This is a genomic window from Dehalobacterium formicoaceticum, assembly GCF_002224645.1.
GTDB classification, from domain to species: Bacteria; Bacillota; Dehalobacteriia; order Dehalobacteriales; family Dehalobacteriaceae; genus Dehalobacterium; species Dehalobacterium formicoaceticum.
Genome location: NZ_CP022121.1, coordinates 1,987,574 through 2,045,244, shown reverse-complemented (window position 1 = coordinate 2,045,244; position 57,671 = coordinate 1,987,574). Strand labels below are relative to the sequence as shown.

Genomic DNA, 57,671 nt, shown 5'->3' with positions numbered 1-57,671 from the left:
TGCTCGATCTGCCCTTGCAGCTGTTCACCCCATTGTTTGCCATTGCCCGCATAGCCGGGTGGTCGGCCCACCGCATGGAAGAAATCGCAAATGCGGGCAAAATTATCAGGCCGGCTTATAAGTCAGTTTTAGAGCAGCGGGAATATATTCCTCTGGAGAACCGTTCTAAAGGCTCAATTAATAAAAAGAGTTGAAGAGTGGCTAAAAAAGACCGGGCTAACGCCCGGTCTTTTTTAACGCCTATCTATTCAATATCCATAAGGCGAGCTGGAATTAATCAGGACTTTCGCTATGAGGGAATTAGCGGTCACCTCCCCTTTTGCTCCTTGATTTTTTTATAAACTCTTTCTGGGGTCATGGGGATCTCGGTAAAACGTATGCCGATGGCATCAAATACTGCTGTCGCTACAGCTGGTGCCGTAGGTACCAAGCCACATTCTCCTACACCCTTGGCGCCAAAGGGGCCGGTGGGATCAATGGATTCCACATACATGGCATCAATCTCCGGAATATCCATGGCGGTGGGCAGGAAATATTTATGGATGCCGGTGTGTTGAGGTTTACCTTTATCGTCCACAAGAATTTCTTCTCCCAGGGCATAACCGAGACCCATTACCACGCCACCTTCAATTTGTCCTTCCACAATTTTGGGATTGATAGCCCGACCTACGTCATGGGCGGCTGCTACCTTAATGATCTGGATCACACCGGTTTCCGTATCTACCTCTACCTCTACAAAGTGTGCATGCCAAGGCGGAGCATTAGCCGGAATGATACGACCTACACCGATAAATTGTTTATTTCTCAGATGGGCATAGTAGGCCAGATCCTTAAGAGTGATACTTGTGAACTTGGCGTTCCCCATTTTACAGGCATCACTGCCGTAGCAGATGCCAAAGGGCTGTCCTTGAATATGGACCATACCTTCTTTGATATCTAATCGTTCTGCCGGTGTATCTAAAAGATCCGCCGCATATTCTAATATTTGTTGTTTAGCATCTTGCGCCGCGGCAATAACGGCTGTTCCGGCGGCATACAGGGTGCGGCTGGCATGGCTGCCAATATCGAAGGGAGTGGTAAGAGTATCGGCAAAGGTCATATATATTTGCTCCATGGAAATACCTAAAACTTCGGCTGCTAACTGGGGCAGGGTGGTGGTTGTGCCGGTACCGATATCCGGAACACCGGAGGATAACAATACGGAGCCATCCTGCTGTATCGTGATTAAGGCATTATCATAGTCGACACAGAAGGGCCAGGAGTTGCTGACATGGGTACCTACACCCATACCGATGCCCCGACGTTTTGTGTCTCCCGGTTGATTTAATTTACCCCTTCTTTCCCAGCCGATACTTTGAGCGGCTTTTTCCATACATTCCATAAGCCCGGTGGAGGAGCAAGCATAGGGCAGGCACCAAGTGTCTCCCACCTGCATAATGTTTTTCCGATGGAGCTCTAAAAGATCCATGCCTAATTTTTCTGCCATCATATCTACCATGGATTCAATGGCAAACATGGCTTGGGGATTTCCAAAACCTCGCATAGCACCGGCAGGGGTGCGATTCGTATAGACGGTATATCCCTGATAACTTTGGTGGGGAATGCGGTAAACAGACAGACCCATTGCTCCCAGGACTCCAGGTACCTCTCCCCCAAAGCTGCAGTAGGCGCCGCCGTTCAACCTTGATTGAAGCTGAATGGCATGAAAGGTACCGTCTTTTTTGGCACCTAGCTTGATGGTTACGTAACCCCCGTGTCTGGTATCCGAAGCGATAAAATCTTCTTCACGGGAATAGACTACTTTTACCGGATGACCGGAAAGCTGTGCCAGGGCAACAGCTATGGGTTCCGCTTTGGCGCTGAGACCAATACGGACGCCGAATCCTCCCCCTACATAAGGGGGATTAAGGACACGAACCTTACTCTGGGGGATACCAAAGATTCCGGCTAAAATCATTTTGCTGGGGTGGGGTGTTTGGGTTGTGGAATAAACTGTAATTTCTCCGTTGGTGCCCACACGAGCTACTGCAGCCTGGGTTTCTAACTGAACTTGTTTTTGCACCGGAAGCTTAAATGTTTCTTCAAGAACCAGATCGCATTCGGCAAAGCCGGCCTCTGTATCCCCCAGTTGAATATTGACAATCTCCCCGGAAATATTTTTCCCGGTTTTGCTTTCATGAATGATTGGAGCATCTTCTCTGATGGCATCTAAAGGATCAAAAACAGCAGGTAACAGCTCATACTCTACCTTGATCAGCTTCAGGGCTTCCGCGGCTGCCTCCTCGCTGACTGCGGCAACAGCGGCGACCTCATCTCCCACATAGCGCACCACCTGATCAAAGATATATTGATCCAGCACCGGTGTGAGATGAGGTACGGTAAAAGTCATGGAAGCAGAAGTATTAAACAATACCCGGGGGGTATTTTCCCAGGTGGCGACAGCTTTGACGCCAGGATATTTTTCTGCTTCCGAGGTATCAATTGATAAAATTTTGGCGTGAGGATGGGGACTTCTTAAAACCTTACCATGAAGCATGCCGGGTAAATTCAGATCGCTGGAAAAGGTGGCCGTTCCGGTGACCTTTTCCAAAGCATCATTTCTGCGAATATTTTTCCCAACGATATTAAAGGTTTGCACAAGAATCCCTCCCTTTTTGGCACTTTACTTCTTCATTTTTTGCTTTTTCTATTTCTTCAGCCGCTCTTTGGATGGCCTTCTCAATTTTCACATAGCCTGTGCAGCGACAGATATTTCCGCCGATCGCTTCCTTAATTTCTTCTGAGGTAGGGTGAGGTCTATGATCCAACAAGGCCTTGGCAGACATGATCATCCCCGGGGTACAAAAGCCGCATTGGACTGCCCCTTCATCCATAAAGGATTCCTGGAGGGGATGCACCCCATTCTTAGGAGCAATCCCTTCAATGGTTTCAATCACTGAGCCAAAGGCCTTCATCGCGGGGATCATACATGAGTTTACGGCAATACCGTTCATAATTACGGTACAGGCTCCGCATTCTCCTTTGCCGCAGCCTTTTTTGTGCCGGTTAAGGTCAGCTGATCCCGCAGAATATCAACCAGCATTGCCCCATGAGCAACCAAGACTTCTGCAGCCTCTCCGTTTAAGGTGAATTTTAGGTTAAACATAGCGGAAGTGCCTCCTTTACATTAAATGATTGTCCTGCTTGATTTGTTGTATTGCCTGATCAAGGGCTCTTTGTACCAATACCGGTAAGACATTGATACGATATTCTCTTGAGCCGCGAATCAGGCTGGTACGGGGATTAGCTTCCTTGGCAGCTAATTGGGCAGCTTGCCTAATTGTGTCCGGTGTGACGGGGACATTCTGCAGAAAAGCTTCTGCTTCCATTGCATGAGTGGGTTTGGGACCTACAGGCGCCATCACGATGGCTGCTCTGACAAAGCCTTCCAGTGAAGCATCCAGTGTAACATTAACAGCCACATTTAACATCGGCAGTGCCAGAGCCTTTCTTTGCTCCAGACGAATAAAAGCGGAGCTTTGATTTTTCTGGGGCAGAGGAATGATCACGCCGGTGACCAGTTGCGCCTGGCTATTGACAGCGCTTTTTCCCGTGCCCAGATAAGCATCATCCAAGGGCAAAGTGCTTAAGCTCCCTTCGGACATCATCTCAATGCGGGCATCTAAGGCACTTAAGGCAACAGCTCCGTCTGCTGCCGGTTGGGCATTGATAATATTTCCCACCAAGGTGGAAATATTTCTAATTTGTAAAGAACCTACTTTACCGGAAGCTGCAGCCAAGGCCGGGAAGTGTTTTTGAATGTGGGGCGATCTGGTAATCTGGGTATGGGTCACGGCGGCGCCGATGCGCATGAAATTTTCTTCCACCGTGATTTCTGCCAGTTCGGAGATGTGGGTGATATCCACCAGTTTGGCCGCATGCTTTTTTTCATCCGCGAGATCCAACAATAAATCTGTACCACCGGCAATAATCCGAGCTTGACCTTGATTTTCCTTGAGGAAAAATAGGGCATCAGAGACTGATTTTGCGAAATAATACTCCTCTATCATGAGCATGAACCTCCTTTTCCTTTGTCAATAAGATTTCAGGGAAGCAATTTGTCGTATGCAGCAAGTGGTAGTAAAAAGCAAAATATGGAAAGTGAAGTTTAAAATGAAATACGGAATATGGTTGATGTGATATGTGATATGTATAGTGCAAGAAGGGTGCCAAGGAGGGGATTCTCCGAAAACTAAGCAGGAGTAAGAAAAGAAAGGAATGCAATAATTTGGCAGCCGAGATTTCGGCTATATGAACCAGATATATTAAAGTTTAGACAGGGCATTATAAAGGATAATTATATGATTTATCCATGTTTGATAAAATTAATTTATTCATGGGCCAAATAGCCGAAAAAACGGCATTATCGATATTACGGCTATTTACTGTGGCGGTTAGGTCATTAAATGATAAAGAGGATCAATTTCTTCCTGATCCTCTTTGAAAAGCTATCATTTTTGTTCATTTTTCCAGTAACGCAGGGTTCGAGGGGTAATACCTAAAAGCCGTGCCGCTTCTTTTTGATCATTTTCTGTTTTTTTCAGGACCTCCATAATGAGTGATTGCAGAAAAAGGCATTTTTCAGCCTCCCATTTTTCCAGGATGTCCATAAACTGAATGGAATCCTGACTCATAATGAAATGTAATTGATTTTCCCGCCAACTGTGCCAGTCTTTACCCTGCTCCTCAGACAGTGTCATGGAGACAGAAGTGCCCAGAATATGTTTGGGCAGGATATGAGCAGGTATTTCCTTTTCCTCACATAGGGTTAAAGCACGGATGATGATATTGGATAGCTCTCTCACATTCCCGGGCCAGGAATAATTCATCAGTGCTTCAAAGGCCTTCGGGGTAAAAGAAATCAAGGATCCCTCCCCTTTTTCCGGTTTATTCTTATCAATAAAATATTGAATGAGCAGGGGGAGGTCTGCTTTTCTCTCCTTCAAGGATGGCAACAGTAACTTAACCACATCTAATCGATAGAAGAGATCCTCGCGAAAATACCCTTCTTGCACAGCTTGCCGCAGATTTTGATTGGAAGCGGCGATAATGCGCACGTCTGTTTTAACAGGCGTTTCCCCGCCCACGCGAAAGAATTCTCCTGTCTCTAAAACCCGTAGCAGCTTTAATTGGATGGCCGGGGAGGCACTATTAATCTCGTCCAGAAAAAGAGTGCTGTTGTGAGCAATCTCAAAAAATCCTTTTCTGGTGCCTGATGCCCCGGTAAAGGCACCTTTTTCGTAGCCGAATAATTCACTTTCTAATAAGGTCTCTGTCAGGGCACCGCAATTAACAGGAATGAAAGGTTGGTTCCCCCGATGACTATGGCCGTGAATAAAGCGCGCTAAAAGCTCCTTGCCGGTGCCTGTTTCTCCTTCAATGAGAATGGGGATTTTTTTGTTGGCGATTTTTTTTCCCAGGGCCAGCACCTGTTTCAGAGGACTATTTTTGGCCAGGACAATGCCGTAGTTTAAAGCATCCGCGTCTAATTCCGGAGTAAAATGAGGCTCGGCGTCCTGGATCTCTTGGAGCACCTGACCTAGGATTTCATCCAGTTGATTCAGATCGTCAAAAGGCTTGTCAATATAGTCATCAGCACCGTATTTGATGGCTTCTACGGCAGATTTAATGGTGCTGTAGCCAGTCATAATCATCACACGGCAATAAGGGTTGGAGGCCTTTATTGCTTTTAACAGGCTGATACCGTCGTCATCAGGAAGCTTCAAATCCACCAAGGCCAGATCGTAACTGTTATTAGAAAAACATGCCCGGGCATCCTTGCCGGAATAAGCCACCTGAACAGTCAGGCCTTTTTCCTCCTGAAAATAGAAGGAAAAGAAGGTACATACTTCTACTTCATCATCAATAACGAGAATCTTTAGCTTTTCCATAATTTTGACCTCCTTATCCTGGGAAATCATCGATTTGAATCCCATACTCAAAGGGGAAGCATTAAGGAAAATTTGCTTCCTTTGCCTAATTCGCTCCATACTTCAATCCTGCCTCCATGGGTTTGGGCAATGCCCAGGCTGAGGGGGAGCCCCAGCCCCGTACCTCCTGTCTTGGCTCTTAAGGTAAAAAATGGTTGGAAAATTTTATTAAGATTCTTTTTAGAAATGCCTTCGCCATTATCTTCCACGGTCACCACCGCCCAGGTGGTTCTTGTTTTAATATCGTCGGTAAGGGTGGTGCTGATTGTAATGGTGCCATTTTCATTTTTTTGTAATGCGTCCCGGGCATTCAAAAGAAAATTAATCACCACTTGCTCCAACTGGAGCTTGTTACCCAGCAAAGGAGGGATATTTCTCAGATAGTTTTCTTGAATAGTAATATTATTTTTTTCAATCTGATAGGAAATAAGGGAAAGACTGTTTTTCACCACATCATTAATTAGCACAGTTTCTAAGGCTACATTATCCTGTCGGGAAAAGGTGAGCAGGTTTTGGATGATTTTTTTGCTGCGCTGGCCGCAGTTTCTTATATCAGTAAGGAGCTTAGTGGATTTATATTCCGAGAGGGGGTTTCTTAAAAGCAAATCGGAGTTGCCAATAATTGCGGTCAGGGTACTGTTCAACTCATGAGCCACTCCTGCTGCCATCTCCCCGATGGAAGCCATTTTTGCTGATCCAAAGAGCTTGTATTCCAGCAACCGTTTTTCCGTGATATCTTGAATATAGAGCACCACATTACTGACTTTTTCCTGACTGGTTCTGACAGGGTATGCGGAAATAAGATAAATCTTTTGCTGATCAGCACTGATCAGCTCCTTAGTGGCGGATTCACCTTGGATAAAGGCTTCTCCCCCGGGACAGAGCTGCAGGTGGCCGTGGCAGCGATTACAGATCTGATAACATTTCGGTCGTTCGGGAGAGGTAGAGATCTCTGGAAGCTGGTTATGCCTTAAGACGGTGTAGTTCTGATCCATGAGAAACAATTGATCCGGGACAGCTTGGAAGGTTTGTTCCCAATCTGCTTTAATTCTGGAAATTTGGTTAAAAAGCTGAGTGTTTTTGAGGCATACAGCTAATTGATCCGCTAATTGCTGGACAAAAAGAAAATCATGCTCCCGATAGGCATAGGTGTTTTTGCTGCCGAAGTTAAGAGCGCCGATGACTTCATTATTAACCAGAAGAGGCGCCATAATGGCGCAACGTATAGGAAGAGAAAGTAAATCCTCGTCCTCCTGATACTGATGAGGGTCGTTGGGGATATCCTGTCGCAAGAAACAGTGCTTGTCATGGATTGCTTTCCAGGGAGCTGAATTTTCAGCATGAAGCACCCATCCCTCGCCTAAAATTTTTTGTTCCTTGGGGATACCGGATTTAATAATCAATTGATTGTTTTCAATGAGACAAAAGCTTAATAGATCGTAGGGTAATACCTTTTTCAGCGGCACGGCAACCTGATGGATGATTTCATCATAGGACATCTCTACATTGATGCTTTGGGCAATGTGGTTAATGATGGTTAAACGTTTATTTTGCCTGGTAAGTTCCTCGATAACATCCTTGATTTCAGCAGGATGGCTTCTTTCGGATATGAGTTTCATGATGGGGATCCCTCCCAGATATAAATCATAGATATGAATCATATTGATAGAATTCAAGAGATTAGTTTAATTTCCTTTAAAAAAAGCTCCTGTTTTTGCTCTTGCATAGGAAAAACCGGGCTAACGCCCGGTTTTTCTTATGCGATAGTGGAAACATTGATCCCGATCCACTTTAGAACAAACACATTTGACTGCTTTCCGGCAAATGATCCAGGCAGCCGTGGGCGGCCATCATATCGATCACCGTTTTGCTGGCCTTGCCCCGGAGACGGATATCATCCCAGGTGCAGAAGGGTTTTTCTTCCCGGGCCGCCACCAAATTGTGGGCGGCCGTAACCCCCAATCCCTGCAGGCTGGAGAGAGGCGGCAGAATGCCCCGGTCGGTAATGTGAAATTTTTCTGCGGCAGAGTTTTCCAGACTTACCGGCAGGAGATCAATCCCCCGCTGATACATTTCCAATACCACCTCCAGAATGGTGAGCAGATTCTTTTCCTTGGTGCTGGCCTCATTTCCTTTACCCTCAATTTCGTCCATGGCTCTTAAGACCCCTTTCACGCCCCGAACCATCAGGTCGGCATCAAATTCATCGGCCCGGACGGAGAAGAAGGAGGCATAAAAGGCTTCCGGGAAGTTGACTTTGAACCAGGCGATCCGGTAGGCCATAGTCACATAAGCGGTGGCATGAGCCTTGGGAAACATATATTTAATTCTTTTGCAGGAGTCAATATACCAATCCGGCACCTGGCAGGATTTCATCGCCCCTTCGTATTCCGGTTTGACCCCTTTTCCTTTCCGCACATCCTCCATGATTTTAAAGGCGATTTGGGGCTCCAGGCCCTTTTGCATCAGGTAAACCATAATGTCATCCCGGCAGGAAATGGTTTCTGAGGTTTTGCAGGTGCCGGAACGAATTAATTCCTGGGCATTATTCAACCACACGTCGGTGCCGTGGGAGAATCCGCTGATACGCACCAGGTCCGAAAAGGAGCTGGGCCGAATATCCTCCAGCATTTGGCGGACAAATTTAGTGCCAAACTCCGGTACTCCATAGGTACCCACATTAGAGCGAATCTCCTTCGGTGTCACCTTTAATATCTCCACCCCGGAAAAAAGGGATAAGGTTTCCTGATCGTCCAATTTAATGTTCTTGGCGTCAATCCCCGTCAAATCTTCCAGCATTTTGATCATCGTAGGATCATCATGACCCAGGATATCCAGCTTGACCAAGCGGTCACTGATGGAATGATAGTCAAAATGGGTGGTGATAATATCGGATTTCATATCATCCGCCGGATGCTGAATGGGGGAAAATTTATGAATGTCCAGTTTGGTCGGGACCACCATCAATCCTCCCGGGTGCTGGCCCGTGGTTCTTTTTACCCCGGAACAGCCACTAACCAATCGATTAACCTCCGCATCCCGGGCTTGAAGATTCCGGTCCGTCAAATAGTTTTTCACAAAGCCGAAAGCTGTCCGTTCTGCGATGGTGGAAATGGTGCCGGCGCGAAAGACATGGTCTTTGCCGAAAAGTTCTTCTACATATTTATGGGCCCGGGGCTGATAATCCCCAGAAAAATTCAGGTCAATATCCGGGGTCTTGTCCCCTTCAAAACCTAAGAAGGTTTCAAAAGGAATGTCGTGGCCGTCCTTGACCAAAGCTTTTCCGCACCGGGGACAGTCCTCATCAGGCAGGTCCGGTCCGGAACCCAGGGAGCCATCGGTGATAAACCGGCTGTAGCAACATCCGGGACACCGATAGTGAGGGGGCAAAGGATTAACCTCGGTAATCCCCATCATGGTGGCCACCATGGAGGAACCCACAGAACCACGGGAACCTACCAGATAACCATCATCATTAGATTTCTTGACCAGTTTATGAGCGATCAAATAAAGCACGGAAAAACCGTGTTTGATAATGGAGTTCAGCTCTTTATCAATTCTGGCCTGGACGAGATTCGGCAGCGTCTCTCCATAGAGAGACCGGGCGGTGCCCCAGGTCATCTCCTCTACCTGTTCCTCAGCCCCCTCGATTTCCGGCGGGTAAAGCTCCTGGGGAATGGGCAGAACATCCTCAATTTGTTCAGCGATCCAATTGGGATCCCGGATCACCACTTTTTGCGCCGTCTCCTCTCCCAAATAGGAGAACTCGGCCAGCATTTCTTCCGTGGTGCGGAAATAGAGGGGGGCCTGGATATCGTCCTCAAAGCCTTTCCCTGCCATCAGGATCTTCCGATAGATGGCATCTCCCTCCTCGATAAAATGGACATCCCCGGTGGCCGCTACCGGCTTTTGGTGTTTTTCCCCTAAAGCAATAATGGTTTTGTTGATTTCCATTAAGCTCTTGCGGTCAGGTACCTGGTCATTGCGCACGAGAAATTCATTGTTCCCCAGAGGCTGAATCTCCAGGTAATCGTAAAATTGGGCAATTCCTTCAATTTCTGCCCCGGTTTTTTTGTTTAGTATCGCCCGATACAATTCTCCCGCCTCACAGGCAGAACCTAAAATCAGTCCCTCCCGGTGCCTTTGTAAGACGCTTTTTAAAATCCGAGGCTTACGATAATAAGTTTCCAAATGGGAAAGAGAAATCAGACGATATAAGTTCAACAACCCCCCCTGGTTCTTCACTAAAATGATAATATGATGGGATTTTTGCTTTTGCCAGGGGATGTCTGTCTCTTCATCGTCAATCAGGTATCCTTCCACCCCATAAATAATTTTAATCTTGTGTTCCTTGCCGGCCTGATAGGCCTCGGGAAAAGCCTGCACCACGCCGTGGTCAGTGATGGCAATGGCCCGATGGCCCCACTTGGCGGCAAGAGCCACCACCCGGCTGGTATCCACCACCGCATCCAGGGAACTCATTTTGGTATGGAGATGAAGCTCCACCCTTTTTTCCGGGGCGTGATCCTCCCGCTCCACCGCCTGCCCGGTACTGATATCATAAGCCATCAGGGTTAATTCCTGGGAATATTTATCCGTCTGAACCGGACCCCGCACCTTTACCCAGGCCCCTTTTTTCAGGGCGGTAAAAACCTTATCCGGGGTTTTTTCATCTGTAAAAAGCTTAACGCTGATGGAGTCGGTATCGTCGGTAAGATCGAAGATGATTAAGGTGCGGCCGGAGCGAAGTTCCCTGGTTGCCAGGGAAATAATCCGGCCCATGACCACCGCACTCCGCTCTTCTTCCCTAATTTTTTCCAGAGGGATTGGTTCCCCTTTAATCACTTTGCCCAGGATCACATCACCCTGGGTAGGGATCGCCTTTTTCCCCTCGCCCCGGGAAGCAGCGGGGGATGAAGAATCAGAGACGGCGCAATATTGCAGAAGGGCCGCCCGGTCTATTTCCTCGTAAGGAATCGCCTCTTGATCCTTATCCCCTTCCCTGCCATGCTCCTCATAATTTTCTTCCGCCTCATCATCCAATTTCAGTTCTACTGGGACATCCAGACCGTAGCGAAAATGCATCAGACTGCCGAGAATCTGGGGCAGTTTTTTTTCTTCTAAGATTTCCACGGCAAAAGGATGGGGAAAGGTTAAGATCAACCCCTCAAGACCGGAACCATCGGGAGCAGGGAGATCAGCGCATTGCCATTTCGCCATATGCAGCCAATTTTTCACACCGGCAACCTTCTCCTCCAAGGTCTCCAGGAGCACTCCTCTTTCCTTTTCAATCACCTGAGCCAGGGTGTAGTTTTCCCTCCCTGTCATCACTTCCAGAACAACCTCCTGAAAAGCAGGGAGATTTTCCTGAATCAGCGCACAAAAAAACCCCACATCCTCCTCAGAAATCGGGCAGGGCAGTTCCACCACCAGGGTGAGAGATCTCTTTTTCCTACTGATCCGTGCTTTTTTTACCTGCATCTGTCTAAAAACAGCTTTGGTCTCCCGGGGGAGACCACATTGGGCGATTAAGTCATTTAAATCTGTCATCTGTACACCTCATTTAGAAGGTTCACTGTATCACAAACTCACTGATTATTTTTCTCTGCTCCCACGGCTTCATCTGGCTCATCAGGCTGATCGTGATAACCATTTTTATGCTTCAGCCCAATGCCAACAGCCTTGGCGATTTGCCAATACATTTTCATGCGCGCCTGCAAGCCTTTTTTGAAACCCAATTTTTCTTCCTTCATAATATGGGTCATCCCAGCCAGCTCTACTTCCTGAACCTTGAGATGATGGTCATGGGCATATTTGGTTAAGGTTACTTCCACGCCGAAACCACTGTCCTCAACATCCCGCATTGCCCGCAGCAAGTCCTTCCTCAGGACTCGCTGTCCGGAAAGATAGGGGGCAACCACCTGAGCCAGATCTGTGGCTAAACGGCCTTTTTCAAAAATCCCGATGGACATAGCCGCTGCTCCCTTCAGCACGGGATCAAGCATATCCCGGACATGGGTAGGAGTAAGGCCAATCAGGTCCGCATCCAGAAAAAGAATCACCTCATACTGAGCCTGAGCTACGCCGGCGCTCATCGCGCCCCCTTTGCCCACATTTTCCTGCAGTTCAATTACCTTAGCCCCTGCTGCCCGGGCTCTCTCCGCCGTATTGTCCGCCGAACCGTCACTCACGACAATGATTTCTTTAACTTCCGTGATTTGACTTAAAACCTTAACGATTCCGCCGATGGTGTTTTCTTCATTGAAAGCCGGAATAATAGCTGTGACGCTTGACATTAAATTCATGACCTCCATTAAAGTGCATCTTTTTCATCCTAAGGACCGGTACATTATCAACGCTAAAACTTATCGAACAACCTAACATGTCATCCTTACCTATGCTCAACATGACAGCATTAATCAGACATAACTACATTTATCCGATAACTAACTGCCACTAATATCCCCGCTTCTTGACGCAAGTTCTTAACTTGCTAAGTGGTTTTCTTAGCAAGTTTTAGAACTGCTAATGCATGACTTAGTTGGCGTTTGACTCCCGCTTTAGCAGTCAGGGGAGACATCTCTTCAAGGAATATCCTTAATTAATGCGGGAGACTTACGCCAAGTTAGTCAGGTGAAAGCGGTGGGATAAGTGGCACTAAGTTCCTGGATAACGATTTCTAAGCATCAGATGGAGTAAAGACTCCACCTGATGCCAAGAACTCTGTTAATCATTTTACATATGTTTTTTCATCTTTTCCAAGATCAAGGGCACAATCTCATCCAGCGCGACCATTTCCACCTTCCCAACCGAGCGCAGCTTAACCTCCCCTTTTCCTTCAGCCAAAGCTTTGGGGCCAATGGTGACCCGGAAAGGATAGCCGATGAGGTCCGCATCCTTAAATTTCACCCCGGGACGTTCCTTGCGGTCATCAAGTACCGCCTCCACCCGGGCCCGGGTCAGTTCCTGATAAAGTTTTTCCGCCGCTGCCATTTGATCGGGATCCTTATCGCTCACCGGCACTACCACCACATGATATGGGGCAATGGCCAAAGGCCAGACGATGCCGTCTTGATCATGATTCTGTTCAATGGCCGCTGCCATGGTCCGGCCCACGCCGATACCATAACAACCCATGACCATCAATTGTTCTTTTCCGTTATCATCCAAGTATTTGGCGCCCATGGATTCACTGTACTTGGTGCCCAGCTTGAAGATCTGACCCGCTTCAATGCCTCGGGCAAAAGCCAGTTCTTGCCGGCACTGGGGGCACAGCTCCCCTGCTTCCACCAGGCGCACATCCGCCACATCATCAATGGGGAAATCCCGTCCCGGGTTCACATTCTTGAGATGGTACTGATCTTTGTTGGCACCGCCCACCAGATTGGCCAGATAGGGAACTTCCTGATCCACAATGATGCGGATATTATGCACACCTACCGGTCCTAAGTAACCGGCGGGAGAACCGATATGCTTACGAATTTCTTCATTACCGGCCATATTTAACTCCAGGCAGCCGATGCGATTTTTTACTTTAATTTCATTAACCATCCGATCTCCCCGGAGCAGGACCATGACAAATTTTTCATCTGCCATATAGCACAGGGTTTTCAAGGTTTTTTCCAGGGGTACGCCTAAAAATGCGGTCAAAGCTTCCATGGTCTTGCAATCGGGGGTATAAACCTCTTCCAGGGCTTCAGGGATTTCCTGACTGGGGGTTTTGTCCAAATAGGCGGCAGCGATTTCCGTACTGGCGGCATAGGTGCATGATGTGCAGTAAATAATCCCCGCTTCCCCGGATTCCGCCAGCACCATAAATTCCTGGCTCGTATCTCCGCCGATGGCACCGCTGTCCGCCGCCACAGGACGAAAATCCAGTCCGCAGCGGGTGAAGACATTGGTATAAGCCTGGTGCATCAGGCGGTAACTTTCCTCCAGTCCCTCTTCATCCCGGTCAAAGGAATACATATCCTTCATGATAAATTCCCGGCCCCGCATTAAACCAAAACGGGGACGGCGTTCATCCCGATATTTATTCTGAATCTGGTAAAGCCTTAAAGGAAGCTGCTTATAGGATTTCACATCCCCGGACACCAGATCGGTAATCACCTCTTCATGGGTGGGTCCCAGACAAAAATCTCTGCCATGGCGGTCTTTTAAGCGCCATAATTCATCTCCGTAAACCTGCCAGCGCCCGGACTGCTGCCATAGCTCCGCCGGGTGAACAATGGGCAGCATTAATTCCTGACACCCGGCAGCGTCCATTTCCTCCCGAATGATATCCATAATTTTTTTCATGGTGCGCCAGGCCAAGGGCATGTATGTATAAACACCGGACGCTGTTTTGCGCAGCATGCCGGAACGCATTAACAGTTGATGGCTGACAATTTCCGCCTCAGCGGGAACCTCCCGTAAGGTAGGGGCAAACATTTGTGAAGCTTTCATCTTTTTTCCTCCTGTTCCATTCGCTTAATCTGACTGCTATCTTGATGAATTTTTGAAAACCTGGTCTGCTACCAAAGGGAAGTAAACTAGCCTTCTCAAAAAGCAATAGATACCTATGGAATAATCATTTAATATATAAATATATAATATATAATAGCCAAAAATTTTTAATAAACATTGACTAAGACAGGGACACACCCTTATCTTTACCATATTCTTGCAATCCTAGCCCCTCCATTATCTATGTCCCTCCTGGCAAAAGTGACGTATTTCCGCGATCAGGGCCTGCACCAGCTGATCCTCGGGAAGTTTTTTGATCACCTCGCCCTTTTTAAAAAGGAGACCTGCGCCCTTCCCTCCGGCAATGCCAAAATCGGCTTCCCTGGCTTCTCCGGGGCCGTTTACGACACAGCCCATCACGGCCACGGTGATGGGAAAGGGGACATGCATGCCCTTTAAGCTTTCTTCCACCTGCTCCGCAATGGCAATCAGGTCAATCTGAGTGCGGCCGCAGGTAGGGCAGGAGATAAATTCAATCCCTTCTTTTCTGAGATCCAGGGTGCGTAGAATTTCCCGGGCTACAAAGATTTCCTCTACCGGATCCCCGGTTAAAGAAACCCGGATCGTATCGCCGATACCTTCCGCCAACAAGGCTCCGATGCCCACAGCTGATTTAATACTGCCTTTTTTCAGGGTACCCGCCTCCGTAACCCCCAAATGCAGGGGATAGTCCGTCTTTTCCGCCAGCAGCCGGTAGGCTGCCAGCATCAAAGGAATGGAGGAGGATTTTAAAGAAATTTTAATCATATTATAATGCAAATTCTCCAGGATGCCAACATGTCCCATGGCACTTTCTACTAAAGCCTCCGGAGTGGGATGACCATACTTCTCCAAAAGCTCCTTCTCCAAGGAACCTCCGTTGACACCGATACGAATGGGAATATCTCTTGCCGCTGCCGCTTGAACGACCTTTTGCACCCGTTCTTGCCCTCCGATATTCCCGGGATTCAGCCGTAAGCCCTGTACCCCGGCGGCAATCGCTCCCAGGGCCAGGCGGTAATCAAAATGGATATCAGCAATCAGAGGGATCTTAATTCCCTCCAGGATCCGGGGCAGGGCTTCCACCCCTTCCCGATCCGGGACGGCACAGCGCACAATGTCACAGCCCGCCTCCTCCAGCCTTTTAATCTGAGCTACAGTAGCGGCCACATCCCGGGTATCTGTATTGGTCATGGACTGGATGGAGATGGGGGCATCCCCCCCAATGGCTACTGCACCTACTTGAATTTGCCGGGTTTTTCTTCTTTTCATCAATGCTTCCTCTCCATTTTTCCTTTTCCCTGGAGCAGCTGCCTGCTTGGTTCGAAAGAGCTGATTCTGATCATTTTAGCGCCGTTTTACTGGAATAAACGCAGAATATCCTGGTAGGTGACCATGAGCATCAAACCCATCAATAGGACAAATCCAATCAAATGAATGAAATTTTCCTTTTCCGGGGCCAGGGGACGCCCCCGCAAGCCTTCCAGGGCCAGAAAGACCAACCGGCTGCCGTCCAAAGCAGGGATGGGAAACAGATTAATCAGTCCCAGGTTGATGCTTAAAATACCGGCAAAAGTTAAGATACTGCCGATGCCAAGCCGGGATACCTCTCCCACCATGGAAACGATGCCTACGGGGCCGGCTAAATCCGGTTTGATAACCCCGGTAATCATTTGCACGATGGACATAATCAGGAGTTTGGTAAATTCATAGGTTTGGGTAACACCCAGGGAAGCCGCCTCCAAAAAGCCTTTTTTCTCCATGGAGGTGGTCACACCGATGAGACCGATCTCACTCTCCGGGTCCCGCTCCGGCACAACCCGGAAGATTTTGATTTCCTCACCTCGGTTTACGGTCATGGTCAATTCCTGATCCGGGCTCTGATGTATGATCTTTACCATTTCTTCCCAGGTGCCAATCGCCTGGCCGTTAATGGCCGTCACCCGGTCTCCCGTCTCCAATCCCGCAAGTGCGGCGGGCTGGTCGGGCAGGACCTGACCCACCACATTTTCATTGGAAGGAGTGCCTACCCCCATATAAGCAATGATAAAAAACACAATCGCCGCCACAAAATTCATCAGGGGTCCGGCAAAAATAATGGACATGCGCTGGAGTACGGTTTTTTTATTAAAACCCCGGGGATCGTCTCCGCTGACGAAAGATTCTTTCTCCCCCTCCCCATCCTTTTCCCCCTCATCCATTCCCGCCATGCGTACATAGCCCCCGATGGGCAAGATGCGTAAGGTATAGACCGTGTCCCCTTTTTCAATATCAAAAAGCTTCGGTCCCATGCCTAAGCTAAATTCATCTACCTGCACATCATTTTTCTTGGCCGTAACAAAATGGCCGAATTCATGGACCAAAATCAAAATTCCGATAATAATTATGGACCAGAGGATTGACATTTATTGAACCTCCTCTAACATTTCCCGTGCCCACCGATCAGATGTCAAGAGATCATCCAAGGTGGGCTTTTGGATCATCTCATGTTTCTTTAGAATACCCTCAATACGCCGGGGAATATCCATAAAGCCGATCTCCCCGTGCAGGAATTTTTGTACCAATACCTCATTGGCCCCATTCAGCACCGCTGGATAAGTACCTCCCGCCTGCCCTGCTTCATAGGCCAGTTTAAGGCAGGGAAATTTATTAAGATCCGGCTCTGCAAAGGTAATCTCTTTCAGCTTGCCAAAATCCAGGCGCTCTAAATCGTTCCGCCAACGTCGGGGATAGGTGAGGGCATATTGAATCGGAATCTTCATATCCGTCTTGCCCAAATGACCTAAAATTGATCCGTCCTGATATTGGACCATAGAATGGATCACACTTTGGGGATGAACCACCACGGTTATATCTTCAAAAGGGATGTCAAAAAGCCACCGGGCCTCAATGACCTCCAGTCCCTTATTCATCATGGTGGCGGAATCAACTGTGATCTTCGGTCCCATCTGCCAGGTGGGGTGCTTTAAAGCCATGGCCGGGGTGATGAATTTCATTTCCTCCCGGGGATATGTGCGAAAAGGCCCTCCGGAGGCGGTGAGAAGAATTTTTTCAATTCTCTCCCCTGCCTCCAGACATTGAAAAACAGCAGAGTGCTCGCTGTCTACAGGGAGAATCTTTACCCCATTTTCTTTGGCCAGAGGCATCACCAGGGAACCTCCCGCCACCAAGGTTTCTTTGTTGGCCAGGGCGATATCCTTCCCCGCGGCAATCGCCTGCAAAGTAGGCTGAAGACCGATCACCCCAGAGACAGCCGTAAGGACCAGATCTGCTTGCGCCAAGGTGGCGGCGGCTATTAAGCCTTCCATGCCCGTCAGGATTTCTCCCTTAAAAAAGGGCAGTTGTTCCTTCAGGTCTAAGTAGCGGTCTTCGTCGTATATCACCGCCACCTGAGGCTGATATTTTTTTACTTGCTGGGCTAATAAATCTACATTGGAATGGGCCGCTAAAGCGATTAAGGAAAATTCCTCCGGAAACCAATCCGTCACTTCCAAAGCCTGACGGCCAATGGACCCGGTGGAGCCCAATAAAGCGATATATTTCATGAAATATACATTCCCTCCGTTTTATTTTTTCCTTAATTTGCTAATAGATTTTCCTGCTACCAGGGTGATTGGTCCCAAGATCACACCCCAGGGACCTAAAAGCTTCAAACCGATGAAAATAGCGGCCAGGGTGGACAAGGGATGAACATTAATGGTGGTAGCCACCAGCTTAGGTTCCATAATCTGTCTATTCACGGTAATAATGATATAAAGTATTAACAGACTGAAGGCAAATTTAAAATTCCCCATGATTAAGGAAAGAATAATCCAGGTGACAAAGACCAATCCCGGACCAAGTACGGGGAGAATGTCCACAAATCCAATTAAGACCCCCATGGAAAAAGCATAATCCACCCCTAAAATGGATAAGCCGATAATGGAAATAAGAGCGGTGATGCTTACCAGGACAACAATGGCGCCCAAATAACGCACTAAGGAAGAGGTCATATCCAGATAAACACTTTCCACAGATCCCTGCCATTTTTTGGGCAGGATGCTCAAAAAGAATTTTTCTACCATTAGCTTATCCCGGGAAATGAAAAAGGTGGCAATGATGGTAATCACCAACATGATCAGAAAACTGGGCAAAGCTGCCGCGAAACCGACAATCCCATTGATAGCGGAATAGACGAAAGATGTTAAGGTCTGGGTGGCATTGGAAAGACCTTGCTGAATTTGGCTCATCACTTCCGGCGACAGATCCATATTATTGTAATAATACAGAAAATCATTGAACAGATTGGTAAAGAGTTGATTCAGTTCCGGTAAATTTTGCGAGAAGCGATGAAGCTCTGTGATCAATTTTGAGATCAGGAGCATCAGGATACCGGAAACAAGGGCAAAAAAAGCCAATAGCATGGCCAGCACTGCAAGGCCCCGGGGAACTTTTAATCGTTTCGTCATCCAGCTGACCAGAGGATCAATGAGCACCGCCACCACCAAAGCAAAAATAAAAGGAGCTAATGCCGGTAGCACGTATCCTATAATCGCTCCTGCAGCGGGAAAGATATGATAATAAAGCAGGTAAAGGGAAATGGCCACCAGGGCCAGGGTACCTGCCTTGATAAATCGTTCCATAAAAGCTTTCACCTCATCCTATCAATGGTTTTAAAAAATAGTACATCAGAGGCGCCACTAATGTCAAGCTGTCAAAACGATCTAAGACCCCTCCGTGACCGGGGATGATATTGCCGGAATCCTTCACCCCTGCCCAGCGTTTCACGGCGGATTCCATCAGGTCCCCCATTTGACCCAGGAGAGAAGCTATTCCGCCCAAAGCCATGAACAAATTAAGGGTGATCTGGGGAAAAAATCCTTTTAAGGCATAGACCAGTACCAAACAGAGGAGCATTCCTCCCAGAGCACCTTCGATGGTTTTATTGGGACTGATGCGGGGAGCAAGCTTATGGCGGCCCAATAAACGGCCGAAGATGTAAGCTCCGGTGTCCGTGGTCCAGGTGATCACGAATGCTAAAAATATGTATTTATATCCCGAAGGGAAGGTTTCTCGAATTAAGATTAAATGAGCTATGGTCCAGGCAAATAAAAACAAACCTGTAAGGGAAAGGGCACTGGATTCATAATTTCCACCCTTGAAAATCACAGTGAAGATAAAAATAAGCAAGATCGGAAAAAAGATTCCTCCAGGTAAAAAATAGACACCCATTGCCCCCATAAGCACCAGCAAACCGCCGGCAAAAAGGGAGATGAACGGCACTTGATAACCTTTGCTTCTCATCATGGTACCATATTCATAAAGTCCGATTAAAATGATTCCTGCCACACCAATACGAAAAATCAGTCCTCCCTGATAAGAAACCCACAGCACCAGGGGAATACCTAAAACTGAGCTCAAAATTCTTTGCCACAGCAAATGATGATACCTCCACATATTTCATACGTTTCATACATTTCAGATCTAACTTCTGTCTATTGATCAGATACCTCCATAACGGCGCTCCCGGGTTTGAAAATCAAGGATGGCACGATAAAATTCCTCCTTGCCAAAATCCGGCCAATTAATATCGGAAAAATAAAATTCGGCATAAGCCAGCTGCCAAAGAAGAAAGTTACTGATGCGAAATTCTCCGGAAGGACGAATCAAAAGATCCGGATCCGGCTGTCCCGCTGTAAAAAGAAAGGAGGCAAAAAGCTCCTCGGTCACCGCTTCACTTTTCAGTTCCCCGGAGGCAATCTTAGCCCCCAAGGTGCGGGCGGCATGGACAATTTCCAATCGTCCCCCATAATTCAAGGCCACGTTCAGCTGGAGTCCCGTATTCCCTGCGGTTACGTTTTGCGCATGGTTTAACTCTCTTTGGGCGGCGGGGGGCAGATCCTCAATAAAACCAATGGGACGGATTTTCACTTGCTGCCGGTGCAGCTCTTTGATCTCCTTTTGCAAATACTCCACAATCAAGTTCATCAGGACGGAGACCTCATCCTTTGGCCGCTTCCAATTTTCCGTAGAAAAAGCGTAGACACTCATCACCGGGAGTTTCAGCTCTACCGCAGCTTCAATTACCTGGCGCAATGCTTCTACTCCATAGCGGTGTCCTACGGTGCGGAGCAGACCCCTCTTTTTGGCCCAGCGTCCATTTCCATCCATAATTATTGCCACATGTTGGGGTATTTTAGTCCGATCTATTTGAGCAAGAAGGTCCCCCTCTTCTTTATGCCCCTTGAACTTACCAAAAAACAAAGTCCAAAACCTCCCCATGAAGGCCCCTCCCTTAAATCTTAGATCCGGATTTATTAAACGACCCCCTCCAGGGAGGGGGTCTGAATCTTATTCTTCAATAATTGCTTCTGTGGGACATGCATCTACGCAAGCACCACACTCCTGGCAAAGTTCCTGATCGATTACGTAAATGTCACCTTCTTTAATGGCATCGTGGGGACATTCACTGATACATGTGCCGCAGGCAACACATTCATCTGTAATTTTGTACATCCATTACACCTCCTTTCCTTTACACACCCATTTTTCATAAACATAAGCTAATTTTACATTCTGACCGGAAGACCTTTGGCGCACTACCCGGCAGCGTCCTTCAGGACAGCCTCCTTTTGAGCTTATGGTAAGTGTTTTTTCCGTTACCACAAAACCCTGCTCCTGAAGGATCTTTTCTGCTTGATCAAGGTAAAGTCCTAAAACGTCCGGTACAGAAAGTTGAATCTTGGTCATCTCAGATTATACTTCCATAATTTCTTGTTCTTTGGTATTCATTACTTCATCCACTTTTTTAATGAATTTATCAGTGGTTTTCTGAATTTCTTCCAACCCTCTTTTGCTCTCATCCTCGGAAATTTCATGTTCTTTTTCCAAGTCTTTGATCATATCGTTGGTATCCCGGCGTACATTGCGCACTGCCACCCGGGCTTCTTCTGCTTTCTTTTTCACGCTTTTGACCAGGTCTTTACGCCGTTCCTCTGTTAATTGAGGGATGCCGATGCGAATCACATTGCCGTCACTGCTGGGTGTCAACCCTAAATCCGATTTGAGAATGGCCTTTTCAATGGCAGGAATGGTAGACTTATCCCAAGGCTGAATCAGAAGCAGCCGGGCTTCCGGAACACTCACATTGGCCATTTGATTCACCGGGGTCATTGTACCGTAATAATCTACCTGCACTTTGTCCAAAAGAGCTGGCGTGGCCCTCCCGGCCCGCAATGAGGCGAAATCTTTTTTTAATACTTCAACTGTCTTGCTCATTCTTTCTTCCGCTTCTTGAATGGTCTCACGAATCATGGTCTTATCCCTCCTATATAGGTTCCTATTTCTTCGCCTAAGACGGCTTTCAGGATATTTCCCTGTTGATTGATGTTAAAAACAATAAGTGGAATGCCGTTATCCTTGCACAGGGAGGCAGCGGTGGAATCCATAACGCCTAACCCCTGGTTTAAAACTTCCATATGACTGAGACTTTGATATTTGATCGCCGCCTGATTTTTTACCGGATCGGAATCATAAACCCCGTCTACTTTTTTGGCCATTAAAATCACTTCCGCCTCCACTTCCGCAGCCCGGAGCGCGGCTGTTGTATCTGTGGAAAAATAGGGATTCCCGGTACCGGCGGCAAAAATCACCACCCGGCCTTTTTCCAGATGGCGGATGGCCCTTCTGCGGATATAAGGTTCGGCGATCTGCCGCATTTCAATAGCCGTCTGCACCCTCGTATCCACATACACTTGCTCCAAAGCATCCTGCAAAGCCAGGGAATTCATCACCGTGGCCAGCATGCCCATATAGTCTGCCGTGGCCCGGTCCATGCCTTTGGCGCTTCCGGCGATGCCCCGCCAGATATTTCCGCCGCCAACGACAATGGCCACATCTACCCCGATATCGCGGAGTTCCTTCACTTGGCTCGCCACGGAGGAAAGCATTTCCTGATTAATGCCGTAGCCTAAATTGCCTGCCAAGGCTTCCCCGCTGAGTTTAAGCACAATTCTTTTATACTTTGGTTTTGCCATGCAGCATTACCTCCAGTCTACCACAGTATCTTTCTAATTTAAAGCTAAAAATCCTGCTCTTCGGCAAAGATTTTAACAACAAATTTTTTAAAAAAGAGCACAAAATTGTGCTCTTTTATTTAACACTTGGTCAAAGCTGCTACTTCGGCGGCCAAGTCGTTGGATTTTTTCTCTAATCCTTCAGCTACCTGGAATCGTACAAAGCGTCGCACAGAAATGTTTTCTCCGATTTTGGAGATGTTTTCATTAATCAGATCCAAAACGGTCAGATCCGGATCTTTAATGAAGGCTTGTTCCAATAAGCATACTTCTTTATAATATTTTTCGATCCGGCCTTCGACCATTTTATCCACAACTTTTTCCGGTTTTCCTTCATTTAAGGCCTGGGCACGAATGATTTCTTTTTCCTTTTCAATGACTTCTGCCGAAATCTCTTCCCGATTAATAAATTCCGGTTTGGAGGCAGCAATCTGCATTGCAATATCCTTGCACAATTGACGGAAATCGTCATTTTTGGCGACAAAATCTGTTTCACAGTTCACTTCCACCAGTACGCCGATGCGGCCGCCCCCATGAATATAAGATTCTACCAGACCTTCCGCGGCGATGCGGCCGGCTTTCTTGGCGGCAGAAGCTAAACCTTTTTCCCGTAAAAATTCGATGGCCTTATCCATATCACCGTTGGTTTCACCAAGGGCCTTTTTGCAGTCCATCATGCCTGCAGAAGTTCTTTCTCTTAATTCTTTCACCATTGCTGCTGTGATCATTTGTCTTTCGACCTCCATATTCTATTCATTTATTATCCCGTATATTATCCCGTATAAGTACGTTGTTAATTGGTTAGTTGGTTAGTGTTAGTGTTAGTTGTCAGTACCTTCTATTTTCCGTTTTCCGCAACTAATATCGACTAATATCAACTAATATTTTGAAAGCATAAAAAAGGCAGAGATGAGATAAGGTTCTACTGCCCTTGGTCATCCCTACCTATGCTTTGTGCTATTATTCAGCCATTGCCAACCCTTGGTTGCCCTCGATGACAGCATCAGCCATTTTTGCGGTGAGAAGTTTTACGGCTCTGATGGCATCATCATTGCCGGGAATTACATAATCAATTTCATCCGGATCGCAGTTGGTATCAACGATCCCCACGATAGGAATACCCAGGCGGCGGCCTTCAGCCACAGCAATTCTTTCCTTGCGCGGGTCTACTACGAAAATGGCGCCGGGCAGACCTTTCATATCTTTAATCCCGCCTAAGAAGCGTTCCAATTTCTCCATCTCGCCTCTAAGTTGAGAAACTTCTTTTTTGGGCAATACTTCAAATACGCCCTCTTCTTCCATTTTTTCAAGTTCGCGCAGACGTTGGATTCTCTTTTGGATGGTGGGAAAATTGGTGAGCATCCCGCCCAGCCATCTTTCCTTAACATAAAACATGCCGCAGCGTTCCGCTTCTTCCTTAATGGAATCCTGTGCCTGTTTCTTGGTACCGACAAAAAGGATGCTCTTGCCTTCTGCTGCTACATCCTTAATGAAGTGATAGGCATCGTCCACCTTGCCTACGGTTTTCTGCAGGTCGATAATGTAGATCCCGTTTCGTTCGGTAAAAATGTAGGCAGCCATTTTAGGGTTCCAGCGTCTCGTCTGATGTCCGAAATGTACCCCTGCTTCCAATAATTGTTTCATAGAAATTACGCCCATGGTTATTCCTCCTTTTTTTTGTTGTTACCTCCGGTTTTTTCCTCTGTTTCCCGGGACCTCATGCTAATAAGGCACATCCCGGAATCCATCCAAAACCGTGTGTAATCATACCTGAAATAGTATAGCATAAAGTGCCCTTTTCTGGCAAGTTTTTTGTCGCAAATTTCATAGTTCCTAAATTTTTAGGCAGATTCAAACAGGGGATTCAAACAGGTTCAAACAGGGGACGGTTCTTTGTTCTAGCACCGGTACGTCAAACAGGGGACGGTTCTTTGTTCTAGCACCGGTAAATCTTATTCTTGTTGTTGATGATACCGATGAATACCGCCGCGAGAATGATAATCGAGCCATAAAGAAAACCTTAACCATTCCCAACCGGTTAAATTCCAGGGCCGAAAAAGCCGGAGTTAATTTCCCCCAAACGCTTTAATCAGCACTAAAAAACAACTTAATATTATAGACCCTCCGCGCAGAAATATAAAAAGCAGTCCTAGCTGGCCGTTTTTCTTATTCCCCCCATATTATTCTATCCGGAAGTAAGTTCCATCTTCGCAATTAGCGAAAAAAAGAAGCAAGGCATTTAACCGGCTCCACTTGGATATAGGCAAATATATTTATCCTTTATCCTTTATCCTATATCCTATATCCTATATATTAATTAAAGTAGTGCTCTATACAAAATAGTTTGAGAACACTTTTTACGGTACAAACATCAATATATTTAGATTGTGGCATAGTTATTAGTATCACCATCTTTTCCCTTACATTGACTTTAAATATCATATTTTGTATCATTATTAAAGAGTCACACGTAGAAAGAGGCTATAATTTTGGACGTATTAAAAGTTGAAATTAATCATGCTGGTTATTCAGGAAATCAAGACGCTGTTAAAGATATTCACTTTACTTTAGCAGGGGGCAATCTGGTGGGTTTGATTGGACCGAACGGGGCAGGAAAAAGCACCACGATCAAGTCTATCGTAAATCTTCTTCCTGATGTGGCGGGAGATATCCGCTTTATAGGTGAAAATAAAACCTGTGCCTATATTCCGGAACAACCTGTTTTATATGATGAGCTGACTTTATGGGAACATTTAGAATTGGCGGCAGCTGCCTATGAGATGGACCGGCAATACTTTGTCAAAAGAAGTGAGGAATTACTTGCTCTGTTTCATCTTACAGAGGTGAAACATCATTTTCCCGGAAGTTTTTCCAAGGGGATGCAGCAAAAACTAATGATTATTATAGGTTTATTAATTCAACCGGAAGTATATATCATTGATGAGCCTTTTGTTGGCCTGGATCCTAGAGCAACTATGCAATTCATAAATTTATTGGAAAAAGAAAAGACACATGGAGCCGGTATTCTGATCTCCACACACCAACTGGATATCGCAGAAAGAATCTGTGATTCTATCATTTTAATAGCCGACGGTAAGTTAGTAGCCCAGGGTAACTTAAGCCAAATCCGGGAAAAATGCCTCTTGCCGAACGCCTCTTTATTTGATTGCTTCAATGCTATCCTGGAGAATGAATCATGACCACCCCTGAGAAATTATTTTGTCACAGGTTAATATCTGAATGGAAATACAACTTTGGTGTGTGGAAAACGGTTATTGATTGGACAGTAGCTTTATACATCGTAATTCCCTTCTTGGCCTTTGCCGCCTATCAATACTTGGAATGGTGGAAAGCTACTCCCCATTGGCTTGATCTAGTACCATTCAGCCTTTTCGCTATGACTTCCTTAATATTTGCCTGGTCCGGTACCATTAGGGTGTTTTTTCAAGAAGCCGATCAACTTTTTTTATGGAACCGGCATAAATGGCTTGATACCATGATCCGAAGGGGAATTATTTACTCAATTTGCCTAAACCTTACTACAAGCGTGCTTTTCTTCCTTTTGTTGGCTCCGCTTCTTATCGGGCATTACCAGATGAGTATAAATGAGCTTATCTCTTTTGGTTTAATTACTTTTTTAGTCAAGATAGTTCTGAACCTCCTAAAACAACTTCTTACTTTAATCTTTCAAGGCGTTAAGCAGTGGATTATTCTTAAAGGTATGCTCATTCTTTTCGGTTTTCTCTTTGTTACGTGCATACCTAATATCCTGTCGAACTCTACCCTTTATATTCCTTGCATCTTAATCCTGTTACTGATCATCTCCATATTGATCAATAAAAGGATGAATATTACAGGCTGCTTCCTTTTGGATATTGAGAGAGAATATCGCGAGAGGTTAAAATATGTAACTTTTTTATTAAAGGTATCCGGAACAAATTTCAAGAATCCTCAAAAGCCGAAAAAGCGGCCCTTGCTTTTTCGAAATTCCAATATAATTTTTAATAAACGTACAGCTGTGAATGGATTAGTGGAATTCGGTATTAAGTCAACTTTAAGAAGCAAACAACGCATGCAGCAATATATTACATTCGTTTCCATCTGCCTCTTAGCAGTGTTGGGGTTTTCCACTTATAAGTGGCTGATCTGGTTCATACTTTCTTTTATTCTAACTAATTTTGTCAATGTAGATTGGAAAGAATCAATGAGATCTGATTTCATTAAGGTCTTTCAGTGGAAAAAGGAAGATAAATACCTTGCTACACGCAAGTTCCTATTTTTAATGTCACTGCCTGGCCTGATGGTAGTCAGTTTTGCCATAGGTTATCAGACCTTCTCATGGATTGAAGCAATTGCTTTTTTACCGTTAAGCGTAGGGGTAGCTTTTCTTATGAGTAAAATCGTTTCACTATATAGCTCTTTCTGATATTTTTCAAGAATATCAATGAATTTTTCATTATCTTCTTCATTCTCAAATATGGTCTGCTGGTTGATCCCTCTTAACATAATATGATATTTTCCATTTTCACTCTTTTCCCTTGCCGTTCTTGGCATAAAAAATCGCCTCGCCAGTATGCTACCATACTGGTGAGGCGATTGTCAAACAAAGAACCGTCCCCTGTTCTACCCTAGAGGATATATTTGCTCAGATCTTCATTCCTGATCACATTGCCCAGCTTTCCTTCCACGTAATCCCGGGTAATGGTCACTTGGCTTTCTGCGGCGTCGGGGGCATCAAAAAGGAGATCTTCCAGTACCTTTTCTAGAATGGTATGGAGACGCCGGGCACCGATATTTTCCGTCTGGCCATTCACCAGATCGGCAATTTCCGCAATGGCGTCAATGCCGTCTTCGCCAAAAGTAATATGAACACCGTCCGTCTGGAGCAAAGCCACATATTGCTTGATCAGGGAGTTTTGCGGCTCCAATAAAATGCGCTTAAAATCTTCCTTATACAGGCTGTCTAATTCCACCCGGATGGGGAAACGGCCTTGCAACTCAGGAATCAAATCCGAGGGCTTAGCAATATGAAAGGCACCGGCGGCAATAAAGAGCATATAATCTGTCTTCACCGGGCCGTACTTGGTCATCACGGTAGAACCTTCCACAATGGGTAGAATATCTCGCTGCACCCCTTCCCGGGAAACATCAACACCGCCGTGACCGTTCTTCCCTGCAATTTTATCAATTTCATCCAGAAAGATGATCCCCGATTGTTCCGCCCGGTTGACACCGAGACTGATGACCTCATCCATATCAATTAATTTCTGGGCTTCCTCCTGGGCCAGAATTTTCCGGGCTTCCGAGACAGGAAGGCGCCTTTTCTTTCTTTTTTTCGGGATCATGTTGCCCAGCATATCCTGGAGATTCATGCCCATTTCTTCCATGCCGGTGCCTCCGAAGATTTCCATCATGGGCGGGGACTGCTCATCCAGCTCCACCTCCACCATTTCGTCTTCCAGCTCACCCCGGTGTAATTGCTCCTTGATGCGGGCTCTTCTCTGGCGCACTTCTTCCCGCACATTGCCTTCATGATTGTCCTCCTGAGGTTCGCTTCCGCCCCCGAAAAGCATTTCCATGGGATTGCGGCCGCCACTTTTGCCGGGCTTAGGTGCCAAGAGATCAAGAAGGCGGTTCTCGGCTAATTGTTCTCCTTTACTCCGCATCTGCTCCATTTTTTCACTTTTCACGCCCCGAATGGAAGTCTCCACCAAATCACGAATAATGGACTCCACATCCCGCCCGACGTAGCCCACTTCGGTAAATTTTGTCGCTTCCACCTTAATAAAGGGAGCATGGACCAGCTTGGCCAGACGGCGGGCAATCTCAGTTTTTCCCACCCCGGTAGGGCCGATCATAATAATGTTTTTGGGCATGATTTCATCTTGGATGGCCGGCCCCAGCTGTTGTCGGCGGTAGCGGTTCCTGAGCGACACGGCCACACATTTTTTGGCATTTTGCTGCCCGACAATATATTTGTCCAATTCCTTCACGATTTGACGGGGAGTTAAATTTACCATTTCCATCCTCCTAGCTTTCAATTATCCAATATCCAATCGTCCCTTCGCTTTAGCCCTGGGAGTGTCAAAGTTCTTCGATGGTGATATTGTGATTGGTATAGACACAGATATCCGCAGCGATTTTCAGGGCTTCCTCCACAATGGCGCGCGGTTCCAGATCAGAATGAGCAGCCAGAGCCCGGGCCGCAGCCAAAGCATATGGTCCGCCGGAACCGACGGCCGTAATATTATCATCCGGTTCAATCACTTCACCCGTACCTGATAAGACGAGGAGATTATCTTTATCCGCCACAATCAGCATCGCTTCCAGCTGGCGCATATATTTGTCCATGCGCCATTCTTTGGCCAGCTCCACGGCAGCTCTTTGCAGATTGCCTCGGTATTCCTCCAGCTTGGTTTCAAATTTCCCTAACAAGGTAAAGGCATCGGCCACGGAACCGGCAAACCCGGTTACCACCTTATCATGATAGATTTTGCGCACTTTTTTGGCCCTGTGCTTCATGGCAATGGAGTTGCCCAGGGTCACCTGGCCGTCTCCGGCTACGGCAACCCGATCGCCCCGCCGCACGGCCACAATGGTAGTTCCATGAAACATATCACAAACACCTCCTAGCAGGATATTTTTAATTATAAGACTATTTGGCAGCTTATCATGTCATCCTGAACGACAGCGACAGTGACAGCGAAGGATCTTGTCCTTTCAGGATTCTTTGCTGCCGCCCAAAATGACTCTTAGCACCCCTTATGCCCTGGGATGGGTTTCGAGATACACTTTTTTCATGTGGCCTTTGGTCACATGGGTATAAATTTGCGTAGTGGACATATTGACATGACCCAACAATTCCTGTACGGAACGCAGGTCCGCCCCCCCTTCCAAAAGATGGGTGGCAAAGGTATGGCGCAGGGTATGAGGGCTGATTTCCCTGTTCAGGGCCGTTTGATCCACATATTTATTGACAATGTTTCGCACACTCCGGGCAGAGAGTCGGGTGCCGAATTTATTTAAAAAAAGAGCCTTTTCCTCTTCATTATTTTCCTTAATATCCTTAATATCCTTAATATCCTTACTTCCCCTGTTTTTCGCCGCCTGTTTGGTACGCCCGTCGTAAAGATAAGCTTTTAAAGCTTCCATGGCCGGCACCCCCAATGGGGCAATGCGTTCCTTTTTCCCTTTACCGGTAACCTTCGCGCAGCCAAGATGGAAATCCAGATCATGAATATTTAAGCCCACCAACTCGCTTACCCGAAGCCCCCCGGCATAAATAGCTTCCAGAATAGCCCGGTCCCGCTGCCCCATAGGGGACTGATCCGGTGCTGCCAAAAGAGCTTCCATTTCCTTCTGATAAAGAAACTGAGGCAGCTTCTTTTCCTTTTTGGGCGTGCTGATCATCAGCATCGGATTATTCCCAATAATATCCTCCCGGCTTAAATAACGATAAAAAGACCGGAGGGCGGCCAGCTTGCGGGCCAGGGTTGTACGTTCCAGACCCCTTTTTTTCAATTCCGCCAAATAACGCCGTACCGTGAGGTAATCTATCTGAGTGGGATCCACTCCTTTGGCACCACCTGACCAATCCTGAATTAAAAATTGGGTAAACTCTTCCAGATCATGACCGTATGCTTCCATGGTATGAGGGGAGGCATGCTTCTCCATCCGCAAGTATGCCATAAATTGTTCCACCAGTAAGTCCATGGAACTACCCGGGGAAAGATCATTTGCCTGCTCTTTTTTCTTGTCCATCCCGCCATTCTCCTTTGTTAGTTGGTTATTTGTTTGTTGGTTAGTGGTCGGTTGGTCGGTTGGTCGGTTAGTCGGTTAGTCGGTAGTCGGTAGTCGGTAGTCAGTTAATCGGTAGTCAGTTGGTTAACTTTGATAAATTGCTCCAGAGCGGCCAGAGATCTCTCCGCCAGTTGGCGGTTTTTTTCTTTTTTGTCCCGAATGCGTTTTTCTAATGACGGCATAATGCCAAAATTGATATTCATAGGCTGAAAATCCTTGCCCTCGCCAGTGGTAATGTAATGACACAGACTCCCCAGGGCGCTTTCCCGGGGGAAAATCACCGGCTCCCGGTTATGAATGAGACGTGCCCCATTAATCCCTGCCACCAGGCCGGCGGCTGCCGACTCCACGTAACCTTCTACCCCGGTAATTTGTCCGGCAAAGAAAATCCGGGGGTCCTTTCTGCTCTGCAAAGTGGGGAGCAGAACCTGGGGTGAATTGATATAGGTATTGCGGTGCATCACCCCGTAGCGGACAAATTCCGCTGCTGCCAAGCCGGGAATCATGGAGAAAATGCGCCGCTGCTCAGACCATCTCAGGTGGGTCTGAAAGCCCACTAGATTATACAAGGTGGCGGCGGCATTATCCTGGCGCAGCTGGACCACAGCATAGGGGCGTTTTCCCGTCCGGGGGTCTGTTAAACCAACGGGTTTCAAAGGACCAAAAGCCAGGGTTTTTCTCCCCCGGCGCGCCATTTCCTCCACAGGCATACAGCCTTCAAAATATTTTTCCTTAACCCCTGCTTTGATTGGTTCATAACCATTGATATCATGATTGAGCTGTTCATGCTTTTCATGCTTTTCATGCTGTTCATTTTCTATTTTTTCTGCTTGTTCATTTTTTATTTGTTCAATTTGCTCATTTTCTATGTGCTCATTTTCCTGCTCAAATTCATGTGCTGCATGGACTTCCCCGTTAATCAAAGCTTCATAAAAACGGTCATATTCCTCTTCCGTCATGGGACAATTCAGATAATCATCTTCTCCTTTCCCATAACGGGAGGCGCGAAAAACAATTTCCTGGTTAACGGAGGCCAGGGTGACAATAGGAGCAACAGCATCATGAAAATAAAGGTAGTCGGTGCCTAAGAATTTCCCGATCTCCCGGGCCAGCGGTGCACTGGTTAAAGGTCCGCTGGCCAGAATGACAATGCCTTCCCCGGGAATGGTTTGGGCCTCCTGCCGCATGACAGTGATCCGGGGGTGATTTTCAATTTTTTCGGTAATGGTATGGGCAAAGCCTTCCCGATCCACCGCCAGGGCACCGCCCGCCGGTACCCGGTGCTGGTCGGCGCTGGTCATAATCAGGGAGCGGCAGCGGCGCATTTCTTCCTTTAAAAGGCCCACGGCATTTTCGATGTTCGCAGCCCGGAGGGAATTACTGCAGACCAGTTCGGCAAAATCACCGCTATGGTGTACCGGTGATTTTTTCTCCGGACGCATTTCGATCAGTTTAACGGCAGCACCCCTTTCGGCGGCTTGCCAGGCGGCCTCGGCCCCGGCTAACCCGGCCCCGATGATGGTTATTTCAGGCATATGCTTATACTCCTATTCTTGTTCCTTTTCCCGGGTTTCTTCCTTTTCCGGAATTTCTTCTTTTTCCAAGGTTTTTTCCTGTTCCAGAGCTTCTTCCTGTTCCGGTTCTTTTTCCCGGGCTTTACATTGGGGGCAGTAAACGGTTTTTTCTTGCTTTTTGTTTACTTTTTCCACCATCATGCTGCCGCAGGTGGGACAGGCTTCCCCAGTGGGTTTATCCCAGGAAACATACTCACATTCCGGGTAATTTTTGCAGCCGTAAAAGATACGGCCTCTTTTCCCCTTCCGTTCCACAATCTCTCCGCCGCAAGCCAAACATTTGACGCCGATTTCCGTTAAAATCGGCTTGGTGTTGCGACACTCCGGAAAACCGGGACAGGCCAGAAATCTGCCGTAGCGGCCCAGCTTATAGACCATATTGCGTCCGCATTTTTCACAAATCTCATCTGAGACCTCATCTTCGATTTCAATTTCCCCAATTTGCTCCTCAGCATACTCCAGATCTTTTTGGAAAGGGGGGTAAAATTCATTGAGGATTTGTTTCCAGGGAAGCTTTCCTTCCTCCACCAGGTCCAACTGTTCTTCCATCCCGGCGGTAAACTCCACATCCAGGATTTTGGGGAAATATTCTTTTAATAAATCTACCACCAGCTTACCTAATTCGGTGGCATGAAATTGTTTTTCCTGACGGAGCACATAACCCCGGGCTAAAATGGTATCGATAATAGGGGCATAGGTGCTGGGCCGCCCGATGCCTTTTTCCTCCATGGTTTTTACCAGTGAGGCATCGGAAAAACGGGGCGGCGGCTGGGTAAAATGCTGCTTGGGAATGAATTTTTCCAAAGTGAGACTTTGCCCCTCTGTCACCTGGGGAATAAGATCGTTTTCATCCGCAGTTTCATCATCTTTCCCTTCGATATATACCTGCATAAAGCCGGGAAACCGGACAATAGTTCCTGAAGCCCGGAATAAGAAATCCCGGCTTTGATCGACTGTATCATGCTCTCCTTTAATATCCACGGTGGTCACATCCAAAATAGCGGAACTCATTTGACTGGCCACAAAACGCTCCCAAATCAATTTATAGAGCTTAAACTGAGGCCCCTTTAAAAAGGGTTTCACCTGCTCCGGAGTACGCAGCACCGCGGAAGGACGAATGGCCTCATGGGCATTTTGCACTTTGCCTTTACCTTTATCAGCAAATTGGCGTACCTGCTCCGGTACAAAGGGTGTCCCGTATTTATTTTGGATAAATTCCCGAGCCTCTTGCTGCGCCGTTTCCGAAAGACGAGTGGAATCGGTACGCATATAGGTGATCAGACCAACTGTGCCCTCACCCACATCCAGCCCCTCATAAAGCTGTTGGGCCAGCTGCATGGTCTTACGGGCCGTGAAACTCAGCTTGCGGGAAGCTTCCTGCTGCATGCTGCTGGTGGTAAAGGGGGGAGAAGGATTACGTTTTTTCTCCTTTTTGACAATTTTGTCCACCACAAAAGGCAACCGACCCAGTTCGGCCAATATCTGATCCATGGTCTCCTGATTTGGGATTTCAACCTTTTGGTTGTTGATCTTAAATAGTTTCGCCGTTAGGGGTTTTTGATCGGCACGAAAATCTCCGGTCAGGCTCCAGTATTCTTCTTGGATGAAATTTTCAATTTCTTCCTCCCGGTCGCAGATCAGGCGCATGGCCACGGATTGCACCCGACCGGCGCTCAATCCCTTACGCACCTTTTTCCACAGGAGGGGACTTAATTTATAACCCACCAATCGGTCCAGAGTGCGCCGGGCTTGTTGAGCATCCACCCGGTCCATATCCAAAGCCCGAGGCTTTTTCACCGCCGCCTGAATTGCCGTCTTGGTGATTTCATTAAATTCAATGCGGCATTTTTCCTCATCGGGAATGCCCAAATAGGTTTTTAAATGCCAGGCAATGGCTTCCCCTTCCCGGTCCGGGTCAGCGGCAAGCAGAATCTTAGAAGACTTTTTAGCACTGGCCTTTAATTCCTTTAAAAGCTCCCCTTTGCCCCGAATGGTAATATATTTGGGCTCGAAATTATTTTCTGTATCCACCCCCAGCTGGCTTTTGGGCAGATCCCGAATATGGCCCATGGAGGATTTGACCGTATAATTGCGGCCCAAAAATTTACCGATGCTTTTGGCCTTGGTGGGGGACTCCACAATCACTAAAGTTTTTGACATACACTCACCTCTAACAGGGTTCGATTTAAGATTATAGAATAACATTTATCATATAATATTTACCCGGTGTCTGCTTTATTAAACCTTTAATTTCCCATTGGGTTAAAAGGGCAGCCAGTTCCGGTGCCCCAAGACCTGATTGCTCCGCCAATTGATCAAAATGGACGCTGCCTCCGGTCAAAAGCTCCAGCAGTTCCCGTTCTTGCTGGGAAAAGGTAAATAAATTCGTTTTTTCCGGTTGCTGCTCCTTTTGCCCATAGTCTGCACCATAACCTTCCAGATATTCCTCCAGAATATCCTGGGCCTTCTCCACTAATTTCGCTCCCTGGAGAATTAATTTGTGGGTACCCCGGCTTAAAGGGCTGGTCACGGGACCGGGCAGGGCAAAAACATCCCGTCCCTGCTCCAAGGCATAATCCACGGTGATCAGGGAACCGCTCTTTTCCGCTGCTTCCACCACCAGCACCCCTTTGCTCACACCGCTGATAATACGGTTGCGCATGGGGAAATGATGCTGCAAAGGAGGTGCCCCTAAGGGAAATTCAGAAAGAATTACGCCCTTTTCGGCGATTTCCTGATAAAGCTCCCGATTTTCCCGGGGATAAACCACATCAATGCCGCATCCTAAAACGGCCATGGTCTTGCCATCCGCCTTAAGGCAGCCCTTGTGACTCCAGGTATCAATGCCCCGAGCCAAACCGCTCACTACCCAAACGCTTTCCTTTGCTAAATCCCGGGCGATGGTTTCCGCCATTAAACGCCCATAAGCCGTAGCCTTCCGGGAGCCCACCATGGCGATACATTGCTCCTCCTCTTTAGGCAACTTGCCTCGATAAAAAAGGAAGGATGGGGGATCATAAATGTTTTTCAAATTCTTCGGATAATCCTGATCCTCCAAGGTGATAATCCGAGCATCAGCCTGGAAAAATTGGTCCAAGACCCGATCTGCCTGACTTTCCGGACAGTTTTTTTTCGGAGGAACTCCATGCCCGAAGCAAAATCCTGAAATATCCAGCCAACGGTCACTCTGTTGCCAAGCATACTCAAAACTTTGAAAATAGTCAACCAATATTTTCAGCTGCCGTTGGCTCATGCCCGGCAAGCTGTATAAGGCCAAAAGATATTTTAATTCCCGCTCTTCCATCTCTGTCTCTCCCCCCTGCGTCTGCCCAGCTTGGTTCTTTTTAGACTGATCTCTAGCTTTCATTTTCTCCCTTAAAGAGAAAAATCCTTTTTTTGGTCAGCTTATGTTCTGCTGCTTTTCCCATGATTCTCTCCAAAGCTATCGCTTTTATTTTTTAGTCCCTTATTTTCTTTGTTCTTTTTCTTTTCCTGACTGCTGACCAACTGTCCAACTGTCCAACTGTCCAACTGTCCAACTGTCCAACTGTCGTCTCCCGTTGTCAAAGTACTTGCTTCCCGTTATAATCAATAATACAGAAAAGTCCATAAGTTAAGTTACAAGAGAGGAGACTGCCGGTGGATGCTCTAAAGGATTTTCTCGCCGTAAATTTACCTAATATTTTTTCTGTCATTGTGGTACTGATCTTTGCCCGCATGGCCTGGAAGGCTTGGAAAAACCGCCCCTAGCAATATGGAAGGCAATTGGGGAGAGAGGGCTGGGGCAGGTTCCGTTGATTGCAACAGGACCTGCCCCAGCCCTCTCTTTCTGCCAGGTATTATCTTTGCCAAAGGGTCAAAATTCGCTCCATCTCCATGCCCCGGGAACCTTTAAGCAAAACCACGTCCCCCGGTTGGAGATAAGCTTTTAAAAAGGAGACGATTTCTTCATGGCTAGCGAGTATTCGACATTTTTCCTCATTGTCGATTCCTGCCGCGACATCAGCAGCATTTTCTCCCATCAGCACCGTAAAATCCACATCATTCTCCCGGCACATTTGCCCCACCTGGAAATGACCCGGCCCGGCAAAAGCCCCTAACTCGAAGATATTGCCCAGCACTGCCACGGATTTTTTTCCCCGGGCCAGCCTCTTTAAAACTGCCAGGGCTGATTTCATGGAATCAGGGCTGGCATTGTAGCAATCATTGATAAATTGGATGCCGTCCAGTTCCAGAATCTCACCCCGCATCGTCTCCAACCTAAAGCCGGCCATCCCGGCCTGGGCTTCTTCAGGACTTAAGCCTAGTTCCATAGCACAGGCAATGCCCATTAAGCCATTGGCTACATGATGCTCCCCCAGGGCGGCAATATGGAAGGGATACGTTTTTCCCTGTATCTCCACCTTAAAGGAAACTCCGGCCTCCCCTTGATGCTCCAGGTCAAAGGCGGTATAATCCGCAGGTTTTTCCACGGCCACCGTCAGGATTCGGCCGGTAAATTTATTCTTCAGTTCAGGAAAGGTTGCAAAAATTTCTCCCAACAAGGGATCATTGCCGTTTAAGATTAAAAGACCCTTCTCTCCCATGCCCTCCACAATTTCCATCTTGGCTTTAAGAATGTTTTCCCGGCCGCCCAGTCTTTCGATATGGGAGACGCCGATATTGGTAATCACGGCAATATTGGGCCGGGCCGTCCCGGTGAGGAGACGAATTTCCCCCTGGCCCCGCATGCCCATCTCCAACACCATCACATCCTGGTCCTCCCGCCACCCTAAAATCGTCTGAGGCAGGCCGATCTCATTATTAAAATTACCTGCTGTTTTATGTACCTTGAGCTTGGCGGAAAGCACGGCGGCAATCATATTTTTGGTGCTGGTCTTCCCCACGCTGCCTGTCACGGCAATCACCGGCTTATCAAACTTTTGCCGGTAGGCTTTAGCCAGATCTAGGTAAGCCTGGCGGGTATCCGGCACCAAAATAAAAGGAAGGGCGGGATCGGTCAAAACATGGCGTTCCGCCAGCACCGCCCCTGCCCCCTTAGCCACCGCTTGGGGGATAAAATCATGACCGTCAAAAAGATCTCCCCGGAGTGCCAGAAAAAGATCCCCCGGTTTTACCTTTCTGCTGTCCGTAGAAACCTGCTCAATCTTAAGATTCGACGAATCTCCCCGGAGTTCCCCTGCCACCTCCCGGGCAATTTCATCCAAGGTCATACTTTTCATTGATTCCACCCCATTATTTGGATGTTTTCAGGGCTGCATCCTGCTGAAATTTCTCCATACCCAAGGTTAGCAAACGGTCAATTAAATCGGTATAAGAAATCCCGGAAATCTCCCAAAGCTTGGGATACATGCTGATGGAGGTAAAGCCGGGCAGGGTGTTAATTTCGTTAATGATCACTTCTTCTTCCGGGGTGAGGAAAACGTCCACCCGTGCCAAACCCTGGCAGCATAAAGCCTGATAAGTCTGAATAGCGGCCTTTTGCACCTTTGCCACAGCCTCCGGAGATAACTCTGCCGGAATTTTAATAATGGAATCCTGGTCATTGACATATTTGGCATCATAGGAATAGAAATCCTTGGTGTTAATCACTTCTCCCGGGATGGAGGCCCGGGGACATTCATTGCCAAGAACGGCACATTCAATTTCCCGCCCGATAATGGCGCTTTCCACGATTAATTTATGATCGTATAAAAAGGCCTCTTCAATTGCCGCCTCAAATTCACCTTCGTTTTCCACCTTGCTGATGCCCACAGAGGAACCTAAGTTAGCCGGTTTGACAAATACGGGCAAGCCCAATTTGGCAACGATCTCATGATAACCGGGATTTTCTTCTTCTCCCGGGTATTTATAAAGCACCAGAAAGTTGGCATTAGGGAGATTGGCATCCCGAAGCAGTCTTTTCATCACATCCTTATCCATCCCCACGGCAGAACCCAAAACATCCGGTCCGACAAAGGGAATTCCCGCCAGCTTTAAGGCCCCTTGCACCGTACCGTCTTCTCCAAAAGGGCCGTGCAGGATCGGGAAAACAATATCCAGCTGGGGCACCGGTTTTTCCCCTTTTAAATTGATCAGCTGATTCTCGCCCCCTCCGGTAACCAAAGCCAGAATTTCTTCCGGCTGCTCCGGCTCCGCCACAAAATCAAAGGGCACCCCTGCCTCAATCTTCCGATCCAGCGTCCAGCGTCCTGACTTGCTGATGCCGATCATCGTCACCTGATACTTATTTTTATCAACGGCTTGATAGATATTCCTGGCCGAACGTACCGAAACCTCATGCTCTGCCGATTTCCCGCCGAATAGAATACCTGCATGAATTTTTTTTGTCATGGCCCAACCTCCAAAATTATGGTTCTTTTCCCAGATCCTATCGTTATTTTGTATCTTTATTTTGTATGTTTATTCTGCCTCTTTTATACGTTCATTGTCAAGAGCGTAGGCTGCCGTTTTTGATTTCATTTAAAAGCAGAAAAAGCTCTGCCAAATCCGGGTCAAACTGGCTGCCCGCATTTTTTTTGATTTCATCATAGGCTTCTCCCACCTCCATGGCCCTGCGGAAGTATTGCTCCGTGGTCATGGAAGCATAGGCGTCGGCGATGCTGATGATCCGTGATTGGAGAGGAATCTCTTCCCCCTTTAACCCATTGGGATAACCGGTACCATCCCAGCGTTCATGATGGTGAAAAATATATTTTGCCAGCTGGGCCAGTTCAGTCACAGAACTCAAGATACGATAGCCGGCTTCCACATGGCGCTGCATTTCCGTCCATTCCGTGCGTGAGAACCGTTCGGGCGAATTTACGATGTCCCCTTTTAAGATAATTTTACCCAGATCATGGTATCTCCCGGCCATTTTGAGTTCTCCTAATTCAACCGGGGAAAATCCTAATTTTTTCCCCATGGCCTCACAAAGCAGACCTACTATTTCCGCTTGTTTCTTTTCCTTGGGATAGCGCCGATAAAAAGCCTGGACAATGGTCTGCACAGTCTTTTCCTTCATGCTTCGGCTTTCTTCCATTTTCCGATGGTACATATCCCTTTCTGCTTTTTTAAAAACCTGATGGAAGTCTTCCTCCGGGCTCGTTTTCGCTGCCCAGCCCAAAGAAACGGAGAGATCAATTTGATCCACCAGATCCCCAATCTCCACCTTGGTGCGTCTCATTTCGTCCTTGATACGCCGAGCCAGCTTTTCCGCATCCAGATCTGATGTATGGGGGAGCAAAATCACAAACTCATCCCCTCCGATACGGGCAATGATCTCATCCTGGCGGCAAACCTTGCGCAAAACCTCGGCTGTCCGGATGAGTATTTGATCCCCGGCTTGATGACCAAAAGCATCATTGGTCATTTTCAATCCGTTCACATCTGCCATAATGAGGCTGATGGGGAGATTCCGTTCCTGATCCAGACGATGCAATTCCGCAACATAAAACATGCGATTATAAAGACCTGTCAGCTGATCATGAAAGCTTAAATAGGTGATTTTCTCTTCCCGTTCCTTCCAATCGCTGATATCCCGGGCAGCGGCATAAATCAAATCATGATAGGGATAAGAGCGCCATTCAATAAATTTGTAAGTTCCGTCCTGACACCGGTAGCGATTGACAAAATTCATCACCTTTTCCTGGTTGGCCAATTGAGCAATGGTCCCTAGAGTTGCCTCCAGATCTTCCGGATGGACCAGATCCAAAAAATTCATTTTTTCTATTTTCTGAAGGGGATAGCCCAGGAGTTCCTCCCAGGAAGCATTGACTTTCAGGAAATTGCCTTTCAGATCAGTAATACAAAGTAAATCTAAATTCACATTAAAAAACATCTCCAAATCAAAGGACTTTTCTGCTAAAGCCTGGGCCAGCCGTTGATACTGGGTAATTTCACGAACACTAATGATAAAACGATGCTCCCCTTGGATCGTTTGGTAAGGGAAGATTTCTGCCAAAAACCAGCGGCCGTCATAGGGCTGGGGAGCTTGAAATCTCAGGACCTCCCGTTCTCCGGAAAGAATACTCCCGTCAATGGCAACGCGAAAAAGCTTAAACAGATCATCCGGCAGGATGTCCTGCAGTGCACCGCCCAACAGGCTTTCTTTGGACAGAAAACCCCAATTCTCAGGGACTACAATGATATTTTGCATCATGTATTGATTGTCCACTTCGATGATCAGACCATTGATCGTGGTTTGCAGAACGGCTTTATCTGCCGCATCCTGTGCTAGATCTGAGATATCTTGCACCCAGGTGACAAAAGTTCCCTCTTCCGGAGAGGAGATAAAAAGATGATACCATTTTTGCAAAGGCTCCATATATTCCTTTAGTGTTTTGTTACCGCCCCCTAAAGCAACTTCTCCAAAGCAGGCTATCCAGTCAAAAGAGGTTTTTTGAATACCGGGGATGATTTCCGTCACCCGATGCTCCAGAATCTTTTCTCTTTTTAAGCCGGTAAGATCTTCAAAAGCACTGTTTACTTCCAAAAATACATAATCACAAGGTCGGCCCAGGTCGTCACAAATCAGCCGATGACAGGCATAGCCCATGGGAGCGTCTTCAATTACGGCCTGATAAAATTCTCTTCCCATTCTCTTCAACTCCATTACAAGAACTGAAAATAAATTTTGTCATAATCCTTTTTTGTTATACAATATTTTACATCCGACAGCTTTTTTCCTGCTTTTTTCCTACTTTTTTTTGTGCACTTATTTGTGCACTTATTTGAATATTTATTTGTTTTTTTGCCTAATAATCTTATTAATAACGATTATTATACCATATAATTCAGGAAACCCTGGCTAAAATATGCTAAAATATTTTAGCCAGGGAGCAGGAAACACCTGGATTTGCGAAGAATACTAGAAGACCACTAACGAATATATGTTCCAGTAATCTAAAGAGACGAGGGAAGTCTGATGCTCGCCATTATTAATAGCTGTTGTGTCTATGGGATGTTTGGTCATTTGATCAGGGTGGAGGTAGATGTGAGCAGCGGTCTGCCCGGCTTTGACATTGTAGGTCTGCCGGATGCTTCCGTCAAGGAAAGCAAGGAACGGGTACGCACGGCCATCAAAAATTCCGGCTTTGATTTTCCCATGAAAAGAATTACCGTCAATCTTGCTCCGGCGGACATAAAAAAGGAAGGCTCCCTCTTTGACCTGCCCATTGCTATCGGGATCATGGCGGCTACGGATCAAATTTCCCTGGGGGAAAGACTCCAGGGTACCGCTTTGGTCGGGGAGCTTTCTTTGGACGGCAAGGTGCGTCCTATTCCCGGCGTTTTGGCCATGTCCGAGGAAATTTCCCAAAGGCAGGAAATCGCCTCTTTCCTGGTCCCGGAAGAAAACGGCCCGGAAGGAGCCCTCATTCCCGGCAAGCCGGTTTTCGGGGTCGCTCATTTAAAGGAAGCGGCAGCCTTTTTTCAGGGGCAGGAGGAGTTCCTCCCGGTAACCGTGGATGTCAAACAACTTTTATTGGTCACGACCCTGGATGATGCTTTGGATATGGCTGATGTGCGGGGGCAGCTTGGGGTGAAAAGGGCCTTGGAGATCGCCGCTGCGGGCAGTCATAATATTCTTCTTTCCGGCTCCCCCGGTTCCGGTAAAACTATGCTGGCCCGGCGTCTCCCCTCTATCCTCCCTTCCCTGACCCTGGAGGAAAGTTTGGAGTTAACCCGGATTTACAGTATTTCCGGCTTACTGCCCAAAAACCAGGCCTTAATCACCCGGCGGCCTTTTCGCGCGCCTCATCACAGTGCTTCCGCCGCCAGCCTGATCGGGGGCGGACGCACCCCCCGGCCGGGGGAGATTAGCCTGGCCTGTCATGGGGTTTTGTTTTTAGATGAGATGGCAGAATTTCAAAAAAACATTCTGGAAGCATTGCGCCAGCCTTTAGAGGATAAATTTGTTACCATTACCCGGGTGGAAGCATCCTATACCTTTCCCGCCAAGTTTCAGCTGGCCGGGGCTTTAAACCCCTGCCCCTGCGGTTTTTACGGGGATCCGGTCAAGGAATGCAGCTGTACCCCCCATCAAATTCACAAATATTTAGGACGGATTTCCGGTCCCCTGCTGGATCGTATTGATCTCCGCATGGATGTCCCCCGGGTGGAATACCGTGACCTAGAAGCGGAGAACCGGGAGGAGTCTTCGGATCAAATCCGGCAGCGGGTAGAAGCTGCCCGGAACATTCAGGCAGAGCGTCTGGCCGGAACCGGCTTGCTCTGTAACGCTCATCTGGGGCGCAAAGAAATTGAAAAATTTTGCCGTCCCGCACCGGAGGCCAAAAAACTATTGCAGGAAGCCTTTGACCGTCTGAAGCTCAGTGCCCGATCCCATGACCGGATCCTCAAGGTGGCACGTACCATTGCCGATCTGGATAACTCACATGAGATCCAGGTGCACCACATCGGCGAAGCCCTGCAGTATCGCGGTTAAGGATCATGAAGCTGCTCCGTAGCATGAGACTTATGTCTTGAAAACCTGGTTTTGGAGGACTTTTTTATGAAGCTGATACAAAACTATCAAGATGAAAAAACAAACAAATACATTATCATCAGTCAGGTTCTTTTTGTTTTTTTAGCAGGTATTTTCGTTTTAAATATCCGCCAGGCCACCTTTAACAACTTCCAGGAAGCAATTGTTTTAATGAGCGCCATCCTCATATCAAGCATCATATTAATCTCCCTCCCCGTGATCAAATTCGGGGGCGGTAAATATGCCTGGTTGGTGGAGCTGATGGTTTTCCTCATTTTTTTTAGGGATCATTCTTCATTATTTAGACGGGGATTTCCTCTATCTTTTTAAGACCATTATCATCATGCCTGTGATTGTCCTTTCCCTGAAGTATGGCTTGAGAATGGCTTTGCTTTCTGCTTTCTTGATCATCATTATTGATTTTTATCACAGCTATCTTTACAATTTTGTTAATGTCGACGCCGATATTATGCTCGCAGGGATCATCACTCTTTTAGCCTGGCTTTTGGGGCATATGATGGAAACCCAGTATGAAAACAGAGCCCGTCTGGAAGAAGACATCATCTACCGCAAAGGAGTGGCAAAGAAAAATGAGGAGCAGCTTGCTTTTCTTCAAAATTTGATCGACACCATTCCTCATCCTATTTTTCAAACCGATGATAAGCTTTATTTCACCATGTGCAATAAGTCTTTTGAAGATTTTTTCGGTGTCAGCCGTGGGGAACTTCTTGATAAAACCATTTGGGATCTTTTTCCCATGAAGCTGGCCCTGGATTTTTGTGCGCCGCAAAGGGCCTTGCCCTTCGTCCCGGGATCCCCCCATGGGGAGTACAAGCTTACCAACCGGGAAGGTGCTGGGCGGGAGGTCATCCTTAATAAGGCCAAGGCACATCATATGAACGGACATGGAAACGGATTTTTAGGGATCATCCTTGATCAGACGGAACAAAAGCAATTCCAAAGGGAAATGGCCCGCATGGAAAAATTAAATCTGGTGGGTGAAATGGCCGCCGGCATTGCCCATGAGATCAGAAATCCTATTTCCACCGTGAAAGGTTTTTTACAGCTTTATCAAATTGACGAGGACGGGGAGACCCTTAAAGATCATGTAGGTTTGATGATTGAGGAGCTGGATAGGGCCAACAGCATTATTACGGTCTACCTCTCCCTGGCAAAAGACAAAGCCACCAGCCTGGTCAGGAGACAACTGAATGAGGTCATCTCAACCCTGGCGCCCTTGATTGAATCTGATGCGATGATCACCGAACACGGCGTAACCTTTGAGTTGAATCCTCTTCCTGAAATATTCCTGGATGAATCTGAGATCAAACAAATGCTCCTGAATTTTTGCCGCAATGGTTTTGATGCCATGGAAAAAGGGGGCAACCTGATGATCAGCACCTATGTAAAGGATCAACAGGTTGTGCTGGAAATTAAGGATCAGGGCAGGGGCATCGCGCCGGAAATTATGGAGAAGCTGGGCACCCCCTTCGTTACCAATAAACCGGAGGGCACCGGGCTGGGCTTGGCGGTATGTTTCAGTGTCGCCGCCCGGCATCATGCCGCCATTACTTATGATACCGGTAGTGAAGGAACCAGCTTTTATGTCCGCTTTCCCAAGTACTCTTTTTCTTTAGGCAAACAATAAGCTTATGTCAGGAGTCTGAGCAGCATGGGGTACCTTATACCGGACCTTGCATTTTCCTGCTTTTAATATCCAATTCCTTGATGAGGACTAACTGAGCCGGAGGCATAGGTTCGCCGTCATCATAGATCGGTTCGGTAAAAAACAGACAATCTCTCTCCCTTATTATTTCTGTTTCAGTTAGATCAGTTTGATACCGATAGCATTTAAAATCATTTCCCTCTGACATTAAAAGACCACAATCTTTACATTTATTCATTTTATCCCCTCCAAGGAGAAACACAGGGACGGTTCTTTTGCTTCCTTCCTTGACATTATCTATGTCTTTTTTGTTATTAATTTTGACTGACTGCATTAAATGGGATGGAAGCAGAAGCACCGTCATCTGCTTTCACTTTTTAATTTTTCCTTGATTTCTTTAACTTTTTCGTTGCATGATAAATTATTTAAGCGGTCACTTTCCTTTTCATAACCCGGCAAACGTGAAACCTCCGCATTCAGGAAAAAATTAAAGTCATGCCACAACTGATCCAGCTGATCCCGATTTAAGGTATAACAAACAAAATTTCCTTCTTTGTTTTCTGCCACCAGTTCGGCATCTTTCAGAATCTTTAAGTGTTGGGAAACCCTGGGCTGGAGCATATCTAAGACTTCACTCAGTTCACAGACACACATGGCCTGATAGGAAAGCATTTTTATAATCTTCAAACGGGTAGGTTCGCCCAGAGCCTTGAATGCTTGATAGATTCCTTTATCCAAAGTATTTCACTCTCTTTCATGATATTTAATATCTATAATTTACTGCAATTTAGCAATTAGCAAAATATGCTACAGTTTTATTCTACCATCGTAAATACATTCAGGCAAATACTCGTCAGATCATTAGAATAAATTCCAAGACTCCCACTTCCATAAGCAGGAGTTCCTATTTCTTATTTCTTCTTATTTCAGGCAGGTGGATTCCCCATCTGAAGTCCCAATTTTCAGCTATTTTTTGAAGTTTCCTTCTACAATCCGGTCAAATTTAATACTGATCTCCTCAGCAACTTTATCCGCCATTTGATGGTGTTCTGGGGTCAGGTTTCTGGTAGAAAGAGCCGACCCTGTTGCTATTTCCTCACCGATTATCTCCCCCACTTGTATCGTGTCGGTTACCTTACCGCTTAATTTCTCCGTGGCCCTTCTGGCGCAATATTTGTTGCAGCCGTCGACTGTAATTGTGGGGTAATCTTTGGCAAAATCTCTTTCTTCTTCTCCGCCGGCAATAAACAAAGGTAGGCAAATGGTTACCGATGATTCACCAAGACGGATTCTCTCTAAAATCTTTCTCGTTGCCAAGCGGGAAATGGTCCCACCCAGGCAATCTTCACCGCTGCAAGATACGACCCCAATTTTGATCGGTTCCATTTTCTATTCCTCCCCGTAAATCTCTTTTACTTGCATTGCAATTTTTTCTGCTGTCTCGTCCACGATTTTCCAGCCTTCTTCATTAAGGGCTGTGGCGGTACCCGGTTTTACCCCCCGATATGATTTTAAGGCATCCAAGACGCGAAGTTCCTGGGCAATAACACCGCCGGCATGATTAACGCTTTTTGCCGCACACATCAGAGGGCAGCCGTCGATGGTGATACATTGACCGGTTCGAATTTTGTTCCTGACCTCCTGGTCGCCGGTGACAATGTAGGCCAGGCACTCAGTTTGGGAAATATCCGGACAGAGTTCCTGAACAACCTTTAAAGCCATTTCCCGGGCCAGCAGTCCGTGCACTTTGCCCATCCCGCTGCAGGGGATCACATTTACTTTGTTAGACATGGAATTCATCAACCTTCCTCTTCAAAATCTCAAAATATGCATCAAAACCAACCAGGAGTTCCTTGTCACTCTCAAAATCTGTTAACTCCAGCTCCGCGATCCATCCTTTTTCATAAGGATTGTCATTGATATATTCGGGATAATCCAGCAGTTCTTGATTTACAGCTGTGATGACGCCGGAAACGGGACAGATGATTTCGAAGACGGCTTTTCCTGATTCAATGGACCCGGCCTCCTCAAATTGCTCAATTTCACGCCCCACGGCAGGAGGGGTAAAAAACATAATATCCGACAGGCTTTTTTGCACAAAATCGGTCACCCCGATGCGCGCCTTATTACCCACCACATAAGCCCAGCAGTCATTTTCGATAAAATAAAATCCTTCCTTGGGGATGCGGAAAATGAATTTATCTTTGGAGTATTTCTCATATTGAATATTTTCCGGGACTGCCCCGGCTGCCTGAGCCTCTTTGCCCGCTGTTTTTTCTTCTTCTCCGGTCTTTGCTTCTTCTTGCAGCAGGTCATGCATGATCAACGTACATAAATGGAGTTCCTTTTCACCCAATCTCAGTGATGAACCAATTTCCACCTGGTTTTTCTTAGCTCCCTCAGTAATATTGATTTTCCCGGCAATCTTTAGTCCCTTTTCGGCGGCCAGCTTGGAAGCACAACGGGTGCCGCAGCCATCGATGACCAGCAGGGGGTTCTCCTGGGCCAGTTTATTGTAACGAGCATCAGACACCCGGTAAAAAACGGGGCAGATAACCTCGCTTTTGGTCTCTTCGGCAAGCCGCAGGGCAATTTCCCGTGACATGGAGCCTGCCGTTTTATCGATCCCGCTGCAGGGGAGCACAGTATATTTTTTAGTCATTACCCGCTAACTCCTTCCTGATTTCCTTGATGCGTTTCGTGGTTTCTGCTTTATTAGGAAAGGACAGGGCATCCGGACCGCAAGTCTTACTGCATGCCCGGCAGAACACCACGCAGTTATTGGGGTTCTTCACGATCAGCTTTTTATCTTCCTGCTCTCTTCTTTCAAAGACTTGATGGGGACAAAAGATATCACATTCCATACAATAGTCACACCTGGTATAGTCAATGGTAGGGGCCCAGTCAATTTTGTCTCTGGGTACACCCATAAAGGTGTTTTCGCTCACTCTGCTTCCTCCAGTTCTTCCAGTTCTTCCAGTTGTTCCAATGCCTTTTCTACCTTGTCTACCGCCTCTTGGGTCGTCATCTCTCTAATATCAAGAGGAATCAGATCTTTAGTAATATCTAACCCGGCATCGGCGAAGGCATCCCGGAAAAGCTTTTTCTGCATATTGGGCGCACATCCGCCAATCACTACTTTGCGGTGGGCTTTTAAAAAGTCAGCCAGGAAGCGGTCTCCATCTTCCTCACAAAGCTGGGGATGAATAAAACCGTATTCTACAGGAAGCTCTACCCGCACCTGATTAATAAAATCCCAAATATCCATTTTGGCAAAACCGGGGCATTTCCCCGTACAAACACACATAATAAATCCCGGCTGTTTTTGATTTTCGTTTTCCATGTTTCTGACTCTCCTTTGTTTATTATTTAGCTTTAGCTGAACAAGTTCACTATTCATTTAATTCTTTTCGTTAACCTTATGAATGGATCTGCCCAGGGCATCACCGCATGCTTCCATGATCGCCTCACTTAAGGTTGGATGAGGGTGCATCATCTCGGCTATTATTTCCGCCTTAACCCCCAAGGTAACGGCCAGGGTTAGCTCTGAGATCATTTCTGAAGCCTGAGAGCCCAGGATCTGACCACCCAGGATGACGCCGCTCTCCCGATCCACGACGACTTTAACAAAACCGTCTCTTTCTCCCAGGGTCATGGCCCGGCTGTTATGTCTCAATTCAAAACGTCCTACCAAAACCTTGATCCCTCTTTTGGCCGCTTCCTCCTCGCCTATCCCCACGGTAGCTATTTCCGGATGGGTATAGGTGCAGGTTGGTACGGTATCATAATTAAGTCTGGTTTCCCGGCCCAGGGCATTCTCCACGGCCACCCGTCCCTCAGCATAAGCCAAATGAGCTAAAAGTTTTCCCCCGATGACATCACCGGCAGCATAGACACCGGGCACATTGGTTGCCATTTTCTCATTGACAGCAATTGCCCCATGCTCAATTTCGAGACCTAAAGCAATCAGGTCAGAGGAATAAGTTCTGCTTCTTCTGCCTGCGGCGACTAAAATTTTCTCGGCCTTTAAAACAGTTTCCTTACGGTTACCTTCAAAAAGAATTTTTAGCTGATCTTGATGATCACTAATTTCATTAATTTCTTCAATCTCTTTAATTTCTTCAATCTTTTTTACCTGAACACCCAGCTTAAAACCGATGCCTTTTCTTTTTAAAACTTTTAGCAGCTCTTCCCCAATTTCCCGGTCTTCCTTTGGGAGAATGGAGTTTTCCATTTCCAGCACCGTCACTTTAGTTCCGATACTATTGAACATGTCGGCAAATTCCAGACCAATCACTCCGGCACCCACAATGACCAAAGAACGGGGAATTTCCTTGAGTTCCAATGCTTCATTACTGGTTAGCACCCCGGGCAGGTCGATGCCTGGTATCTTAGGGAGCAGAGGTTCCGAACCCACCGTAATAATTAAATGCCGGCAAGAAACCCTGACACTTTCCTGACCAGTTTCCACTCTGATCTCTCGGGGATTTTCCACATATCCTCTGCCTTTCAGCAAAATTATTTTATGGGCAGCGATCAAGGATTCTACACCCATGCGGGAATTCTTGACGACCCGCTCTTTTCTTAACCAGGCTGAATGCCAATCGACTGCCTGGATCTTGGCATCAATACCGTATTCCTTTGATGTTTGCACCAAGTGGGCCGCCTCAGCATTTTTCAGAAAAGACTTGGTGGGAATACAACCCTGGTTTAAACAAACCCCACCCAGTTCTTTCTCTTCGATCAGGAGAACCTCAGCTCCCAATTGAGCTGCTCTGATTGCGGCCACATAACCCGCCGGTCCGCCGCCTAAGATGGCAATGTCTGTTTTGAAATCATTGCTTTCCGCCAAGGCCTCACCTCCTACATCATTATCATATTCTTTAATTCTTATATAGTTATAATATTACAAGATTCAATCCAAATCAAGAAAAATTTTAGAAAAAAATTAAAACTCCTTCCTCATTAAATTTGGATGGAGTTCTATTATTAGACTTTGCTTAATTTCTCTTTACGATTCTTTTTTCATTTCTATACTGACATCCTTGGGCAAAGCTAATCCTGCTGCCGCTTGCGCAGTTTTAAAGATGCCGGCCGGCACCACACAGGCGGCACATCAGGCAGTTAAGAATTTTCTGGCCTCAGACATGATCTGCCCCTCAAAACCCTCGGTAATTTCCTTCATCGGGGTAACTTCTTGCACTGTCTGACTAAATTTTTCAATCTTCTCACAATTTGTATCAATCTTGACATAAGCCGGTTCAAACATACTTGCACAGTCAACAGAAACATTTGTCACAAAACCACAGATCCCCGCCTTGATAGATGCTGTTGCAATCAACATAACCCCTCCTAAATTTTTTCACATCTTAATCTTATAACCATATTAATTAATTCTTATATTCAAATATTAATACCAAAATTACCATAATGCAAGAATTTTTTCTGGCATATTCCTTTCCTAATTCTTAAATTACAAAAGCCATGAGCATGCCTAAACGCACAAGGCTTTTAATTAAATGTTCGGATCAAAATCAACTTTATATATTTATCACGCACCAAGCGTCCGTAAGACCCCTACTGATAGAAATTTCACATTATAGCTTTTCCAAAGCCATTTTGGCAGCTTCCCCTGTAACTGTAATACAGTGCTCACGATGTTCAGGGCTTCCGAAAGTAAAATTGCGGATCAAAACTCGGCAACAGGTACTGCCAAATTTCTTTTTAAACTCATCATGTAATTCCTTGCTTAAAGCCAAGATCTTTTCATTATCTTGTCTGGGGCCGGTACGGCCATATTTTAATCCCAAGGAAAGAATTGCTCCGCTGAGAGCTCCGCAGGTGCAACCGGCAAATCCAATCCCACCAGGAAGGCCGGATGTGATCCTGACAGCTTCCGGGGGCAATGGTTGACCAAGATAATCATTCACTACGGTAAAGACAGCTTCAGAGCAAAGGTAATCACCGCACCGATATAACTCTTCAGCCTTTTGCTTTAACTCTTGTAATGCTGCTTCATTCATTTAGTTCACCCTCATACTTTTTCTATCATCATAACATATTTTTCACCATGTCTTTTGGGTAAAAACCACTGCTATAAAAACATTTTATCATATTGATAGTTATCATCACATATGTTTTTTTGAACAGCACACGAACCGCGCAGGAAACGTCCACGTGATTCGCCAATTCACCCAAAAAAAATAGCCGGGAAGAGGCGTGTCAGTTGATCCCCTTTCTGGCTTAATATTTAAAGTCTGTATTGAGGTGCCGGATATATCCATCCTTTAACCTTACCAAACTTAATTAATTGGTTTAAAATGTCGGCTTCCCCCAGCAATAAATCATTAAAAATTTTCTGAACCCGGCTATTTGTCGTGGATTGTTTCAGGGCTTGGGCATGCATAATTGCCGCCCCATGAATTCCCGCGAAAATGTCTTTGAACATAAAATCGTCTTTCAGGATTTCAGTGTTGTCCGGTGGAGTAAAAACATTAGGGGGATGCTCGGGTATGGGAATCCCAAAATACTCTAATTCTTTCTCCAGCATGGAAATTTGCTTTTTCAGCGGTCCTTGCAAACCTACTTTTAGTAGAATTTTAAAATCACCATCATATACAAAATCATGAAAGATTTCCGTTTTTTCAAAATTATCGTAACGATAGGTTAAATGATCCCAGAGGTGAAAAGCCTCCCCCGAATCCAAGCGCTCCGGCACATCACTGGGAACGAGAGGATAAAGAGGCGGTGTTTCGATCCACCCTTTAACTTTCAGATATTTTGCCATGAGCGTAAGTCGTTCAACAGCGTGGGAGAGCAGCTTCAGGAATATTTTTCTGACCTGATCATTTGTCGTTGATGTGACAAAGGCCCTTAAAAACATTTCCACTTGTTCCTGAAGCAGCAGAAAGAAATCATTGGCTAATAATTCATCCAGGAGCACTTCCGAATTGACAGATGAATTAATTTTTGACCTGTTTGTTTTTGGTCCCTGAATCGCGAATCTTTGGAGATCCTTCTCTAGTACACTAATCTCTTTTTTAAGATCATGGGAAAACTTACGAAGAATCAGCACAAACTCAGGATCATGAGCAAAGTTCGTCCAAATCTGCAATCGTTCCATGACACTGTACTTCGACCTCAAAGTATCCCATAAATTATAAGCTTCCTCCACATCCACCAACTGCTGTTGTTTTTCCGCCTTACTCCTTGGTGCCGTAAAAAACGTCATTAAACCACCACCTTTTCATTATTATTTAACTTTTCAGTATTTTAGATACCGGTAAAATTTCGATAATTTTCGACAGACTACGACCTTATGCACCAAGAAGCAGATCAACAAAAAACTCCTTCCCATCAGCCTGGGCAGGAGTTTTCTTGCTAAAATATTAATTGTGCTGCTCTATTACTGCCCAGACTGCCGGGTCTTCATCGCCCAGTTTCCAGGAGGCAAAACCCCCCAAACCATATTGTTCCGCTGTCTCTAGCTTCATACCAAAGCTCATGGCATTTTCAAACCATACCTGGTGGGCAATACCGTTTGCTGTATAATCAAGATAAGGTGAAGCACTTTCGGTGTCAAATTGAATTTCTGCCTGATATCGCTCCGCCAAAGACACCACTTCCGGATAGGTAACAAGTCGGCCCGGCGCACCAATAGGCCAGTCATATCCATAGACCGGGGCAGCCATCTTTACCTTTTCTGCGGGTATTTGAGATACCGTATAATCTAAAATCCTTTTAACCCAAGGAAGAGATGCAATCGGTCCGGGATCGGGGAAGGACATGTAATGTTCGTCCTGGGTCAATACAATTACCTGATCTGCTGCTTCTCCCAAAGCACGATAGTCATACACCCCGCTTAACCGATTGGTTGGATTATCACTTTCCTTAGCCAGGACATCAATGGTTACCACATATCCTTGGGGATGCATGCGCTGATATAGGTTGTTCATGAACAGTGTCAAGTTATCCCGGTTTTCCGGTGAAATAAACTCAAAATCGATGTTGACTCCGTTCAAGCCTTTTTCCTCGACCAAATTAACAATATTATCAATCAACGTCTCCCGCAGTTGGGCATCTGATAGTACATGGTCAATCAGTTTCGTATCAAAACTTACCCCGTTAAAGTTATGGAACAAACCGTAAACAAATAAATTATTTCTCTTCGCAAAATCCAGCACCTGCTGATTGGTCCCGTCGATAATCTCACCCTCATCGGTTATCTGGTACCAAAAGGGCACCAAGGCCGAAATGGATTGGTAATGTTCCTGCAAGCTCCTCCAGGCGGCCGGGGAATGAACATAAAACCAGAGGCTTTCCAGGAAGGGTGGCTCAGGGCCAGGTTCTGATGGAGTAACCGGAACCAAGATCACTGTTCCCGGATAAATGAGTGCTGGATTTGCCATGTTATTCAGGCGGGCCAAAGTTTCTACGGTGGTATTAAACCTTTGGGCAATTAAATAAAGAGTATCCCCTGGCCGTACTTCATATTCTTCTGTAGGTCCAGGCGCGGGCGGAGAAGGCGGTACCGGTGCCGGCATTCCTCTGGGGACTTGGAGCACCTGGCCAGGATAGATCAAATTCGGATTGGTCAAGTTATTTAATTGAACCAATGATTGGGTGGTGGTGTTAAACCTTTGGGCAATTAAATATAAAGTATCACCAGGTTTTACAGTATAAATGGTCGTATCGGCCTGGGGTAAGATTAGTACCTGTCCTGGACTTATCACGTTAGGATTGGCAATATAATTTAAGGCCGCAAGGGTTGCAACAGTAGTACCAAATCGCTGAGCAATTTTATAGAGGGTGTCACCCCTTTGCACCGTGTAGGTATAGGTGCCGTTTGGGGAACGCACGCATTTATCCGTAGCAATGACTCCATCTCTCTCAATTTCCACCACCATTTTTTGCTGAAGAAAAGGGCAGTTTTTTGCAGACTTAGGTATTAAGATCATTTGATGCGCTTGAATCAAATCCGGCTTTTCCAGATCATTGGCTTGCAGAATTTCCTCCTCGGCGACACCATAAAGGGAGGCAATTTTATTTAGTGTATCACCGGGTTGCACCAGATAAAATTTCATAATACTGATCCTTCCTCCTTTCTTCTTTCTTTACTGACAAACTTCAGCACCCCAAAATTCAGGCTATTTCAATTGTATCTTATGTACCAGTTCTTTTAATGTTGCCTGGAGCATAGGGAGCACAGAGACGGTATTTTTGCTTCCTTGTTATTATGCGAGTTTGTTCTATTAATAGTTTTGTCTATCTGCTTTTAACAGGGATGGAAGCAACTGAACCTTCCCCATAATTCGCGAAAAAAAAGCCCGGACTAGTGTCCGAGCTTTTTTAGCATAACATGAATGATTAAGATCTAGCTGCATTTAAAGAAAGAATATCAGGGTAACCAAAGCAAATAACGGCAGCAGGATGCAGACACTATAGGCCATATAGCCGAAGAAGCTGGGCATCTTTACCCCGCACTGCTCTGAAATGGAGCGTACCATAAAGTTGGGCGCATTACCAATGTAGGTAACTGCCCCAAAAAATACCGATCCGGCAGAAATGGCCATCAAATGAGTAGGATGTTCCGTGAGAAGCAGAGCCACTGCCGGAGCTTCCGCCATACCTGGATAGAATTGGCCTAAGGCTGTGCTGAAGAAGGTCAGATAAGTGGGCGCATTATCCAGAAAACTGGAAAGAACTCCTGCAATCCAAAAATATTGGGCCGGTTCCTTCACGGCAGCGGTGACGAAACTGAGGGCACCGGCTTCTCCTGCTTTTAAAATCGCTAAGACCGGAGCCATGGTAATAAAGATCCCGAAGAAAAGATAAGCGACTTCCTGAATCGGTCCCCAGGAGAACTCGTTTTCGGTGCGCAGTGCTTTCGGTGTGATTTTCATGGAGATCACCATAATGGCAACCAGGACCAAATCCCGAATGATATCCTGTAAACCGCGATGGACGCCCAATACGGAAACTTCACTCATTTTCACACTGCCGCTAAAGATAATGATGCCGATCACAGCAGCCAGAAGAATAAAATTCTGGGTACCAAGGATTTCTAATTTTTTCCCGTTGGATGGTGCGACGGCACAATCGCCATCAGAACCCTGTTGAATCTTAAGCCCGGTGTTTTCCTTGGCTTCTTTCCCGAGATAAAACTTATCAAAGGCAATGTAAATGACCAGTAAGGCAGCAAGTACCACCAACATAGGGCTGATCAAACGCAAAGTCCAAAAGAAGGGCACCCCATGCAGGAAGCCCAGAAATAAGGGGGGATCTCCCAAGGGGGTTAAGGCTCCTCCCACATTGGCGACCATGAAAATAAAGAAGACGACCATAAAAGCTTTGTATTTACGATGCTTGTTCACCCGGAGAAAAGGACGAATCAGCAGCATGGCAGCACCCGTGGTTCCCATCCAGGAGGCCAGCAGGGCACCTATGGTAAGAAAACCGGCATTGACGGCGGTGGTTCCTTTGAGGGAAGTACGCACCAGAATGCCTCCCCCCACGGTAAAGAGGGCGCCTAAAAGCACGATAAAGGGAATGTAATCGGCAATCATGACAAAGAGTAATTCATCCAGACCTTCTTTTTGATAAAAAATAAGCAAAGGAATGGCAATCAAAGCGGCCCAACCTGCCGAGATCTTTCCAAAATGGTGATGCCAGATATTGGGGATCAGGACGGGCCCCAGGGCAATAGATAATAACATGCAAACAAAAGGAATCGCTGAATATAAGGGTAAAACTGTACCTAAGGAATGTTCCATGTCTCTTTCCTCCATTACTTGTGTGAATTCTTTCTATATTGTTAATTCTCTCTTTTGGGGTAAGAATCCTTCAAATAACTTTATTATTCTATAATTGATCGTGATTGAGTTATGAACAGCATATAGAAATACTTTAAAATACTTTAGGATTAGAAGGCATCCTCGATAACTTCGATTTTTTTGACTTTTCCCTCCTGATCCAATTGCACTGCCACCACACAAAAACCAATATCCCGTTGAAATTGCCCGGTTGCGGCAAGATAAAATTGGGCGACCTTTTTGATTTTTTCCTGCTTGCGATAATGCACCGTTTCCTGGGGCAGGCCAAAAGCTAACGAAGTGCGGGTCTTTACCTCGATGAAAATGAGTCGACCATCCAGTTCTCCAATGATGTCGATTTCCCCCAGACGACAGCGGAAATTACGGGAAACAATGCGATAGCCCCGCTGCTTTAGCTCCGCTGCCGCCATATCTTCACCGAGCTTACCCGTGGCCAGTCTGGTATAGGTCAATAGCAACACCTCCCTGGTTAAAATGCACTTTTACTCGCTTCTTCCTTTGGTGTCGCCTGATGAGTCTCCTCCGGGAAATATTTAATGGTGGCTACCTTCCGTTGGGTGAAGAACTCTACACCGTCTTGTCCCTGGGCTTTAATACCGCTGCCGAAAATGGAGTTCTTGGTCCCGCCAAAGGGCAGATAGGGCACAGGAGCAGGCACCCCAACATTGACACCGGCCATCCCTACTTCAATCTCATCCAGGAACTTTTGGGTATAATAGCCGTTTTGGGTGAAAATGGCCCCCCCATTGCCAAATTGAGAGCTGTTCATGACTTCCAGGGCATGATCCAGATTGTCCACCTTCATCAGGGAAACCACAGGACCGAAAATCTCCTCCTGAGCTACCCGCATTTCCGGTGTAACCTCCGATAAAATCGTGGGACCGATAAAATATCCTTCTTGATTTTTTTCCGGAAGCTGTGGATTTCTGCCATCCAAAGCCAAATTAGCCCCTTCTTTTAGACCAAGCTCCACATATTCCAGAACCCGGTCCAAATGTTTCTGAGAGATCACCGGCCCTACAAAAACGCTGGGATCGGTGGCGTCCCCCACCTTCAGTTTTTGAGCTGCCTCGATCATGGCTGTCTTGACCTGGTCATAAATTTCCGGTACAGCGGCAATTACGGAGCCGGCCATACATCTTTGCCCCGCGGCACCATAGCAGGAATTAAGATATTGACCGATAAAGCCCTCCATTTTCACGTCTTCCATCACCAGCAGAGAATTTTTGGCCCCGGCCAAAACCATGGCCCTCTTTCCTTCGCGACCGCATACCTCTGAAATATGCTTGCCCACCGGGGTGGAGCCGACAAAACAAACCCCCCGCACCTTAGGACTGGCCATCAGGCTTTCTCCTACATTATAATCTCCGTTTACCAGGTTGACCACTCCCGGGGGCAGTCCAATTTCTTGAAATATTTCCATCATTCTTTGCATAAATAAAGGAGATTGCTCGCTGGCTTTATAGACAATGGTATTCCCGGTACCAATAGCATAAGGAATGAACCAGCCAAAAATCAAAGCGGGGAAGTTATGGGGCGAAATCCCGGCGATCACCCCTAAGGGCTTACGCACTATTTGTCCCTCCATACCGCCCCCGATTTCGATTTTTTCCCCCCGGGTCAGCATGGGGATGGCACAGGCCGTCTCCACAATCTGAATCACTCGATTTACCTCGCCCCGGGCATCCTCAATATGCTTCGCTTGGTCAACGGCAATGATCGAAGCCAATTCCTCCACATATTCCTTCATCTTATTACGCAGCTCAAACAGATAGGAAACCCGCTTGTGGACGGATTCCTTACGCCAGGTTTGATAGGCGGTATGGGCAGCATCAATGGCTTCCTGTACCCTTTCCTGACCGGTACAGGGAACTTCTCCAATTGCCTCTCCGGTAGATGGGTTATAGATAGTCAGCTGATCACAGGCCGCTTCTTCAATCCATGCACCATTAATAAAATTTCGCACCTTGATATAGTCTTTAGTATAATCCAAATTACTCCCTCCTTATTACTAACATAAATAGTTTCGATATAATTTTATTAAATCCTTGTTTTTAAGTCTCTTTTTCCTAAAAACTAATTACCACTAATCCCCCCATCCTGTTAATGGTTGGATATAGTGGTAACTAGTTCCTTAATGAGTTTCCCAGCTTCCCGCGGATTAAAAATCTACCTGATAATATGCAAATTATTGATCACGCCCTGCTTGTCCGAAAAACCCCCACTGATAGAAGATTCACTCTATCTGGTCCGGCCCTGCTTTGGGGCTACGCTGATCTTTGCATTAGCTTTCCCGTTGAAATTTTTACGAATCGCCTGGGCATTTTCGCCGAGAATCAGTTGATCCAATTCATTATCGGGAATTTTCTTGTATTCACCTACTTTAACCAGGTAAAAGATCGCTCCCAGTCCCAGCCATACTCCCAAAGCCACCCAGGAGGGGATGGATAAAAAGGCCGGCATGCCCGGTACCAACAATAAGACGAGAAATGTCAAGGAAGCCAAGGAACCAAACAGATGGAAAGCACGTCCTTTTCTATCCTCTTCATTACCGGCTTTACCGCTTAGGATATAAGCAGAAAAAGCAGTGTAACCGTAACCAACCGCTGTACCTACCGCACACATATCCACGATCCAGGAAATTACCGCCCGGCCAAACCAGGGTGCAATTAAGGCGATCACCATCACAAAGAGTACTGCATTGGAAGGGGTATTATGCTTGGGATGAATTTTGGAAAACCATTCCGGCAAAATTTTTGCCCGTGACATCCCGAACAACAATCTGCTGGACGCCATGTAAAATCCGTTAATTCCTGTAAAAATCCCC

General features: G+C 46.5%; 53 protein-coding genes and 1 pseudogene (2 of these 54 running past the window's edge). 6 read left to right on the top strand and 48 right to left on the bottom strand.

Annotation, left to right across the window (positions count from 1 at the left end):
• Positions 1 to 194 carry the 3' portion of a citrate/2-methylcitrate synthase gene (locus CEQ75_RS09910; RefSeq protein WP_089610259.1) on the top strand. 1,195 nt of this gene lie to the left of the window's left edge, so 194 of the gene's 1,389 nt are visible here — the last part of the coding sequence; its start codon lies beyond the left edge, outside the window; its stop codon occupies positions 192 to 194.
• Between the two features lie 113 nt (positions 195 to 307).
• Here the strand turns inward: CEQ75_RS09910 and CEQ75_RS09905 are convergent, their stop codons facing one another.
• The 21 genes from CEQ75_RS09905 to rpsB form a co-directional block, all read right to left on the bottom strand.
• Positions 308 to 2,638: a xanthine dehydrogenase family protein molybdopterin-binding subunit gene (locus tag CEQ75_RS09905; RefSeq protein ID WP_089610257.1), complete on the bottom strand. Its 2,331-nt coding sequence runs from the start codon at positions 2,636 to 2,638 to the stop codon at positions 308 to 310.
• The gene (locus tag CEQ75_RS09900; protein ID WP_338031959.1) at positions 2,625 to 2,993 is read right to left on the bottom strand and encodes a (2Fe-2S)-binding protein; all 369 of its coding nucleotides are present in this window, start codon (positions 2,991 to 2,993) and stop codon (positions 2,625 to 2,627) included. The genes CEQ75_RS09905 and CEQ75_RS09900 overlap by 14 nt, the downstream gene beginning before the upstream one ends.
• Before the next feature lie 2 nt (positions 2,994 to 2,995).
• Positions 2,996 to 3,145 (bottom strand): (2Fe-2S)-binding protein, encoded by a 150-nt coding sequence (locus CEQ75_RS19355; protein ID WP_338031958.1) that lies wholly within the window; start codon positions 3,143 to 3,145, stop codon positions 2,996 to 2,998.
• A gap of 16 nt (positions 3,146 to 3,161) precedes the next feature.
• On the bottom strand, positions 3,162 to 4,049 hold the full coding sequence (locus tag CEQ75_RS09895; RefSeq protein ID WP_089610255.1) for an FAD binding domain-containing protein: 888 nt from the start codon (positions 4,047 to 4,049) through the stop codon (positions 3,162 to 3,164).
• A 441-nt stretch (positions 4,050 to 4,490) separates the two neighbouring features.
• Entirely contained in the window at positions 4,491 to 5,930 is a 1,440-nt protein-coding gene (locus CEQ75_RS09890) for a sigma-54-dependent transcriptional regulator (RefSeq protein ID WP_089612587.1), read from the bottom strand.
• A gap of 47 nt (positions 5,931 to 5,977) precedes the next feature.
• Positions 5,978 to 7,588 carry a GAF domain-containing sensor histidine kinase gene (locus tag CEQ75_RS09885; protein WP_089610253.1) on the bottom strand — a complete coding sequence of 537 codons (1,611 nt, stop codon included), beginning with the start codon at positions 7,586 to 7,588 and terminating at the stop codon, positions 5,978 to 5,980.
• A gap of 172 nt (positions 7,589 to 7,760) precedes the next feature.
• Positions 7,761 to 11,519 (bottom strand): PolC-type DNA polymerase III, encoded by a 3,759-nt coding sequence (locus CEQ75_RS09880; protein ID WP_242965089.1) that lies wholly within the window; start codon positions 11,517 to 11,519, stop codon positions 7,761 to 7,763.
• 38 nt (positions 11,520 to 11,557) lie between these two features.
• On the bottom strand, positions 11,558 to 12,265 hold the full coding sequence (locus tag CEQ75_RS09875) for a glycosyltransferase family 2 protein (RefSeq protein WP_198306500.1): 708 nt from the start codon (positions 12,263 to 12,265) through the stop codon (positions 11,558 to 11,560).
• 439 nt (positions 12,266 to 12,704) lie between these two features.
• Positions 12,705 to 14,414, bottom strand: a complete 1,710-nt coding sequence (locus CEQ75_RS09870) for a proline--tRNA ligase (RefSeq protein WP_089610250.1) — start codon at positions 14,412 to 14,414, stop codon at positions 12,705 to 12,707.
• A gap of 237 nt (positions 14,415 to 14,651) precedes the next feature.
• Positions 14,652 to 15,725, bottom strand: coding sequence for a flavodoxin-dependent (E)-4-hydroxy-3-methylbut-2-enyl-diphosphate synthase (gene ispG / locus CEQ75_RS09865; protein WP_089610248.1), 1,074 nt, complete (start codon positions 15,723 to 15,725; stop codon positions 14,652 to 14,654).
• 86 nt (positions 15,726 to 15,811) lie between these two features.
• The gene (gene rseP / locus CEQ75_RS09860; RefSeq protein ID WP_089610246.1) at positions 15,812 to 16,858 is read right to left on the bottom strand and encodes an RIP metalloprotease RseP; all 1,047 of its coding nucleotides are present in this window, start codon (positions 16,856 to 16,858) and stop codon (positions 15,812 to 15,814) included.
• Positions 16,859 to 17,998: a 1-deoxy-D-xylulose-5-phosphate reductoisomerase gene (locus CEQ75_RS09855; protein WP_089610244.1), complete on the bottom strand. Its 1,140-nt coding sequence runs from the start codon at positions 17,996 to 17,998 to the stop codon at positions 16,859 to 16,861.
• Positions 17,999 to 18,019: 21 nt separating this feature from the next.
• On the bottom strand, positions 18,020 to 19,075 hold the full coding sequence (gene ytvI, locus CEQ75_RS09850; protein WP_089610242.1) for a sporulation integral membrane protein YtvI: 1,056 nt from the start codon (positions 19,073 to 19,075) through the stop codon (positions 18,020 to 18,022).
• A gap of 13 nt (positions 19,076 to 19,088) precedes the next feature.
• Positions 19,089 to 19,871 (bottom strand): phosphatidate cytidylyltransferase, encoded by a 783-nt coding sequence (locus CEQ75_RS09845; protein ID WP_157677404.1) that lies wholly within the window; start codon positions 19,869 to 19,871, stop codon positions 19,089 to 19,091.
• A gap of 63 nt (positions 19,872 to 19,934) precedes the next feature.
• Entirely contained in the window at positions 19,935 to 20,714 is a 780-nt protein-coding gene (locus tag CEQ75_RS09840) for an isoprenyl transferase (RefSeq protein WP_089610240.1), read from the bottom strand.
• Between the two features lie 69 nt (positions 20,715 to 20,783).
• Positions 20,784 to 20,948, bottom strand: coding sequence for a DUF362 domain-containing protein (locus CEQ75_RS09835; RefSeq protein WP_089610237.1), 165 nt, complete (start codon positions 20,946 to 20,948; stop codon positions 20,784 to 20,786).
• Positions 20,949 to 20,951: 3 nt separating this feature from the next.
• Positions 20,952 to 21,182: a PASTA domain-containing protein gene (locus CEQ75_RS09830; protein WP_089610235.1), complete on the bottom strand. Its 231-nt coding sequence runs from the start codon at positions 21,180 to 21,182 to the stop codon at positions 20,952 to 20,954.
• A gap of 6 nt (positions 21,183 to 21,188) precedes the next feature.
• On the bottom strand, positions 21,189 to 21,746 hold the full coding sequence (gene frr / locus CEQ75_RS09825; protein WP_089610233.1) for a ribosome recycling factor: 558 nt from the start codon (positions 21,744 to 21,746) through the stop codon (positions 21,189 to 21,191).
• Positions 21,743 to 22,468 (bottom strand): UMP kinase, encoded by a 726-nt coding sequence (pyrH, locus tag CEQ75_RS09820; protein ID WP_089610231.1) that lies wholly within the window; start codon positions 22,466 to 22,468, stop codon positions 21,743 to 21,745. The genes frr and pyrH overlap by 4 nt, the downstream gene beginning before the upstream one ends.
• Before the next feature lie 119 nt (positions 22,469 to 22,587).
• On the bottom strand, positions 22,588 to 23,235 hold the full coding sequence (gene tsf, locus CEQ75_RS09815) for a translation elongation factor Ts (protein ID WP_089610229.1): 648 nt from the start codon (positions 23,233 to 23,235) through the stop codon (positions 22,588 to 22,590).
• Between the two features lie 232 nt (positions 23,236 to 23,467).
• Positions 23,468 to 24,166 carry a 30S ribosomal protein S2 gene (gene rpsB / locus CEQ75_RS09810; RefSeq protein ID WP_089610227.1) on the bottom strand — a complete coding sequence of 233 codons (699 nt, stop codon included), beginning with the start codon at positions 24,164 to 24,166 and terminating at the stop codon, positions 23,468 to 23,470.
• An 830-nt stretch (positions 24,167 to 24,996) separates the two neighbouring features.
• Between rpsB and CEQ75_RS09800 the strand changes: the two genes are divergently transcribed.
• Positions 24,997 to 25,707, top strand: coding sequence for an ABC transporter ATP-binding protein (locus CEQ75_RS09800; RefSeq protein WP_089610225.1), 711 nt, complete (start codon positions 24,997 to 24,999; stop codon positions 25,705 to 25,707).
• On the top strand, positions 25,704 to 26,933 hold the full coding sequence (locus tag CEQ75_RS19530; protein ID WP_089610223.1) for an ABC transporter permease: 1,230 nt from the start codon (positions 25,704 to 25,706) through the stop codon (positions 26,931 to 26,933). The genes CEQ75_RS09800 and CEQ75_RS19530 overlap by 4 nt, the downstream gene beginning before the upstream one ends.
• Here the strand turns inward: CEQ75_RS19530 and CEQ75_RS18665 are convergent.
• The 11 genes from CEQ75_RS18665 to CEQ75_RS09750 all read right to left on the bottom strand — a co-directional run bounded on the left by CEQ75_RS18665 (position 26,834) and on the right by CEQ75_RS09750 (position 40,459).
• The gene (locus CEQ75_RS18665) at positions 26,834 to 27,061 is read right to left on the bottom strand and encodes a hypothetical protein (RefSeq protein ID WP_198306744.1); all 228 of its coding nucleotides are present in this window, start codon (positions 27,059 to 27,061) and stop codon (positions 26,834 to 26,836) included. The two genes, CEQ75_RS19530 and CEQ75_RS18665, sit on opposite strands and share 100 nt — an antisense overlap.
• Before the next feature lie 74 nt (positions 27,062 to 27,135).
• Positions 27,136 to 28,527 (bottom strand): ATP-dependent protease ATPase subunit HslU, encoded by a 1,392-nt coding sequence (hslU, locus tag CEQ75_RS09790; RefSeq protein WP_089610221.1) that lies wholly within the window; start codon positions 28,525 to 28,527, stop codon positions 27,136 to 27,138.
• A 64-nt stretch (positions 28,528 to 28,591) separates the two neighbouring features.
• Positions 28,592 to 29,122: an ATP-dependent protease subunit HslV gene (gene hslV / locus CEQ75_RS09785; RefSeq protein WP_089610219.1), complete on the bottom strand. Its 531-nt coding sequence runs from the start codon at positions 29,120 to 29,122 to the stop codon at positions 28,592 to 28,594.
• Between the two features lie 147 nt (positions 29,123 to 29,269).
• Positions 29,270 to 30,268, bottom strand: coding sequence for a tyrosine recombinase XerC (gene xerC, locus CEQ75_RS09780; RefSeq protein ID WP_242965086.1), 999 nt, complete (start codon positions 30,266 to 30,268; stop codon positions 29,270 to 29,272).
• 104 nt (positions 30,269 to 30,372) lie between these two features.
• A complete protein-coding gene (gene trmFO / locus CEQ75_RS18950; protein WP_089610218.1) occupies positions 30,373 to 31,842 on the bottom strand; it encodes a methylenetetrahydrofolate--tRNA-(uracil(54)-C(5))-methyltransferase (FADH(2)-oxidizing) TrmFO in 1,470 nt (489 codons plus the stop codon).
• A gap of 12 nt (positions 31,843 to 31,854) precedes the next feature.
• Positions 31,855 to 34,041 (bottom strand): type I DNA topoisomerase, encoded by a 2,187-nt coding sequence (topA, locus tag CEQ75_RS09770; RefSeq protein ID WP_089610216.1) that lies wholly within the window; start codon positions 34,039 to 34,041, stop codon positions 31,855 to 31,857.
• Positions 34,042 to 34,072: 31 nt separating this feature from the next.
• On the bottom strand, positions 34,073 to 35,248 hold the full coding sequence (gene dprA / locus CEQ75_RS09765) for a DNA-processing protein DprA (RefSeq protein WP_089610214.1): 1,176 nt from the start codon (positions 35,246 to 35,248) through the stop codon (positions 34,073 to 34,075).
• 38 nt (positions 35,249 to 35,286) lie between these two features.
• Positions 35,287 to 35,448: a hypothetical protein gene (locus CEQ75_RS18360; protein ID WP_157677403.1), complete on the bottom strand. Its 162-nt coding sequence runs from the start codon at positions 35,446 to 35,448 to the stop codon at positions 35,287 to 35,289.
• A 272-nt stretch (positions 35,449 to 35,720) separates the two neighbouring features.
• On the bottom strand, positions 35,721 to 37,103 hold the full coding sequence (locus tag CEQ75_RS09760) for a UDP-N-acetylmuramoyl-tripeptide--D-alanyl-D-alanine ligase (RefSeq protein ID WP_089610212.1): 1,383 nt from the start codon (positions 37,101 to 37,103) through the stop codon (positions 35,721 to 35,723).
• Positions 37,104 to 37,116: 13 nt separating this feature from the next.
• Positions 37,117 to 38,214, bottom strand: coding sequence for a D-alanine--D-alanine ligase (gene ddlA / locus CEQ75_RS09755; RefSeq protein WP_089610210.1), 1,098 nt, complete (start codon positions 38,212 to 38,214; stop codon positions 37,117 to 37,119).
• Between the two features lie 97 nt (positions 38,215 to 38,311).
• On the bottom strand, positions 38,312 to 40,459 hold the full coding sequence (locus tag CEQ75_RS09750) for a diguanylate cyclase domain-containing protein (protein WP_198306499.1): 2,148 nt from the start codon (positions 40,457 to 40,459) through the stop codon (positions 38,312 to 38,314).
• Positions 40,460 to 40,786: 327 nt separating this feature from the next.
• Here CEQ75_RS09750 and CEQ75_RS09745 point away from each other — a divergent pair, with 327 nt between their 5' ends.
• From CEQ75_RS09745 to CEQ75_RS09735, 3 genes are all read left to right on the top strand, one after another.
• The gene (locus CEQ75_RS09745) at positions 40,787 to 42,307 is read left to right on the top strand and encodes a YifB family Mg chelatase-like AAA ATPase (RefSeq protein WP_089610205.1); all 1,521 of its coding nucleotides are present in this window, start codon (positions 40,787 to 40,789) and stop codon (positions 42,305 to 42,307) included.
• A 66-nt stretch (positions 42,308 to 42,373) separates the two neighbouring features.
• The gene (locus CEQ75_RS09740) at positions 42,374 to 42,676 is read left to right on the top strand and encodes a hypothetical protein (RefSeq protein ID WP_089610203.1); all 303 of its coding nucleotides are present in this window, start codon (positions 42,374 to 42,376) and stop codon (positions 42,674 to 42,676) included.
• A gap of 13 nt (positions 42,677 to 42,689) precedes the next feature.
• Entirely contained in the window at positions 42,690 to 43,994 is a 1,305-nt protein-coding gene (locus CEQ75_RS09735) for a two-component system sensor histidine kinase NtrB (RefSeq protein ID WP_089610201.1), read from the top strand.
• Positions 43,995 to 44,028: 34 nt separating this feature from the next.
• On the opposite strand, the gene CEQ75_RS18355 is transcribed toward CEQ75_RS09735, so the two are convergent.
• The 16 genes and pseudogenes from CEQ75_RS18355 to CEQ75_RS09655 all read right to left on the bottom strand — a co-directional run.
• Positions 44,029 to 44,250 carry a hypothetical protein gene (locus CEQ75_RS18355; protein ID WP_157677402.1) on the bottom strand — a complete coding sequence of 74 codons (222 nt, stop codon included), beginning with the start codon at positions 44,248 to 44,250 and terminating at the stop codon, positions 44,029 to 44,031.
• A gap of 122 nt (positions 44,251 to 44,372) precedes the next feature.
• The gene (locus tag CEQ75_RS09725) at positions 44,373 to 44,750 is read right to left on the bottom strand and encodes an ArsR/SmtB family transcription factor (protein WP_089610198.1); all 378 of its coding nucleotides are present in this window, start codon (positions 44,748 to 44,750) and stop codon (positions 44,373 to 44,375) included.
• 228 nt (positions 44,751 to 44,978) lie between these two features.
• Positions 44,979 to 45,398, bottom strand: a complete 420-nt coding sequence (locus CEQ75_RS09720; protein ID WP_089610195.1) for a putative zinc-binding protein — start codon at positions 45,396 to 45,398, stop codon at positions 44,979 to 44,981.
• A gap of 3 nt (positions 45,399 to 45,401) precedes the next feature.
• Positions 45,402 to 45,803: a putative zinc-binding protein gene (locus CEQ75_RS09715; protein ID WP_338031957.1), complete on the bottom strand. Its 402-nt coding sequence runs from the start codon at positions 45,801 to 45,803 to the stop codon at positions 45,402 to 45,404.
• Complete coding sequence (locus CEQ75_RS09710) at positions 45,796 to 46,674, bottom strand: putative zinc-binding protein (RefSeq protein ID WP_089610191.1); 879 nt, start codon at positions 46,672 to 46,674, stop codon at positions 45,796 to 45,798. Before CEQ75_RS09710 ends, CEQ75_RS09715 begins: the two co-directional genes overlap by 8 nt.
• Positions 46,667 to 46,960, bottom strand: coding sequence for a 4Fe-4S dicluster domain-containing protein (locus CEQ75_RS09705; protein ID WP_089610189.1), 294 nt, complete (start codon positions 46,958 to 46,960; stop codon positions 46,667 to 46,669). Before CEQ75_RS09705 ends, CEQ75_RS09710 begins: the two co-directional genes overlap by 8 nt.
• Positions 46,957 to 47,355, bottom strand: a complete 399-nt coding sequence (locus CEQ75_RS09700) for a hypothetical protein (RefSeq protein WP_089610188.1) — start codon at positions 47,353 to 47,355, stop codon at positions 46,957 to 46,959. The genes CEQ75_RS09705 and CEQ75_RS09700 overlap by 4 nt, the downstream gene beginning before the upstream one ends.
• Before the next feature lie 57 nt (positions 47,356 to 47,412).
• Positions 47,413 to 48,864 (bottom strand): dihydrolipoyl dehydrogenase, encoded by a 1,452-nt coding sequence (gene lpdA / locus CEQ75_RS09695; RefSeq protein WP_089610186.1) that lies wholly within the window; start codon positions 48,862 to 48,864, stop codon positions 47,413 to 47,415.
• Between the two features lie 159 nt (positions 48,865 to 49,023).
• A pseudogene (locus CEQ75_RS09690) lies at positions 49,024 to 49,356 on the bottom strand (DUF6951 family protein).
• Between the two features lie 253 nt (positions 49,357 to 49,609).
• Positions 49,610 to 50,035: a C-GCAxxG-C-C family protein gene (locus CEQ75_RS09685; protein ID WP_089610182.1), complete on the bottom strand. Its 426-nt coding sequence runs from the start codon at positions 50,033 to 50,035 to the stop codon at positions 49,610 to 49,612.
• Positions 50,036 to 50,262: 227 nt separating this feature from the next.
• Positions 50,263 to 51,243, bottom strand: a complete 981-nt coding sequence (locus CEQ75_RS09680) for a DUF3231 family protein (RefSeq protein ID WP_089610181.1) — start codon at positions 51,241 to 51,243, stop codon at positions 50,263 to 50,265.
• A gap of 157 nt (positions 51,244 to 51,400) precedes the next feature.
• Positions 51,401 to 53,095 (bottom strand): LysM peptidoglycan-binding domain-containing protein, encoded by a 1,695-nt coding sequence (locus CEQ75_RS09675; protein WP_089610179.1) that lies wholly within the window; start codon positions 53,093 to 53,095, stop codon positions 51,401 to 51,403.
• Between the two features lie 300 nt (positions 53,096 to 53,395).
• Positions 53,396 to 54,784 (bottom strand): sodium:proton antiporter, encoded by a 1,389-nt coding sequence (locus tag CEQ75_RS09670; protein ID WP_089610177.1) that lies wholly within the window; start codon positions 54,782 to 54,784, stop codon positions 53,396 to 53,398.
• Between the two features lie 149 nt (positions 54,785 to 54,933).
• Positions 54,934 to 55,296 carry a YraN family protein gene (locus CEQ75_RS09665; protein ID WP_198306498.1) on the bottom strand — a complete coding sequence of 121 codons (363 nt, stop codon included), beginning with the start codon at positions 55,294 to 55,296 and terminating at the stop codon, positions 54,934 to 54,936.
• A 17-nt stretch (positions 55,297 to 55,313) separates the two neighbouring features.
• Positions 55,314 to 56,837, bottom strand: coding sequence for a CoA-acylating methylmalonate-semialdehyde dehydrogenase (mmsA, locus tag CEQ75_RS09660; protein ID WP_198306497.1), 1,524 nt, complete (start codon positions 56,835 to 56,837; stop codon positions 55,314 to 55,316).
• Positions 56,838 to 57,085: 248 nt separating this feature from the next.
• A protein-coding gene (locus CEQ75_RS09655) for an APC family permease (RefSeq protein WP_089612582.1) crosses the window boundary here: on the bottom strand, positions 57,086 to 57,671 show its final stretch. Its footprint extends 905 nt past the window's final position; only the last 586 of its 1,491 coding nucleotides appear in the window; the start codon falls outside the window, past its right edge; the stop codon is at positions 57,086 to 57,088.

Excerpts from the sequence above, each read along its gene's own strand:
- CEQ75_RS09900 (WP_338031959.1), bottom strand. The coding sequence starts at position 2,993 with ATGAACGGTATTGCCGTAAACTCATGTATGATCCCCGCGATGAAGGCC.
- CEQ75_RS19355 (WP_338031958.1), bottom strand. The coding sequence starts at position 3,145 with ATGTTTAACCTAAAATTCACCTTAAACGGAGAGGCTGCAGAAGTCTTG.
- CEQ75_RS09895 (WP_089610255.1), bottom strand. The coding sequence starts at position 4,049 with ATGATAGAGGAGTATTATTTCGCAAAATCAGTCTCTGATGCCCTATTT.
- CEQ75_RS09890 (WP_089612587.1), bottom strand. The coding sequence starts at position 5,930 with ATGGAAAAGCTAAAGATTCTCGTTATTGATGATGAAGTAGAAGTATGT.
- CEQ75_RS09885 (WP_089610253.1), bottom strand. The coding sequence starts at position 7,588 with ATGAAACTCATATCCGAAAGAAGCCATCCTGCTGAAATCAAGGATGTT.
- CEQ75_RS09880 (WP_242965089.1), bottom strand. The coding sequence starts at position 11,519 with ATGACAGATTTAAATGACTTAATCGCCCAATGTGGTCTCCCCCGGGAG.
- CEQ75_RS09875 (WP_198306500.1), bottom strand. The coding sequence starts at position 12,265 with ATGTCAAGCGTCACAGCTATTATTCCGGCTTTCAATGAAGAAAACACC.
- CEQ75_RS09870 (WP_089610250.1), bottom strand. The coding sequence starts at position 14,414 with ATGAAAGCTTCACAAATGTTTGCCCCTACCTTACGGGAGGTTCCCGCT.
- ispG (WP_089610248.1), bottom strand. The coding sequence starts at position 15,725 with ATGAAAAGAAGAAAAACCCGGCAAATTCAAGTAGGTGCAGTAGCCATT.
- rseP (WP_089610246.1), bottom strand. The coding sequence starts at position 16,858 with ATGTCAATCCTCTGGTCCATAATTATTATCGGAATTTTGATTTTGGTC.
- CEQ75_RS09855 (WP_089610244.1), bottom strand. The coding sequence starts at position 17,998 with ATGAAATATATCGCTTTATTGGGCTCCACCGGGTCCATTGGCCGTCAG.
- ytvI (WP_089610242.1), bottom strand. The coding sequence starts at position 19,075 with ATGGAACGATTTATCAAGGCAGGTACCCTGGCCCTGGTGGCCATTTCC.
- CEQ75_RS09840 (WP_089610240.1), bottom strand. The coding sequence starts at position 20,714 with ATGGGGAGGTTTTGGACTTTGTTTTTTGGTAAGTTCAAGGGGCATAAA.
- CEQ75_RS09835 (WP_089610237.1), bottom strand. The coding sequence starts at position 20,948 with ATGTACAAAATTACAGATGAATGTGTTGCCTGCGGCACATGTATCAGT.
- CEQ75_RS09830 (WP_089610235.1), bottom strand. The coding sequence starts at position 21,182 with ATGACCAAGATTCAACTTTCTGTACCGGACGTTTTAGGACTTTACCTT.
- frr (WP_089610233.1), bottom strand. The coding sequence starts at position 21,746 with ATGATTCGTGAGACCATTCAAGAAGCGGAAGAAAGAATGAGCAAGACA.
- pyrH (WP_089610231.1), bottom strand. The coding sequence starts at position 22,468 with ATGGCAAAACCAAAGTATAAAAGAATTGTGCTTAAACTCAGCGGGGAA.
- tsf (WP_089610229.1), bottom strand. The coding sequence starts at position 23,235 with ATGATCACAGCAGCAATGGTGAAAGAATTAAGAGAAAGAACTTCTGCA.
- rpsB (WP_089610227.1), bottom strand. The coding sequence starts at position 24,166 with ATGGGCGTAATTTCTATGAAACAATTATTGGAAGCAGGGGTACATTTC.
- CEQ75_RS19530 (WP_089610223.1), top strand. The coding sequence starts at position 25,704 with ATGACCACCCCTGAGAAATTATTTTGTCACAGGTTAATATCTGAATGG.
- CEQ75_RS18665 (WP_198306744.1), bottom strand. The coding sequence starts at position 27,061 with ATGCCAAGAACGGCAAGGGAAAAGAGTGAAAATGGAAAATATCATATT.
- hslU (WP_089610221.1), bottom strand. The coding sequence starts at position 28,527 with ATGGTAAATTTAACTCCCCGTCAAATCGTGAAGGAATTGGACAAATAT.
- hslV (WP_089610219.1), bottom strand. The coding sequence starts at position 29,122 with ATGTTTCATGGAACTACCATTGTGGCCGTGCGGCGGGGCGATCGGGTT.
- xerC (WP_242965086.1), bottom strand. The coding sequence starts at position 30,268 with ATGGACAAGAAAAAAGAGCAGGCAAATGATCTTTCCCCGGGTAGTTCC.
- trmFO (WP_089610218.1), bottom strand. The coding sequence starts at position 31,842 with ATGCCTGAAATAACCATCATCGGGGCCGGGTTAGCCGGGGCCGAGGCC.
- topA (WP_089610216.1), bottom strand. The coding sequence starts at position 34,041 with ATGTCAAAAACTTTAGTGATTGTGGAGTCCCCCACCAAGGCCAAAAGC.
- dprA (WP_089610214.1), bottom strand. The coding sequence starts at position 35,248 with ATGAAAGCTAGAGATCAGTCTAAAAAGAACCAAGCTGGGCAGACGCAG.
- CEQ75_RS09760 (WP_089610212.1), bottom strand. The coding sequence starts at position 37,103 with ATGAAAAGTATGACCTTGGATGAAATTGCCCGGGAGGTGGCAGGGGAA.
- ddlA (WP_089610210.1), bottom strand. The coding sequence starts at position 38,214 with ATGACAAAAAAAATTCATGCAGGTATTCTATTCGGCGGGAAATCGGCA.
- CEQ75_RS09750 (WP_198306499.1), bottom strand. The coding sequence starts at position 40,459 with ATGGGAAGAGAATTTTATCAGGCCGTAATTGAAGACGCTCCCATGGGC.
- CEQ75_RS09745 (WP_089610205.1), top strand. The coding sequence starts at position 40,787 with ATGCTCGCCATTATTAATAGCTGTTGTGTCTATGGGATGTTTGGTCAT.
- CEQ75_RS09740 (WP_089610203.1), top strand. The coding sequence starts at position 42,374 with ATGAAGCTGATACAAAACTATCAAGATGAAAAAACAAACAAATACATT.
- CEQ75_RS09735 (WP_089610201.1), top strand. The coding sequence starts at position 42,690 with ATGCCTGTGATTGTCCTTTCCCTGAAGTATGGCTTGAGAATGGCTTTG.
- CEQ75_RS18355 (WP_157677402.1), bottom strand. The coding sequence starts at position 44,250 with ATGAATAAATGTAAAGATTGTGGTCTTTTAATGTCAGAGGGAAATGAT.
- CEQ75_RS09720 (WP_089610195.1), bottom strand. The coding sequence starts at position 45,398 with ATGGAACCGATCAAAATTGGGGTCGTATCTTGCAGCGGTGAAGATTGC.
- CEQ75_RS09715 (WP_338031957.1), bottom strand. The coding sequence starts at position 45,803 with ATGTCTAACAAAGTAAATGTGATCCCCTGCAGCGGGATGGGCAAAGTG.
- CEQ75_RS09710 (WP_089610191.1), bottom strand. The coding sequence starts at position 46,674 with ATGACTAAAAAATATACTGTGCTCCCCTGCAGCGGGATCGATAAAACG.
- CEQ75_RS09700 (WP_089610188.1), bottom strand. The coding sequence starts at position 47,355 with ATGGAAAACGAAAATCAAAAACAGCCGGGATTTATTATGTGTGTTTGT.
- CEQ75_RS09685 (WP_089610182.1), bottom strand. The coding sequence starts at position 50,035 with ATGAATGAAGCAGCATTACAAGAGTTAAAGCAAAAGGCTGAAGAGTTA.
- CEQ75_RS09680 (WP_089610181.1), bottom strand. The coding sequence starts at position 51,243 with ATGACGTTTTTTACGGCACCAAGGAGTAAGGCGGAAAAACAACAGCAG.
- CEQ75_RS09675 (WP_089610179.1), bottom strand. The coding sequence starts at position 53,095 with ATGAAATTTTATCTGGTGCAACCCGGTGATACACTAAATAAAATTGCC.
- CEQ75_RS09670 (WP_089610177.1), bottom strand. The coding sequence starts at position 54,784 with ATGGAACATTCCTTAGGTACAGTTTTACCCTTATATTCAGCGATTCCT.